This window comes from Aeromonas sp. YN13HZO-058 (assembly GCF_001921245.1).
Lineage (GTDB): Bacteria > Pseudomonadota > Gammaproteobacteria > Enterobacterales > Aeromonadaceae > Aeromonas > Aeromonas allosaccharophila.
In genome coordinates this window covers 1-46,425 of record NZ_MQSY01000065.1, presented here as the reverse complement: position 1 = coordinate 46,425, position 46,425 = coordinate 1, and the positions used below count along the sequence as shown (strand labels likewise).

Annotated in this window: 41 protein-coding genes and 2 tRNA genes; 15 read left to right on the top strand and 28 right to left on the bottom strand. The window is 59.8% G+C overall.

What is annotated here, in order from left to right; genetic code table 11:
• The coding region (locus BSP75_RS18005; protein WP_290439302.1) for a pyruvate kinase at positions 1–177 on the bottom strand (177 nt) is incomplete at its 3' end.
• 308 nt (positions 178–485) lie between these two features.
• On the opposite strand from BSP75_RS18005, the gene BSP75_RS18000 reads away from it, so the two are divergent.
• Both BSP75_RS18000 and BSP75_RS17995 read left to right on the top strand, forming a co-directional pair.
• Entirely contained in the window at positions 486–728 is a 243-nt protein-coding gene (locus tag BSP75_RS18000) for a hypothetical protein (protein ID WP_075114113.1), read from the top strand.
• Between the two features lie 186 nt (positions 729–914).
• Positions 915–1,679 carry a class III extradiol ring-cleavage dioxygenase gene (locus BSP75_RS17995; protein WP_075114112.1) on the top strand — a complete coding sequence of 255 codons (765 nt, stop codon included), beginning with the start codon at positions 915–917 and terminating at the stop codon, positions 1,677–1,679.
• Between the two features lie 93 nt (positions 1,680–1,772).
• Here the strand turns inward: BSP75_RS17995 and BSP75_RS17990 are convergent, their stop codons facing one another.
• From BSP75_RS17990 to BSP75_RS17980, 3 genes are all read right to left on the bottom strand, one after another.
• Positions 1,773–5,525, bottom strand: a complete 3,753-nt coding sequence (locus BSP75_RS17990) for an AAA family ATPase (protein ID WP_075114111.1) — start codon at positions 5,523–5,525, stop codon at positions 1,773–1,775.
• Complete coding sequence (locus tag BSP75_RS17985; RefSeq protein WP_075114110.1) at positions 5,522–6,748, bottom strand: exonuclease SbcCD subunit D C-terminal domain-containing protein; 1,227 nt, start codon at positions 6,746–6,748, stop codon at positions 5,522–5,524. Before BSP75_RS17985 ends, BSP75_RS17990 begins: the two co-directional genes overlap by 4 nt.
• 103 nt (positions 6,749–6,851) lie before the next feature.
• Positions 6,852–7,280: a GNAT family N-acetyltransferase gene (locus BSP75_RS17980; RefSeq protein WP_075114109.1), complete on the bottom strand. Its 429-nt coding sequence runs from the start codon at positions 7,278–7,280 to the stop codon at positions 6,852–6,854.
• Between the two features lie 179 nt (positions 7,281–7,459).
• Between BSP75_RS17980 and rdgC the strand changes: the two genes are divergently transcribed.
• Positions 7,460–8,371: a recombination-associated protein RdgC gene (gene rdgC, locus BSP75_RS17975; protein WP_058054337.1), complete on the top strand. Its 912-nt coding sequence runs from the start codon at positions 7,460–7,462 to the stop codon at positions 8,369–8,371.
• A gap of 281 nt (positions 8,372–8,652) precedes the next feature.
• On the opposite strand, the gene BSP75_RS17970 is transcribed toward rdgC, so the two are convergent.
• Complete coding sequence (locus tag BSP75_RS17970; RefSeq protein ID WP_075114108.1) at positions 8,653–9,123, bottom strand: FKBP-type peptidyl-prolyl cis-trans isomerase; 471 nt, start codon at positions 9,121–9,123, stop codon at positions 8,653–8,655.
• A 174-nt stretch (positions 9,124–9,297) separates the two neighbouring features.
• A complete protein-coding gene (locus BSP75_RS17965; RefSeq protein WP_042657530.1) occupies positions 9,298–10,446 on the bottom strand; it encodes a sodium:phosphate symporter in 1,149 nt (382 codons plus the stop codon).
• 259 nt (positions 10,447–10,705) lie between these two features.
• On the opposite strand from BSP75_RS17965, the gene BSP75_RS17960 reads away from it, so the two are divergent.
• A complete protein-coding gene (locus BSP75_RS17960) occupies positions 10,706–11,089 on the top strand; it encodes a hypothetical protein (RefSeq protein WP_075114107.1) in 384 nt (127 codons plus the stop codon).
• Between the two features lie 139 nt (positions 11,090–11,228).
• Here BSP75_RS17960 and BSP75_RS17955 read toward each other — a convergent pair whose 3' ends face one another.
• The 5 genes from BSP75_RS17955 to BSP75_RS17935 all read right to left on the bottom strand — a co-directional run bounded on the left by BSP75_RS17955 (position 11,229) and on the right by BSP75_RS17935 (position 18,091).
• Positions 11,229–12,575 carry an APC family permease gene (locus tag BSP75_RS17955; RefSeq protein ID WP_058054339.1) on the bottom strand — a complete coding sequence of 449 codons (1,347 nt, stop codon included), beginning with the start codon at positions 12,573–12,575 and terminating at the stop codon, positions 11,229–11,231.
• Entirely contained in the window at positions 12,575–12,715 is a 141-nt protein-coding gene (locus tag BSP75_RS21840) for a hypothetical protein (protein ID WP_005338239.1), read from the bottom strand. The genes BSP75_RS17955 and BSP75_RS21840 overlap by 1 nt, the downstream gene beginning before the upstream one ends.
• Positions 12,716–13,378: 663 nt before the next feature.
• Positions 13,379–14,728: an APC family permease gene (locus BSP75_RS17945; protein ID WP_042657529.1), complete on the bottom strand. Its 1,350-nt coding sequence runs from the start codon at positions 14,726–14,728 to the stop codon at positions 13,379–13,381.
• 366 nt (positions 14,729–15,094) lie between these two features.
• A complete protein-coding gene (gabT, locus tag BSP75_RS17940; RefSeq protein WP_075114106.1) occupies positions 15,095–16,384 on the bottom strand; it encodes a 4-aminobutyrate--2-oxoglutarate transaminase in 1,290 nt (429 codons plus the stop codon).
• Positions 16,385–16,627: 243 nt separating this feature from the next.
• Positions 16,628–18,091: an NAD-dependent succinate-semialdehyde dehydrogenase gene (locus tag BSP75_RS17935; RefSeq protein ID WP_075114105.1), complete on the bottom strand. Its 1,464-nt coding sequence runs from the start codon at positions 18,089–18,091 to the stop codon at positions 16,628–16,630.
• Between the two features lie 415 nt (positions 18,092–18,506).
• Between BSP75_RS17935 and puuR the strand changes: the two genes are divergently transcribed.
• Together puuR and BSP75_RS17925 are read left to right on the top strand one after the other, a co-directional pair.
• Positions 18,507–19,109 (top strand): HTH-type transcriptional regulator PuuR, encoded by a 603-nt coding sequence (gene puuR, locus BSP75_RS17930; RefSeq protein ID WP_075114104.1) that lies wholly within the window; start codon positions 18,507–18,509, stop codon positions 19,107–19,109.
• A 45-nt stretch (positions 19,110–19,154) separates the two neighbouring features.
• Positions 19,155–20,432: an FAD-binding oxidoreductase gene (locus BSP75_RS17925; protein WP_058054342.1), complete on the top strand. Its 1,278-nt coding sequence runs from the start codon at positions 19,155–19,157 to the stop codon at positions 20,430–20,432.
• Positions 20,433–20,557: 125 nt separating this feature from the next.
• On the opposite strand, the gene BSP75_RS17920 is transcribed toward BSP75_RS17925, so the two are convergent.
• The 7 genes from BSP75_RS17920 to BSP75_RS17890 form a co-directional block, all read right to left on the bottom strand.
• On the bottom strand, positions 20,558–20,806 hold the full coding sequence (locus BSP75_RS17920) for a DUF3297 family protein (RefSeq protein WP_005338226.1): 249 nt from the start codon (positions 20,804–20,806) through the stop codon (positions 20,558–20,560).
• 112 nt (positions 20,807–20,918) lie between these two features.
• Entirely contained in the window at positions 20,919–21,347 is a 429-nt protein-coding gene (locus BSP75_RS17915; protein ID WP_075114103.1) for an N-acetyltransferase, read from the bottom strand.
• 11 nt (positions 21,348–21,358) lie between these two features.
• Positions 21,359–21,817: a hypothetical protein gene (locus BSP75_RS17910; RefSeq protein ID WP_075114102.1), complete on the bottom strand. Its 459-nt coding sequence runs from the start codon at positions 21,815–21,817 to the stop codon at positions 21,359–21,361.
• Positions 21,818–21,906: 89 nt separating this feature from the next.
• Positions 21,907–22,191, bottom strand: a complete 285-nt coding sequence (locus BSP75_RS17905) for an antibiotic biosynthesis monooxygenase (RefSeq protein WP_075114101.1) — start codon at positions 22,189–22,191, stop codon at positions 21,907–21,909.
• 145 nt (positions 22,192–22,336) lie between these two features.
• Complete coding sequence (locus tag BSP75_RS17900) at positions 22,337–22,777, bottom strand: NUDIX pyrophosphatase (RefSeq protein ID WP_075114100.1); 441 nt, start codon at positions 22,775–22,777, stop codon at positions 22,337–22,339.
• Between the two features lie 343 nt (positions 22,778–23,120).
• On the bottom strand, positions 23,121–24,506 hold the full coding sequence (locus tag BSP75_RS17895) for an ATP-binding protein (RefSeq protein WP_058053125.1): 1,386 nt from the start codon (positions 24,504–24,506) through the stop codon (positions 23,121–23,123).
• The gene (locus tag BSP75_RS17890; protein ID WP_042063363.1) at positions 24,506–25,180 is read right to left on the bottom strand and encodes a response regulator; all 675 of its coding nucleotides are present in this window, start codon (positions 25,178–25,180) and stop codon (positions 24,506–24,508) included. The genes BSP75_RS17895 and BSP75_RS17890 overlap by 1 nt, the downstream gene beginning before the upstream one ends.
• Before the next feature lie 210 nt (positions 25,181–25,390).
• On the opposite strand from BSP75_RS17890, the gene BSP75_RS17885 reads away from it, so the two are divergent.
• A complete protein-coding gene (locus BSP75_RS17885) occupies positions 25,391–26,071 on the top strand; it encodes a polymer-forming cytoskeletal protein (RefSeq protein WP_075114099.1) in 681 nt (226 codons plus the stop codon).
• 87 nt (positions 26,072–26,158) lie between these two features.
• Here the strand turns inward: BSP75_RS17885 and BSP75_RS17880 are convergent, their stop codons facing one another.
• A complete protein-coding gene (locus BSP75_RS17880) occupies positions 26,159–26,707 on the bottom strand; it encodes a cytochrome b (protein WP_042657522.1) in 549 nt (182 codons plus the stop codon).
• 313 nt (positions 26,708–27,020) lie between these two features.
• Positions 27,021–27,725: a tRNA (N6-threonylcarbamoyladenosine(37)-N6)-methyltransferase TrmO gene (gene tsaA / locus BSP75_RS17870; RefSeq protein ID WP_075114097.1), complete on the bottom strand. Its 705-nt coding sequence runs from the start codon at positions 27,723–27,725 to the stop codon at positions 27,021–27,023.
• A 211-nt stretch (positions 27,726–27,936) separates the two neighbouring features.
• Here tsaA and BSP75_RS17865 point away from each other — a divergent pair, with 211 nt between their 5' ends.
• On the top strand, positions 27,937–28,935 hold the full coding sequence (locus tag BSP75_RS17865; RefSeq protein WP_075114096.1) for an NAD-dependent epimerase/dehydratase family protein: 999 nt from the start codon (positions 27,937–27,939) through the stop codon (positions 28,933–28,935).
• Positions 28,936–29,091: 156 nt separating this feature from the next.
• Here BSP75_RS17865 and BSP75_RS17860 read toward each other — a convergent pair whose 3' ends face one another.
• The 4 genes from BSP75_RS17860 to cydD form a co-directional block, all read right to left on the bottom strand.
• Positions 29,092–29,478, bottom strand: a complete 387-nt coding sequence (locus BSP75_RS17860) for a DUF488 family protein (protein WP_075114095.1) — start codon at positions 29,476–29,478, stop codon at positions 29,092–29,094.
• Positions 29,479–29,487: 9 nt separating this feature from the next.
• Positions 29,488–29,859, bottom strand: coding sequence for an Rcs stress response system protein RcsF (gene rcsF, locus BSP75_RS17855; protein ID WP_042657518.1), 372 nt, complete (start codon positions 29,857–29,859; stop codon positions 29,488–29,490).
• Positions 29,860–30,022: 163 nt separating this feature from the next.
• On the bottom strand, positions 30,023–31,753 hold the full coding sequence (cydC, locus tag BSP75_RS17850) for a cysteine/glutathione ABC transporter ATP-binding protein/permease CydC (protein ID WP_075114094.1): 1,731 nt from the start codon (positions 31,751–31,753) through the stop codon (positions 30,023–30,025).
• The gene (cydD, locus tag BSP75_RS17845; RefSeq protein ID WP_075114093.1) at positions 31,746–33,515 is read right to left on the bottom strand and encodes a cysteine/glutathione ABC transporter permease/ATP-binding protein CydD; all 1,770 of its coding nucleotides are present in this window, start codon (positions 33,513–33,515) and stop codon (positions 31,746–31,748) included. The genes cydC and cydD overlap by 8 nt, the downstream gene beginning before the upstream one ends.
• Positions 33,516–33,716: 201 nt before the next feature.
• Here cydD and BSP75_RS17840 point away from each other — a divergent pair.
• Both BSP75_RS17840 and BSP75_RS17835 read left to right on the top strand, forming a co-directional pair.
• Positions 33,717–33,790 (top strand) — tRNA-Gly (locus tag BSP75_RS17840).
• Between the two features lie 15 nt (positions 33,791–33,805).
• Positions 33,806–33,880 (top strand) — tRNA-Gly (locus BSP75_RS17835).
• Positions 33,881–34,048: 168 nt separating this feature from the next.
• On the opposite strand, the gene arcA is transcribed toward BSP75_RS17835, so the two are convergent.
• Entirely contained in the window at positions 34,049–34,768 is a 720-nt protein-coding gene (gene arcA / locus BSP75_RS17830; protein WP_005338193.1) for a two-component system response regulator ArcA, read from the bottom strand.
• 396 nt (positions 34,769–35,164) lie between these two features.
• Here arcA and BSP75_RS17825 point away from each other — a divergent pair, with 396 nt between their 5' ends.
• Positions 35,165–35,572, top strand: coding sequence for a DUF3293 domain-containing protein (locus BSP75_RS17825; protein ID WP_083617234.1), 408 nt, complete (start codon positions 35,165–35,167; stop codon positions 35,570–35,572).
• Between the two features lie 42 nt (positions 35,573–35,614).
• Positions 35,615–36,094: a putative 4-hydroxy-4-methyl-2-oxoglutarate aldolase gene (locus BSP75_RS17820; protein ID WP_042657514.1), complete on the top strand. Its 480-nt coding sequence runs from the start codon at positions 35,615–35,617 to the stop codon at positions 36,092–36,094.
• Between the two features lie 3 nt (positions 36,095–36,097).
• On the opposite strand, the gene BSP75_RS17815 is transcribed toward BSP75_RS17820, so the two are convergent.
• Positions 36,098–36,577: a hypothetical protein gene (locus BSP75_RS17815; protein ID WP_075114091.1), complete on the bottom strand. Its 480-nt coding sequence runs from the start codon at positions 36,575–36,577 to the stop codon at positions 36,098–36,100.
• Between the two features lie 168 nt (positions 36,578–36,745).
• Between BSP75_RS17815 and BSP75_RS17810 the strand changes: the two genes are divergently transcribed.
• Positions 36,746–37,144 (top strand): META domain-containing protein, encoded by a 399-nt coding sequence (locus BSP75_RS17810; protein ID WP_075114090.1) that lies wholly within the window; start codon positions 36,746–36,748, stop codon positions 37,142–37,144.
• A gap of 219 nt (positions 37,145–37,363) precedes the next feature.
• Here the strand turns inward: BSP75_RS17810 and BSP75_RS17805 are convergent, their stop codons facing one another.
• Together BSP75_RS17805 and BSP75_RS21625 are read right to left on the bottom strand one after the other, a co-directional pair.
• The gene (locus BSP75_RS17805) at positions 37,364–43,189 is read right to left on the bottom strand and encodes a retention module-containing protein (protein ID WP_171971604.1); all 5,826 of its coding nucleotides are present in this window, start codon (positions 43,187–43,189) and stop codon (positions 37,364–37,366) included.
• A gap of 534 nt (positions 43,190–43,723) precedes the next feature.
• Positions 43,724–44,086 (bottom strand): hypothetical protein, encoded by a 363-nt coding sequence (locus BSP75_RS21625; RefSeq protein ID WP_148140760.1) that lies wholly within the window; start codon positions 44,084–44,086, stop codon positions 43,724–43,726.
• 159 nt (positions 44,087–44,245) lie between these two features.
• Here BSP75_RS21625 and BSP75_RS17800 point away from each other — a divergent pair, with 159 nt between their 5' ends.
• Positions 44,246–45,457 (top strand): NupC/NupG family nucleoside CNT transporter, encoded by a 1,212-nt coding sequence (locus BSP75_RS17800; protein WP_075114088.1) that lies wholly within the window; start codon positions 44,246–44,248, stop codon positions 45,455–45,457.
• A 374-nt stretch (positions 45,458–45,831) separates the two neighbouring features.
• Positions 45,832–45,981: a hypothetical protein gene (locus BSP75_RS21620; protein WP_005338159.1), complete on the top strand. Its 150-nt coding sequence runs from the start codon at positions 45,832–45,834 to the stop codon at positions 45,979–45,981.
• Positions 45,982–46,425: the final 444 nt, after the last annotated feature.

Genomic DNA, 46,425 nt, shown 5'->3' with positions numbered 1-46,425 from the left:
CTTGCCGGTCTCGGCCATCACAGCGCGCAGGTTGCTGATGCGGCTGCCGTGCTCGGCGTAGTCACCGTGGGAGAAGTTCAGGCGCATGACGTTCATGCCGGCGTCCAGCATTTTGGCCAGCATTTCTTTGGATTCGGTCTTCGGACCGATGGTGCAGACAATTTTGGTCTTTTTCATGTCAATCTTCATGGTTAAGGAATTTCCGCCGAGCAATATACACCAGTTTTTGGAATCTTTTTATGATCCAGAAACAACGTTTTGACCAGATAACGTTTTCTTTTCAGGGATAACGTTTTCCTGTGAGTCACATTTTAGAGCATATGGCCACAGGTTAGGGCTGAAGGGATACAAATGTTGCCATCTGTGGTTGTTTGGCCGGGTTGAGGTTCAGATGTTGTAAAATGACCACCCGCCCGCTGTCACCGTCTTGTCACCGGCTTGCGCAAAAATGTTAGTTCATTGGCGCACGGGTGAAGGAGGTCGGGATGAAAAACAGCCATGAAACCGGATGGACTCTGCTCTTGCTGGGCACCACTCTGCTGCTGGTTCAGGCGCTGCCAGCCCGCGACTGGCCTGACAACGCTGGTCTGCTCGCACTCTTTTTCCACCCGGTAAAAGGGGAGGCGGTTGCCGAGGGATTGGCGTGGCGAGAGTGGCAGGATCACCGTGCAGCGACCCGGATGACGCTTCGTGCTCCCCGACCGCTGCCGGATGCGCCGCAGCCTTGATATCTATTACCGTTTTCCGGTCGTGAAGGTGTGAAGGAAGGAGAGAAGGAGTGAAATTATCAACCATTGGTTGATAGTGCTTATCTATCTTGCTGGATTGTTCACCTGAAATCGTGGGGTGATAATCGATTCCAACAGCGATATCCCCTCCGGTATCGCCCCTGATACCTTGTTGGAGTTCGCTTTATGTCCCTCGCCCCCGTCTGGTTTATCTCTCACGGCGCACCGGATCTGATGCTGCGTGAGCAACCCGCCACCCGTTTTCTGCGAACCCTGCGTCTGGGTAAGCTCAAGGGGCTGGTGGTCATCTCCGCCCACTGGTTCAGCCGCGAGCTGCAGATCAACGTCGAGCCCAAACCGGCCCTGATGTACGACTTTTACGGCTTTCCCGAACCCCTCTACCGGATGCGCTGGCCTGCCAGCAGCCCCGAGTGGCTGCAACAAGGGGTGAGCGACCAGCTGGCGCTGGCCGGACTGACCGCCACCCCGGTGCGGCGCGAGCTGGATCACGGGGTCTGGTCGCCGCTCTCCCTGATTGACCCCGAGAGCGAGATCCCGCTGGTGCAGATCTCCATCCCCGCGAGCTTCACCCCGGCCCAGTTGTGGCAACTGGGGGAGGTGCTGGGGGCGCTGCGCAGTCAGGGGATTGGCATCCTCGCCTCCGGCGCCATCACCCACAACCTGCGGGCGCTGGCACCGGAAGGCGCGCCAGTACCGGAGTGGGCCAGCCAGTTTGTCGATTGGCTGGAGCAGAAGATGGCCGACGAGGATCGACTGGCACTACTCGACTATCGTCGGCTGGCTCCCGGAGCGGTGGAGTCCCATCCCCACGACGACCACCTGCGCCCGCTCTTTGTGGCGCTGGGGGCGGCCGATGGTGTGGCTCCGACCCGGCTGCACGACAGTTGGGATGGCGGCAGCCTCTACATGGGCGCCTACCGCTTCGGTTGATAGCCTCTCAGCAAGACCCCGCCAATTGGCGGGGTCTTGCTGTTTACGGCGTGGTGATTGAGCCGATGGTGCTGCTGATTGACCCGATGGGACTCAGGGGACCAGCACCCGACTCTCGCCACCGCCGAGGGCTTCGACCCTGATCTGCACGCCGATCCGTTCTACCAGGGTTTGGACATGGGAGATGACCCCGATCTGGCGACCGGCGGCTTGCAGGGAGTCGAGACTGGCGAGCGCCAGATCCAGACTGTCCGGATCCAGGGTGCCAAACCCTTCGTCAATAAACAGCGACTCGACCTGGGTCTGGCGTGACGAGAGGCTGGAGAGGGCCAGCGCCAGCGCCAGCGACACCAGAAAACTCTCGCCACCGGAGAGGGAGTCCACCGAGCGCACCTCGTCCCCCATGTCGAGATCCACCACCTGCAGCGCCAGATCGGTGCCGGGTACCCGCTCCAGCCGGTAGCGCGGCGACAGCTCGGCGAGCTGGGCGTTGGCCTCCAGCAGCAGGCGTTCGAGGGTGAGGCTCTGGGCGAAGGTGCGGAACTTGGCACCGTTGGCCTGCCCAATCAGATCGCACAGCTGTTGCCAGTGGTCGGCCACCGCCTGCTGGGCGGCCAGCTCCTGTTGCAGGCTGCCTGCCTTGAGGGCAGCCGCTTCGGCCTGTGCCAGCTTGCTCTTGCACTCGAACAGCTGCTCTTCAAGGGCGCGGCAGCGGGCATCGAGTGCCGCCAGCTGATCGCTCAGCTCTGCATCCGGCAGTGCGGCCAGCTCGGGATGGTGCTCCCGATAGCGATCCCGCTTGCTCTCCTCCAGCGCCAGCGCCCGTTGCCGTTCGGCAAGGCGGGTGCGCGCCTCGCCAAGGGCATCTTCCAGCCCTTGCAGGGCTGTGCGCCGAGCCTTGAGTTCATCGGGGCTGATGGCGAGCAGGCGGCGCAGGTCATACTCGGCGATGCCGAGGTTGCTGGCGTGGGCCGCCCAGCGTCCCAGCACCTCCCGCTTGCGGCGGCTGCTGGTCTGCTTTTCCTGCTCCACATGGCTGAGGCGGGTCTTGAGCTCGGTCTGCCGCTCCCGCAGAGCGCGGGCACCGCTTTGCATCAGCTCCAGTTCGCTGGCGAGCTGTTGCAGCCGTTGTTGCCAGCGGCTCTCGACCAGCGGGATCTCCTCACCGCCGAGACAGCCGCTGCGGCTGGTGAGCAGCCCCTGACGCTGCTGTTCGTGCTCCTTGTAGTCCCGCTCCAACTTGTGCAGCAGCTCGCGCTGGGTCTGCAGGCGCGCCTCCTGTGCGCTCAGGGCAGGGGTCAGGCTGGCGATCTCGCTGGCCAGCCGCTCCCACTCGCTCTGGCCGTGCAGCCAGGCTTCGCAGGCCCGCTGCCATTCGTGCCACTGCTGGCTGCCGAGCCACTGGCGCCACGGTTGGCCGCCCATCTGCTCGTCGAGGCGCTGGGCACCCTGTTCGAGGCGCTGGCGCAGGGTCGCTTCCTGCTCGCCCATCCCCTTTACCTCTCCTTCCAGCGCGATGCGCTGGCGGTCGGCCTCCTGCCACTGCTGGTCAAACTGCTGGTGTTGGGCCGCCAGCTGGCTCAGTTGCTGACGCACCCCTTGCAACTGTTGCTGACCGAGCTGGGCCTGACGCAGCAGCTGCTGGCTCTGGGCCAACCCCAGCTCCAGCGCCTGGCCATGGCCGAGCAGGGTGCTCATCAGCTCGTTCCACTCGATTGGACTCTGGCGCAGCGGCAGCGGATGACCGAGCAGGGTATCTCCCCCCACTTGTTGCCAGCGCTGGGTCAGCTGCTCGGCGCGGGCCTCCAGCTCCGGCAGATGTTGCTGACGCACTGCCAGCTGACGGGCCAGCTCCTGACGCTCGCTCTCGCATTGAATGTATTGATGGTTGAGCCGCTCCCATTCGAGCTCCAGACTGCGGGCCCGCTCCGCCAGCTGACCCAGGATCCCCGCTACCTGCGGTTGGCTCTGGCTGTAGGGATGCTCCTCGGCACCGCACAGCGGGCAGGGGGAGCCATCGCTCAGAATATGGCGATACTGCTCGAAAGTGGCCACCGCCCGGGACTGCTCCAGCGCATGGCGCGCCTCATCCCGCTGCAGGGCGAGCCGCTCGCGGGCGGGCGCCAGCTCTTCGCCTAGGGTGGCGAGTTTGCTCAGCGCCTGCTCCAGCTGGGCAATCTCCTGCTGCAGACGGCCATGCTGCTCGCCGTGGTTGCGGCCGTAATCGGCCAGCTCCAGCAGCTGGCGCAGTTGACCCAGTTGCTCGGTCTGCTGTTGCCACTGCTCCTGCGCCTTGGCGAGGCGGCTCTCCCACTGCAGCTCCTGCAGCTCGTGCTGTTGCTGTTGCAGCCGCGCCTGCTCCTGTTGCCAGTAGTCGCGCTCCTGCTGGCCTTGCTCCAGCTGGCGCTGCAACTGCTGCAGGGCGCGCAGCTTGTGATCCCGCAGGATGAGCTGCTGTTGCAGCTTGTCGGCATCGTCGGCCCAATCCTGCATGGCGGTGAGCAGGGGTTGCCACTGGCGGGCCACTGGCGCCAGCTCCTTGTGCTCTTCGAGCCAGAGCCCCCACTGCTGGTGCTGCTGCTTGAGCAGCTCTACCTGTCGGCTCTGCTCGCGCCAGCCCTGCTCGAGGGTGAGCTGGACTTCCCGCTCCTGCGCCCCCTCTTGCTGGATCTTCTGCAACTGCTGCACTTTTTCCCGGATGCGGGTATCGAGCTCCTGCGCCCGCTTGAGTTCGGGTTGCAGGGCACCCCACTCGCGCTCGGCGGCGATCTTCTCCGCCAGCAACTGCTGCTCGGTCAGCGCGCTCTGCTGGGTCTGCTCCTCGAGTTTGGCCAGCTCCGGGCCCAGCTCGGCGATCACCTTCTCCTGCTGCTGCACTTCAAGGGTGAGACGGGCCAGCTCGTCGTGATCGGCGCGGGCCACCTGGGCCTGCTCGGCGCGGGCAAACTCCTCGCGCTCGGGGGCAGCGGCGCCGTGGGCCTGCAGGGCGGCATCGAGCGCCGCCTGTCCCTCGGCGCAGCCCTGAATCTGGACGGCAATGCGGCTGTTGAGGTCGCGCAAGTCCTGCATCAGTTGCTGTTGCTGCTGCTCGTGCTTGAGGGTGGTGGAGAGGCTTATTTGCTGGCTCACCCACTGTTCGCGGGTGGCGTCGTCCATCAGCGCCACGTCGCCGAGGCGTTGGGCAATGGTGGCCAGCTTCTGCTGCTCTTCCCGCGCCCGTTCATAGGTCTGGATAGAGATGGCGGAGTAGAGCTCGGTGCCGGTCATCCGTTCGAGCAGGGCGGAGCGCTCGTTGGCGTCCGATTTGAGGAAGGCGGCAAACTCCCCCTGCGGCAGGATCACCGCGCGGCGGAACTGCTCCCAGGAGAGGCCCACCAGCTCGTCGATGCGATCCTGCAGATCCCGCTTGCTGCCGGAGAAAACCTGCCCCGACTCCACATCGGTCAGGGTGCGCTCCTGCGCCTGAAAGCGCCCCTCGGAGCGGTTGCGGGCGCGGCGCACCGCCCAGCGGGCCAGCCAGATCCGGCCATCGCAGCCGCGAAACTGCACCTCGGCAAAGCCGCTGGCGTGGCCGCGACTGAGGATACCGCGCACGTCGTTGGCCTTGAGCTTCTCTTCGTCATCCATGCGGCCCACTTCGGCCACATTCTTGCGATTGGCGATAAAGCGCGGCATCTCGTCGTAGAGGGCGAGACAAATGGCATCGAGCAGGGTGCTCTTGCCCGCACCGGTATTGCCGGTGATGGCAAACAGGCCGGCGGCGCCGAGCGCTCCTCTGGTAAAGTCGATGGTGAAGGGGCCGGTCAGACTGGCCAGATTTTCACCTGACAGAGACAAGATTTTCATACATTAGACTCCTTCACCTGCTCCAGGATCTCTTCAAACGAGGCGACCAGTTGTGCTTCGGGCTCCCCTTCAAACTGGCGCTGATAGCAGAGGCGAAACACCTCGGTGGGGGATAGCTCATCGAGCCGGCGCCGCTCGCGACCGTCGGCCAGCCCTTCGCCCGAGCCCTGATACTGGGTGCTGATGCGGGCCAGACGCACCGGTTTGTCGGTGATGGCCGCCAGAATGCGCTCACGGATGCGGGCCTCGGGCTTGGGCAGCCGCAGCCGCACTTCCAGGAAGGGTTGTGCCTCTTGTGGACAAGCAGGCAGCTCGAGCGATGCGATGGCGTTCAGCGCCTCGTCGAGGCTGCTCTGGGGCAGGCGGATCATCTCCACCGCGCGGGGCACCGGGATCCGCTCCAGCCCGGCCAGTTTCCCCCTCGTAAAGGTCACTTCCAGCACCTGATGGTTGTAGTTCGCTTCGGCAAGCGACAGCGGCAGCGGCGAGCCGCTGTAGTGCACCCCCTCGGCCGGACTCTGGGCCAGATGGAGGTGACCAAGCGCCGTGTAATCAGCCGCGGCGAAAAGGTCGGCAGGCAGGGCGTGCTGGTTGCCGCCGAGCACCCGCCGCTCCGACAGCTCCGAGAGCTGGCCCGCCGCCAGATAGGCGTGGCCCATGGCGATCAGCGGCAGCTCCTCCCCGCAGCGGGCGCGCCCCTCGGCCAATACCTCGGCGTAGACTTGGCGTACCCCTTCGATCAGCCTGTCCTGCCCCTCTTCCAACGGCTCCACCCGCAGATCGCTGCTGCGCAGGAACGGCACGGCGGCGCACCAGGCGGCAATGTTGCCCTCTCGGTCTTGCAGCGGTACCAGCAGGCGGTCAGTCTCGAGCTTGCCCTCACTGTCGCGGCTGATGCTGCCCACCAGATGCAGATCAAAGGCCCGCAGCAGCTCGTGGGGAGCATCGAGCTTGGAGGGGGAGTCGTGGTTGCCGCCGATCAGCACCATGTTGAGGTGGGGCATCTCGGCGCGCAGCCGCGCCAGAAAACGGTAGAGCTGTTGCCAGGCGCTGGCGGGGGGATTGGCGGTATCAAACAGATCGCCCGCCACCAGCAGGGCGTCGATCTCGCGCGCCTTGAGGGTGTCGCTCAGCCAGTCGAGAAAGGCATCGTGTTCAAAACGGCGGTCATGGCCATGAAGTTGATGGCCAAGGTGCCAGTCGGCGGTATGGAGGATTTTCATTGGAAAACAGCCCGGTTGCAGGGATGGTGCCCGCGGCACCCGATGGAGACAAGATGAGGATGCCCCGTGCTTTTTTCAAGTAAAACAGGGGGCTGGCATCGATTCAGGCCGGTTCGCAGCACATCCGGTATTGGGGGTGGCCGGTGAGGGGATCGGACTCCTCGGCCTCGATGACAAAACCGTGGCGGCGATAGAAACGCACCGCCTGATCGTTCTCGACAAAGACCCGGGCGTGGAGCGACGCCCCCTGACGCTTCGCCTCCTGCAGCAGGGCGTGACCGACACCGCGACCCTGACGGTCGGGACGCACAAAGAGGGCGGCGAGATAGTTATCCACCAGCGCCATAAAACCGAGCAGATCGCCGCGCTCCTCGAACACCCAGATGGCGGCGCGATCGAGGTAGCGGGTACGCAGATCCTCCTGGGCCTGCCACCAGCAGGAGGCATCGACGAAATCGTGGGCCTGCAGGGAGGCCAGCAGCCAGATTTCAACGACCTCTTCCATGTCTTCCGAGCGACTTGGCCGTAACATAATTTCATCCTTGTTAACAACTGGCACTCTCGCAGTCTAGGGGAACTTGGCAAGGGCTCAGGTGTTATAAATGAGACCCTGTGAGGTCGATCGCCCTTTATTTAGCGAGAATGATTGGCTGATCACAAAGCGCCTCTCTAGTACAATGCCCGCCGGACAATCTAGAGACCGAGGACGCCATGTGGTTTAAAAACCTGCAGATTTATCGCTTTACCCGCCCCTTTGACCTGACCGTGGATCAGCTGGAAACCCAGCTGGAAGCCTGTGCCTTCACCCCTTGCGGCAGTCAGGACATCTCCCGTTTCGGGTGGGTCAAGCCCCTTGGCAAATTCGGCTCAACCCTGACCCACTCTGCCTCCGGCCACATCCTCATCTGCGCCCGCAAAGAGGAGAAGATGCTGCCCGGTAGCGTGGTCAAGGAGATGCTGGCCGAGAAGGTAGAAGCGATCGAGTTCGAACAGGGTCGCGCCCTCAAGAAGAAAGAGAAGGAAGCGCTGAAAGAGGAGATCCTCCACACCCTGCTGCCCCGTGCCTTTAGTCGTACCAGCCAGACCTTCGCCTGGATCAATCCGGCCGACAATTTAATGGTGGTGGACGCAGGTTCTGCCAAGAAGGCGGACGATCTGCTGGCGCTGTTGCGCAAATCCATCGGCTCCCTGCCGGTGGTGCCGGTGGCTCTCAAGAACCCGCCCGAGATCACCATGACCGAGTGGCTGAACGAGGGCAATCTGCCCGCTTCCTTCACTTTGGAAGACGAAGCCGAGCTGCGCAGTGCCATGGAGCACGGCGGCATCATCCGCTGCAAGCAGCAGGATCTGATGACCGACGAGATCAAGAACCACCTGGCCAACGACAAGCTGGTGACCAAACTGGCCCTCAACTGGGGCGAGACCGTCAGCTTCGTGCTGGGGGATGATCTCTCCATCAAGCGCCTGAAGTTCAGCGAAGAGCTGCGTGAGCAGAACGACGACGTCACCAGCGAAGATCCGGCCGCCCGTCTGGATGCCGACTTCGCGCTGGTGACCTCCGAGCTGGCCCAGTTTATCCCGGCGCTGTTTGCCGCTCTGGGTGGCGAAGAGCAGTCCATCTAACCGGACTTGCGCCTTTTTGGCCTCTGCCATCCCATTGTAAAAAACCGCCTTAGGGCGGTTTTTTTGTGGGCAACAGGTGGGCGGGGGGCCGTTATGCAGAGCGGGATGAGGGCAAGGAGGGTTGCAAAAAGAGAGGGCCGACAAGTGATTTGTCGGCCCTCTCTGGTTTAGTCAGGCTGTTTTGAAATGAGCCACGCGCTGTTACTGAATGCCCGGCAGTTCCACAGCAAAAATCAGCACGAAGGCTTAGTGGGATATTGCCACTGGAGCGTTCTGCGCTCTTACTGGATACCCAGCAGCTCCACGTCAAAAATCAGCACGGATCCCGGCGGGATTTTGCCCGCGGCGCGGTCGCCGTAGGCGAGGTTGGCGGGGATGTAGAAACGGGTCTTCTCACCTTCCACCATCAGCTGTACCCCTTCGGTCCAGCCAGCGATCACCTGATTGAGGCCAAACTCGATGGGCTCGCCACGAGCGACCGAGCTGTCAAAGACGGTGCCGTCCAGCAGCTTGCCCTCGTAGTGCACCTTCACCTTGCTGGTGGCAGTGGGGTGAACGGTGCCGGTGCCCGGGGTCAGCACTTCGTACTGCAGGCCGGAGGCGGTGGTGGTAACCAGCGGTTTGTCCTTGTTGCTGGCGAGGAACTCGGCGCCAATCCGCACGTTGTCGGCCGCCAGCTTTTTGTTGTTGCTGCTGGAGTAGAAGTAGTAGGCCACACCGGCAACCAGCAGCGCGATCATTATGAATTTCATCGGTTTTTCCTGTTCCATGAAATGTAAAAAGTGCAATGAGGGCGCCATCTTATCGCGCACCGCTCCTGATGGCGAGCCACAGGGCGGGAGGATGTGAGCGGGCAGGCAAAGCACGGTGACGCAGATGCAAAAAGGGGCGAGTCGGTGACTCGCCCCTTGTCATGGCGGCGGCGCTTACTTGGCGGCCACCATCATCAGGGCGGGCAGGGCGAAGAAGAGACCCGCCACATAACCCAGTGCCAGCAGCTTGTTCTCGCTGCCTACCCGGGCCAGCCCCTCAGCGGCGCGCACCGGCAGGTCACGCAGCAAGGGGATGCCATAGATGAGCACCACGGCGAAGACGTTGAACAGCACGTGGACCAGCGCAATGGTCATGGCCAGCTGGGCACCGGCTCCGCTGATGGCGGTGGCAGCCAGCAGGGCGGTGATGGTGGTACCGATATTGGCCCCCAGGGTGAAGGGGTAGAGCTGACGGGTGCTGAACACGCCGCCACCGGCCAGCGGGATCATCAGGCTGGTGGTGGTGGAGGAGGACTGCACCATGATGGTCACCAGTGCGCCCGAGGTGATGCCGGTCAGCGGGCCACGGCCCAGCGCCTTGTGCAGCAGCTCTTTGGCACGGCCAACCAGCACCTGTTGCAGCACCTTGCCGAGCCAGGTGACGCAGGCGAGGATCAGCAGGATACCGATGACGATGGTGGCGATGGCGGCACCCTTGCCCGGCAGGAAGGCGACGGCACTGTCGATCAGCTGCTGGGCCGGTGCGGTCAGCGGCTTCATGAAATCCATGCCCTTCATCGACATGTCGGCGGAGCCCACCAGCAGGTTGGCCAGCCACTCGGCGCTGTGTTGCAGCAGGCCGAACATCAGCTCCAGCGGCAGGAAGATAAACACCGCCAGCAGGTTGAAGAAGTCGTGCACGGTGGCGGCGGCGAAGGCGCGGCGGAACTCGGATCTGTCACGGATATGACCCATGGAGACGATGGTGTTGGTGATGGTGGTGCCGAGATTGGCACCCATCACCATGGGGATGGCCATGCCGATGGGCAGGCCACCCGCTACCAGACCGACGATCACCGAGGTGACGGTGCTGGAGGATTGCACCAGCGCGGTGGCCAGAATACCGAGCAGCAGGGCGACAAAGGGGTTGTTGGCGAAGGCAAAGATCCGGGCTGCCCCCTCGGCGCCGCCGGAGAAATCTTTGAAGCCGTGGGAGATGGCGCCCACGGCGACCAGGATCAGGTAGACCAGTACGATGACACTCATCCAGTTGAACAGGGCGCGGGTCGCGGGCGGCTGTGACAAGGAGTGATGGTGTTGCATAAAGCCTCTTGGGACGGTCGTTCCGTCTTGGGTAGTTGATGACCCGCGCATTTAATCAGTGGTAAATGACAGAAATATGACAAAGTGACACTTTTGTGATGGTTTGATGACTGCGGTTTTCCGGGGCCGGTTCGACAAGGGGTGACGGATCAGGTCGATAATCCGGCGGCCAGGTGACTATCGACACAATAAGGCTTGTGATCCCGGGGCGGGACGCTATGCTGCGGCGTTTCTTTTGAGTCGTGGAGTAATAAGCGTGATGCGAGCATGGGTTCTCTCTCTTTCCCTCGGGTTGTTGTCAATCGGTGTGCAGGCCAAGTCAGTGCTGCAGCCGGAGTGCAATCTGGACAAGGCGCTGAAGAACGAGGCGATGGGTGCCTCCGTCGGGGTCAAGGGTCGTTGTGATACCGAGATGCTGATGCGTCAGCAGAAAGAGAAGGCGAAGGACGAGCTGAAAAATGGCACCGCCGATCTGCGCGACAAGGCGAGCGACAGCGTGCAGGGTGTCCGCGATGATGTCAACGCGACCCAGCGCAAGGCCGACAAGGCTGAAGATCAGCTGAAAAAAGCCCACAAGGATGTCAAAGCGGTGGCCAATGATCCGCTCAAGGCTGCTGCGACTGCGGTGATCAACAACGGTTGATGAGTCAGCCTTCCGGCCTGCTGCCGGGGGCGGCGACAAGGGTCGCCAGTCGGTCATCGACAATCGGCGATATAGCGCCGGTGAAATAACAGAAGGGGAGCCATGGCTCCCCTTCTGTGTATCCGTTATCCGCAGAGGATCAGGCGTCAGCCGCTTCCTCGTACTGACGGAACGGGATGCGGAAAACCGCCAGACGCAGGAACAGATAGGTCACGCCGAGGCCAGCCCAGATCAGGCCCAGCTCCAGCGAGCTTTGCTCCAGGTTGATCCACAGGGCACCGATGGTGGCAGCGCCGAGCAGCGGCATCAACAGGTAGATGACGTGATCCTTGAGGGTCTTGTTGCGCTTCTCGCGCACCCAGAACTGACCGATCACCGACAGGTTGACGAAGCTGAACGCCACCAGTGCGCCGAAGTTGACCAGCGCCAATGCGGTATCCAGATCAAAGGAGACTGCGGAGAGGGCCAGACCGCCCACCATCAGCACGTTGATGGCCGGGGTGCGGTATTTAGGGTGGATGTAGCCAAACACCCGCTCCGGGATCATCCGATCACGCCCCATCACGTAGAGGATGCGCGAGACACCGGCGTGAGCCGCCATGCCGGAGGCCAGCACCGCAACGGTGGTGCAGACCAGTACCACGGACTGGAAGAAGGTGCCGCCAACGTAGAGGGCGATCTCCGGCAGTACCGCATCCGGATGCTGGAAGCGGGAGAGGCTCGGGAAGTAGAGCTGCAGGCAGTAGGAGACCACCACGAAGATGACGCCACCGATGAGGGCCGTCAGCACGATCGCCTTGGGGATCACCTTGCCGGCGTTCGGGGTCTCTTCGGAGAGCGAGCTCAGACCGTCAAAGCCCAGGAACGAGAAGCAGAGGATGGTCGCACCGGTAAAGAGCGGCACCATCTGGGCAGAGTCGAAGTGGAACGGACGGCTGCTCATCAGGGTGCCAGCGCCTTCACCGTGGTAGATGCCCCACGCCATCAGGCCGATAAAGAGGGTGATGATGGCGAGCTGGATCACCACGATCAGACCGTTGAAGTTGGCCACCAGATTGATGCCGCGCAGGTTCAGGAAGGTCATCACGGTCACCAGACCGAAGATGAACACCCAGGGCTCGACGCCCGGGAACATGGCGGTCAGGTAGATCTTGGCCAAGAGGATGTTGATCATCGGCATGAACATGTAGTCGAGCAGGGATGACCAGCCGACCATGAAACCGACGTAGGGGTTGAACACCTTCTGGGCATAGGTATAGGCGGAGCCCGCAGAGGGGAACTTGCGTACCAGATGACCGTAGCTGAAGGCGGTGAGCAGGATGCCACCCAGAGCCAGCAGATAGGCGGTGGCGACCCGGCCTTCGGTGATGTCACCGACGATGGCGAAGGTGTCGAAGACAGCCATGGGGGTCAGATAGGCCAGACCCATCACAATCACTTGTGTCAGGGTAAGGGTCTTGAGCAGCTTGGCGTTTTGCGATGCCATTACGCTTTCTCCTCAATCAGTGCCGCAGCACGTGCTTGCAACGAGCGCAGGGATACGATGGATTCGCAAGCCTGTACATCAAGGGCGCCGGGGAGGCGCATACCGGGCTGTACCGGCAGGAAAGCATTAAAACGCCCCATTGTTATCCTCTCAACGTCGGGAGATTGTTTGGCAATCTCGAATATCACTTCCGGAAACGTTCCGGCCTCTTGTGGTGGGTTTGTACTGCACTTCAAAATAGAAAAACCGATGTCGCAGTGAACATCGGTCCTTTATTGGCGGCGTATTGTGCATTCGGTCAGCCCCCTTGACAAGCAATAATGGCCGAAAAACCGCATTTTTTTGCATAACCGGGTGGCAGGTAAGTGGTCACTCGCCCCCTGCGGCTCGTCCCGGGCCTCCCCCCCTTTTTCGGGGGGGTAAACGTCCCCTTCCGTTGCGTATGAAAAAACGGCAAATCTGCGCTGCAGGGTGCATAAAGCCTCAACATTGATCCTGATCATATTTGCCATGACCTGCCCGTGAGCGGGTCATGCCATGTTATCGGCTGGCGGGTGAGATAGAGGGGGGAGTGGAGGAAAACATTAGCTGCATATCCATTCACTTTAATGACTGTGACCATGGCGCAGTTTGGCCACGGCCTTGGCATGGCGAGCGGTGCGGGTGGGTAGTTATTTGAAATCAGTCACACTTCTCGCAAAAACTGCACTTCGGGAAACCAGCGCTGCTGGCAACCCGCGCACCACAGAAACAACAAGGAGCCCGCAGGCTCCTTGTTCTCTATCGGTAGAGGGCGCCAGTGATTACTGGGCGATCTCCACCTTGTCAGCGGTATGCAGCGGGATGCGGAACACGGTGAGGCGCAGGAACAGGTAGATGGCCCCCAGCGCCGCCCAAATCAGCCCCAGCTCGAAGGAGGAGGGCTCGAGGTTGAGCCACAGTACCCCGATGCAGGCGGCGCCACAGAGCGGCAGCAGCAGATACATCAGGTGATCCTTGAGACACTTGTTGCGACCGAGCTTCACATAGAAGTGGGCAATCACCGCCAGATTGACGAAGGTGAAGGCCACCAGGGCGCCGAAGTTGATCAGCGCCAGCGCCATCTCCAGATCCAGCGACACCGCAGAGAGGGCCAGCAGGCCGACCAGCAGCACGTTGAACGCCGGGGTCTGCCACTTCGGATGGATGTAACCGAAGAAGCGGGCGGGCAGGGCGCGATCACGACCCATCACGTAGAGCAGGCGCGAGACACCGGCGTGGGAGGCGAGCCCGGAGGCCAGCACCGCCACAGTAGTGCAAACCAGTACCACCGCCTGGAACAGCTTGCCGCCGACATAGAGGGCGATCTCCGGCAGCACCGCATCCGGATGCTGGAAGCGGGAGATGTCCGGGAAGTAGAGCTGCAGGAAGTAGGAGGTGGTGACAAACAGCACACCGCCAATCAGCGCCGTCAGCACGATAGCGCGCGGGATCACCCGATCCGCGTCCGGGGTCTCTTCCGACAGGGTGCTGATGGCGTCAAAGCCGAGGAACGACAGACAGAGGATGGAGGCCCCCATCAGCAGCGGCGACACCTGGATCTGCTCCGAGAAGAAGGGACGGCTGCTGGCCACGGTGCCCAGCCCTTCACCGTTGTGAACGCCCCAGGCGATCAGTCCGATGAAGATGGCGATGATGCTGAACTGCATCACCACAATCAGGCTGTTGAAGTTGGCTACCAGCTTGATGCCGCGCAGGTTGAGAGCGGTCATCACCACCGCCAGACCGAAGATATAGGTCCAGGGTTCCACTTCAGGGAACAGGGCGCCCAGATAGATCTTGGCCAGCAGCATGTTGATCATCGGCATGAACATGTAGTCGAGCAGGGAAGTCCAGCCCACCATAAAGCCGACATAGGGGTGAAACACCTTCTGGGCATAGGTATAGGCGGAGCCGGCTGACGGGAACTTGCGCACCAGATGGCCGTAGCTCAGGGCAGTGAACAGCATGCCGATCAGGGCAAACAGGTAGGCGGTCGGCACATGGCCTTCGGTGATCTCGGTGACGATGCCGAAGGTGTCGAACACCGCCATGGGGGTGAGGTACGCCAGTCCCATAACCACGACTTGCCACAGCTTGAGGGTCTTTTTCAGACCAACCTGTTGGGCCGCCATTATGCATGTTCCTCATGCAGTGCCAGAGTGGCACGGTCCATCAACGAAACCGGGAGAGAGGCCCGGGAATCAAGGGCGCCAGGGCGGCGCACACCGGCCATGGCCGGTTGGAAAGCATTGAGATGCCCCATGTTGTTCCTCACAGAATGTGGTGTCGGGAGATTGCTGCCAATCTCGCTATCTTTTCCGGGGGTGATCCGGCCTCGTTTATGGGTTTGTTCACTGGTTAAAAAAGAACCGATGCCATTGTTTTACATCGGTTCTTTCAGTGGCGGCGCATTGTGCATTTGCAGGGCCCCCTTGACAAGAAAAAAAGGGGGCAAAATTGCATTTATTTGCACAGGTGAGCGGTCACTTTCCTGCTGGTCAGGCCAGCACGGCCTCCAGTGATTTTTCAAGGAGTTGCAGCCCCTCGTCAATCACTGCCGCAGGGGCAGTCAGGGGGGCGAGAAAACGGATGACATTTGCGCGCACCCCGCATGAGAGCAGGACCAGACCGCGCTTGCCCGCCTCGGCCACCAGTCGTTTGGTGAGGTCGGGATCGGGCTGGCTGGCATCGCGCTGTTTCACCAGCTCCATGGCCACCATGGCACCGGGGCCGCGAATTTGACCTATGCAGTCAAAACGCTCGGCTATGCGTTCCAGCCCCGCCTTGATCTGCTCGCCCTGATCCAGCGCTTTCTGGTTGAGTTTTTCCTCATCGATCACCTGCAATACCGCCAGTGCCGCGGCGCAGGCGATGGGGGATCCCGCATAGGTGCCACCCAGACCACCCGGCTTGGCCGAGTTCATGATCTCTGCCTTGCCCACCACGGCAGACAGCGGGAAACCCCCCGCCAGACTCTTGGCCAGGGTCATGATGTCGGGTTCAACCCCCGAATACTCGGTGGCGAAGGTCTTGCCGGTGCGGCAGAAACCGCTCTGGATCTCGTCGCAAATCAGCAGAATGCCGTGCTGGTCGCAGACGCTGCGCAGCTTCTGCATAAAGCTCGGGGAGGCGGGATAGAAGCCCCCTTCACCCTGCACCGGCTCGATGATGATGGCGGCCACGCGGGATGGCTCGATATCGGCGCTGAAGCAGAGGTCGAGGGCGTGCAGGGCATCCTCTTCACTCACCCCGAGATAATCGGCGGGGAAGGGGATGTGGTAGACCTCGCCGGGGAAGGGGCCAAAGCCGGTCTTATAGGGCACCACCTTGCCGGTGAGCGCCATGCCCATCATGGTGCGGCCGTGAAAGCCCCCCTTGAAGGCGATGGTGCCGCTGCGGCCGGTGTGGGCGCGGGCAATCTTGATGGCGTTCTCTACCGCCTCGGCGCCAGTGGAGAGAAACAGGGTGCGCTTCGGCGTAGGGCCGGGCACCAGGGCGTTGAGCTTTTCTGCCAGCTCGATATAGCCGGGGTAAGGGGTGACCTGAAAGCAGGTGTGGCTGAATTTTTCCAGCTGTTCGCGCACCGCCGCCACCACTTTGGGGTGGTTGTGGCCGGTGTTGAGCACGGCGATGCCGGAGGCAAAGTCGATGTAGCGGTTGCCCTCCACATCCCACAGCTCGGCGTTTTGCGCCCGGTCGATAAAGACCGGCAGCAGGGTGCCGACGCCGTTGACCACGGCCGCTTCGCGGCGCGCTTGCCACGCCTTGTTTGATTCTGACTGACTCATCTTTCCTCCCTGAGGGGCCGCAGCCCCGATATTCCCTGAAAATGTGGCGGGCGATCTGTCGCCCATTGCCGCCGATCGGTGCAGATCGGCAGCCTGTGGTTTGCTCTGCAGCAGCCCTCTTGCGGTGAACAGTGGGCCACATTTAGCCCCCTGCCGCCTAGGATGAGCTGCTGCATCTATCTATCAAAGCGATGGATTGGGCGGCCAAGACATCTGTGAATGGGATGTCTTGGCCCTGCTGCCCTAGCGAATGGCGCCAAAGCAGAGGTATTTGGTCTCCAGATACTCCTCCAGCCCCTCGGCGGCTCCTTCGCGGCCCAGACCCGACTCCTTGATGCCGCCAAAGGGGGCCAATTCGGTTGAGATGATCCCTTCGTTGATGCCGACCATGCCGTATTCCAGCTGCTCGGCCACCCGCCACACCCGGGCGATGTCACGGCCATAGAAGTAGGCAGCGAGCCCGTAGGGGGTGTCGTTGGCGATGGCGATGGCCTCGGCTTCGCTCTCGAAGCACACCAGCGGCGCGACCGGGCCGAAGATCTCCTCCTGCAGGATGGGGTTGGTTTTAGCCACCTTGCCCAGAATGGTGGGGCGGTAGAAGAGGGGGCCAGCGGGGTGGGCTTCGCCCCCCAGCAGCAGTTCGGCACCGGCGGCGACCGATTGCTGCACCAGTTCGGCCACCTTGCTGGCGGCGGCGGGGTTGATCAGTGGGCCAATCTGGGTGCCCTCCGCCATGCCATCCCCCACCTTGAAGGCCTTGACGGCGGCGGTCAGCTTCTCGGCGAAGGCGTCGTAGACGCTGGCCTGCACCAGAATGCGGTTGGCGCAGACGCAGGTCTGCCCGGCGTTGCGGTATTTGGAGGCGAGCGCCCCGGCCACCGCGGCATCGAGGTCGGCGTCGTCAAAGACGATAAAGGGGGCGTTGCCACCCAGCTCCAGCGACAGCTTCTTCATGGTATCGGCGCACTGGCGCATCAGCAGCTTGCCGATGCGGGTGGAGCCGGTGAAGGAGAGCTTGCGCACCACCGGATTGCTGCACAGCTCGTTGCCCACTGCGCTCGCCTGATGGCTGGTGACGATATTGATGACCCCGGCGGGGATACCCGCCTGCTCGGCAAGCAGCGCCAGCGCCAGTGCACAGAGCGGGGTCTCGGCGGCGGGCTTGATAACGATGGTGCAACCAGCGGCCAGCGCCGGACCCGCCTTGCGGGTGATCATGGCAATCGGGAAGTTCCACGGGGTGATGGCGGCGACGACCCCGACCGGCTGCTTGATGGTAGCCAACCGGCGATCGCCGCTAAAGCCCGGGATGGTGCGGCCATAGGCACGCTTGCCCTCCTCGGCGAACCACTGGATAAAGCTGGCGCCGTAGGCCACCTCGCCCTTGGCTTCCGCCAGCGGTTTGCCCTGCTCGCAGGTCATGATGCGGGCCAGCTCGTCGCTGTGGGCGGTGATGGCGGCAAACCAGGCGTAGAGCTTGTTGCTGCGCTCCTTGGCGGTCAGCGCGGCCCAGGCGGGTTGCGCTGCGTGGGCGGCGGCGATGGCGCGGCGGGTATCCTCGGCATCCATGTCGGGCACCTGGGTAATGACGGCGCCGCTGGCGGGGTTGGTGACCTCGAAGGTGCGGCCGCTGGCGGCATGGCACCACTGTCCATCTATATAGGCGCGGGATGTGATCAAGCTGGAGTGAGATGTTGTTCCTGACATGAGAAGCCTCGAGTGTGGGTCAGAGCAGCTGGTTGCCGGAGTAAGCCGACCCTTCCTGCGCCGCTGCCGTATAAAATAATAAGCACAGGAAGACCATAATTTGAGCTGAAATGTTTTTCAAGTGTTAAATATATTTGAATTGCTGGGGGGCGTCATGCTAGAAAATGGGCTGTGTAGCGCGTTTTTCCCCGTTCGCTTGCTGGCTGCAAGTGGGCAAGCGACCGGGAGATGGTAAATCAGGTGTGCAAAATAATGAACGGTTGCGCTGTGTAACATAGTGAACGGCAAGGGAAAGCTGGTCGGCTATTTTAACCAGTAGGGTAAACAGGCCACGCGTGACCCTATGCGATCACGCGCGAGCAGGGAGGCTGATGATGCAAGGATGCAGAGATAGCGCAGCAAGAGGGGGCTTGCCATGAGCGGGCCACAGAGCAGGGAGAGCGTGGCCCGTGGGCTGGGTGCGGCAGACGCAGGGGCGCACACCATGGGGGAACGATTGGCGGCGGTGCGCCATCAGCTGGGGCTCTCCCAGCGGCGGGCGGCCGAACTGAGCGGCCTGACCCACGGCGCCATCTGCATGATCGAGCAGGACAAGGTGAGCCCGTCGGTTGCCTCCCTGCAAAAGCTGCTCACCGTCTATGGCTTGCCGCTGTCGCGCTTCTTCGCCGAGGAGGAGAGCCGCACCCCGGAGGTGGTGATCAAGGCTGATCAGCTGATCGAGCTGGGCAGTCAGGGGGTATCTCTCAAGCTGGTGCACAACGGCAACAACCGCCGCCAGCTCGGCTTTATGCTGGAAACCTATCCCCCCGGCACCGACACCGGCGGTCAGGTGACCCATCAGGGGGAGGAGGTTGGCACCGTGCTGGAGGGATCTGTGGTCCTGACGGTGGCGGGCCAGAGTTATCCGCTGGAGGCGGGCGACAGCTATGTGATCGACACCGGCGAGCCCCACAGCTTCAACAATCCGTCGGGGCAGACCTGTCGCATCGTCAGCGCCCACACCCCGGCCAGTTTTTAATCTAGGCAGTAGTTTGGCAACCGAACCGGTAAGGAAACAGGGATCATGACCGAACATGTAAACAGTTACTACGCAGCCAGCGCCAATAAACACGCGCCCTACCCGACATTGACCGAGCAGCTGGAGTGCGATGTCTGCGTCATCGGGGCGGGCTATACCGGCCTCTCCAGCGCCCTGCATCTGGTGGAGAAGGGCTACAAGGTGGTGGTGCTGGAGGCGGCCCGGGTCGGCTTTGGTGCCAGCGGCCGCAACGGCGGCCAGATCGTCAACTCCTACAGCCGCGACATCGACACCATAGAAGCGAACTGCCCGCCGGATCAGGCCAGGCTGCTCGGTTCCATGCTGTTTGAGGGGGGCCAGATCATCCGCGAGCGGATCAAGCGCTACAACATCCAGTGCGATCTGCAGCAGGGGGGGGTCTTTGCCGCCGAGACCGAGAAGCAGCTGCACGAGCTCAAATCCCAATACGCCCGCTGGCAGAAGTGGGGCAACGACCAGCTGGAGCTGCTCGATGCCAAGGGGGTGCGCGAGGTGGTGGCGAGCGATCGCTACGTCGGCGCTCTGCTCGACAAGAGCGGCGGCCATATCCACCCGCTCAATCTGGCGTTGGGGGAGGCCGAAGCGATCCGCATGCAGGGGGGGCAGATCTTCGAACAATCCGCCGTCACCAGCATCACCCCGGGGCAGCCGGCACTGGTCAAGACCGCCAAGGGGGCGGTGAAGGCACGCTTTGTGGTGGTGGCGGGCAACGCCTACCTCGGTAATCTGGTGCCCGAGCTGGCGGGCAAGAGCATGCCCTGCGGCACCCAGGTGATCGCCACCGAAGTGCTGGGGGAGGAGCGGGCTCGCTCGCTGTTGCCACAAAATTACTGCCTGGAGGATTGCAACTACCTGCTCGATTACTACCGCACCTCCGGCGATCACCGGCTTCTCTATGGCGGTGGCGTGGTCTATGGCGCGCGGGATCCTGCGGATATCGAGCGGCTGATCATCCCCAAGATGCTGAAAACTTTCCCGCAACTGGCGGGGGTCAAGGTGGAGTACACCTGGACCGGCAACTTCCTGCTCACCCTGTCGCGGCTGCCGCAATTTGGTCGTATCGGCCCCAACATCTACTACATGCAGGGCTACAGCGGTCACGGCGTCACCTGCACCCATCTGGCGGGCAAGCTGCTCTCCGAAGTGCTGAGCGGTCAGGCGGAGCGCTTCGATGCATTCGCCAAACTGCCGCACTACCCCTTCCCGGGCGGCCGGCTGTTCCGTATCCCCTTCACCGCCGCGGGCGCTGCCTGGTATACCCTGCGCGATCGGTTGGGGGTATAAGCCGCCCTGCGAGAGATGCGGGCTGGTGCTTGCCGCTCTGCGAGCGCAGATGCCAGCTCCCATGCCGGAAACAACGAGGCCACCGCGAGGGTGGCCTTGTTGTTTATCAAACTGCAGCGCGCTGTTTAGCTGTAGAAGGCTTCAACGGTGCCCTTGAGCTTGATCAGGATGGGCTGACCACGGCGATCCAGCGCCTTGGGGGAGGGGATCTTCACCCAACCTTCGCTGATGCAGTACTCCTCGACATCGGTGCGCTCTTTGCCGTTCAGGCGAATACCGATCGGGTGCTCGAAGCAGGCGGCCACATAGTGAGGGCTGCGGGGATTGCAGGAGAGGTGATCCGGCAGAGCCGGTTTGGTGCTGGTATCGCTCATCGATATAACCCGAAATGAATAAAAAGTGGGTCATTGTAGAGAATGCCGCCATGGCATTCAAGGCAGCCAAAAAACAGGCAAGGCGTGCTCGCCATCGCTATGGACGCCCCGCTTATCCCCGTTGCCAATGCATCACCAGCTCGGGGCGGCCGCTATGCTCGCACAACTGCTGTTCACCCTCTTTGAAACCGTTGCGGCAATAGAAGCGCCGCGCCCGCTCATTTTCGGCGTAGACCGTCAACTCGAGCCGGTCATAGTGTGCCTTGAGGTGTTCGAGCAGTCGTCGACCCAGCCCGTGTGACTGATAGTCAGGGGAGATAAACAGCGCGGTGACAGACCCCTGATACCAGGAGATAAAGCCCAGCAGTTGACCATCCTCCTCATAGACCCAGCTCTTGCTGGCGGGCAGGTAAATATCCCTCATTGCCGCCTGTTGCTCTTGCCAAAAAGCGGCGGGAATAAAGTCGTGGGCTTGCAGCGATGCCTGATACCAGAGCTCGACGGCGGCATCCAGATCGGTTGTTAATAATGGGCGGATCATAGTGGCCTTAATCACTGATATTTTTTAGCAATACGCTCGTTATTGCTAACGCTACTCGAAAGTTCTTTTAGCTGTTTGTTGGGAAAAGAGAGAAGCTCTTCGCCGATACCTTTACGATTTTTGTAATGTTCCGCGATTATTTTTCCGGGACCATTAAAAATCTCTTCATATTTCCCATTTTCGAATATTTTTATGCCTATGTAGTAATCTGACTCTTTCTTGAAAGTCAGTGAGTCTTTAAATGTGGCCTTTATTTGCACTCTTTTTCCGCAAGGTGTTTCACCATCATAATCCTTGGCTAAACCATCATATAGTTTTATCTGATAGTCTCGTTGTACTATCGCCTCACCAATATCACCAACCAATCTACCATCAATCGTAAACTCCTTAGTAGGTAGCGCTTCTTTTAACTGTTGGATCCCGGCGAAAATCTTTAATAAAGCGTCTTCAATTATTTCGTGTGCTGGCATGATGTTTTCCTTGGCTAAATAAAGTTGGAAATAATTTAATTCTTATTGATTACTTATGTTGTAGTGCTGTTTAGGATAGGAGAATACTATTATGTACCCAGACATGTCACGGTATAATTACGCTCGACATTGACGGTTATTTCTCCCCAGCGGGAGGATTTGACTCTGGCCTGATGCGCTTGAAAAGCCGCCTCATCAACAAACTCTTCGTAGACATCGAAGCGGCAGGGATTGAGAGGATCGTGAGTCACCTTAAAGATCAGACAGCCGGTTTCTGCGCGGGTTAGCTGGATGTGGTTATCAAGTTCATCCTTGACCGCAGTCAAATCGTTGGAGGACACGATAATAAATCCCTTTAATATCACTCTGCTCATAAATCATCCTTAAATATAATTATCGTGAGATTGATATCGAACTACTTGGTTTGTGTTGGACTATTGCAAATAGCCATAACCACTTTGGTGCGGCGAGCTGTAAAATCGACGCTTTGAAACATCCTCTTTAACCATTTTTATGAAACTAGCCAAGATGTATCTCAAGTCGCTCACATAACTCCCATAACGCTATTTTGTTTGAGTCATAATCAAGAAGATTGCTTGCCTCAAGAGCCCCACACCAACGAAACTCGGAATGTTCAGGTGATAACTTAGGATCGCCAGTCACTTGTACGGAGAATGAATACTCAGGGATTACATAACGATGGTTTATCCAATGTTCATGGCCGGTGTAGTAGACCTTTGGTAGCATGCACATCGAATCCAACTGCTGCCAATTTGTCCCAACTAAAGATGTTTCTTCGAGTAATTCTCGTTTGGTTGATTCGAGTAAAGACTCCCGTTCCTCACCGCCACCAGAAATAGCTTGCCACACATCATTGTCGTTCCTGCGTCCGAGTAGAAAACGAGTTTCAACACCTTCATGTTTATATGGAATAATTAAAACTTGAAAAGGCGCTCTCATTGAATACCCCCCAAAACACAAAATGTATCAACCGGGTGTTTTGTATATATAAATAAAGTGTTCGCTACCGCACTCAAGTTACAGCCCCTGACTTGCTGCTTTTAACCCATGTTCTGCGGATAACACCCTTCTGACAGCGAATGCTCATGGTGTGGCTCCGGAAGCGGTTTTATGCCGCACTACCATGATACCGATTGAAGCCGGTGGTGGAAGGGCTGGGGGGCGATAATCAGTGCCGGATCAATAAATTAAAACAACTTGGGTGGCAGAAACGACAAGGCCCCCGAGGTCGGGGGCCTTGTGATAGGGCCATCACTGGCGAGGCTGCACTGGGCAATGCCGATCAGGGCAAGTCCAGGGTAAAGCGGGCGCCGCCGAGGGGGGATTCATCGACCCGGATCTGGCCGCCATAGCTGTGGACGATCTCGGTCACCACCGCCAGTCCGATGCCCTGACCCGGCGAGCTGTCGGCGCGCACGCCACGCTGGAAGATCTGCTCCGATTTGGCCGGATCGATACCCGGGCCATCATCTTCCACTTCAATGCGCAGCCGCTCGAGATGGCGGCGTACCGTCACCTTCACTTCGCTGATGGCAAACTTGCAGGCGTTGTCGAGCAGGTTGCCCATCAGCTCCATCAGGTCGCCCTGTTCGCCGTGAAAGAGGGCGTCATCATCGAACTTGAAATGGGTTTGCAGCTTCTTGTGGCGATAAACCTTGGTCAGGCTGGCCAGCAGTTTTTCAATCAGCGGCACCGGCTCGGTGCCTTTGCTGGCAAGGCGCTGGCGGCCGGTAACGGCGCGTCTGAGCTGGTACTGGATCATCTGATCCATGGTGAGGATCTGTTCGTTGATGTTGTCGTGGATCTCCCGCCCCAGTTGCACTTCGCGGGTGGTGATCTGGATCAGCGCCAGCCGGGTTTTCAGGCTGTGCGCGAGATCGTTGAGGGCGTGCTGGTAGCGCTGGGTCTGCTGGCGTTCGTTCTCCAGCAGCTGGTTGACCGAGTCGGTCAGCGGGGCCAGTTCCCGTTCGAATTCGTTTGACAGCGCATCGCGCTTGCCAGCCCGGATATCGTCGATCTGGCGGGCGATGGTGCGCAGGGAGCTGAGGCTCCAGAAGGTGGTGAGCAGCAGCAGTCCGGCCAGTAGCAGGTAGGCGAGCAGCGCCTGACGGGCGGTTTGGTAGAGGTAGGTGCGCGACTCTTCGTGATAGCGTTTGGCCGAGTCGATCATCACTACGTAGTAGGCGGTGGTGCCACTGCCGGGATTGCGGATAAAACGCAGGCTGTAGACGTAGTAGCTCTCGCCGTTCTTGATGGTGTGTTTCTTGAAGAAGTAGTCGAGATCCATCCCCCCCAGATACTTCATCAGATCGCGGCAAATGGTATGTTTGGCCTTGATCACCTCCGGCATATGGAGGCTCGACCAGACCAGCTCGCCATCGGCGCGGCAGATCAGGGTGTCGAGGTTGCTGTCACTGGCATCGCGGGACATCCGCCCCAGTTCGACGGTGGGGCCCTTGTCGTCCGGCTCGGTGGAGGAGAAGAGCTTGGCCAGGTTCTCCTGCATCCGGGCACTGGCCTTCTGGCTCTGCTCCTCGATATGGCCGAGGTAGAGGGCGTAGACGGCAAACCCCATGATCAGCGCGATGACCAGCAGCGAGCTGAGCAGCAGTTTGATGTGCAGGGAGCTGCGGATCATCTTGATGGGGCGTGGCAGATGAAACTGCATCAGTTACACGACAGGTTGAAGATGTAGCCCTGGCGCCGGATGGTGGAGATGGGTTGAATCGTCCCTTCCGGATCCAGCTTCTTGCGCAGGCGGCTCACCATCACCTCGATGGTGTTGGGGTCCCCTTCGCCGTCGCCGTAGAGCTGGTCGAGCAGTTGTTGCTTGGAGACCACCTGACGGGCGTTGCGCATCAGGTACTCCAGAATGAGGTATTCAAAGCTGGTGAGCACCGCCACTTCACCGGCGATGGTCAGCTCCTTGCGGGAGAGATCCAGCTCGTAATCACCGGCCTTCACCTTGGGCGAGATAAAACCGGCACTGCGGCGCACCAGCGCATTGAGGCGGGCCAGCAGCTCATCTTTCTGGAACGGTTTGACCAGATAGTCATCAGCACCGGCTTCCAGTCCTTCGACCTTGTCCTGCCAGTTGCCACGGGCGGTCAGCACAATGATGGGGAAGGGGATCTGCCGTTCACGCAGTCGCCGGATCAGTTGCAGGCCATCCATATCGGGCAGACCGAGGTCGATGATCGCCACATCAATGGGGTAGTCAACGGCATAGTGCAGAGCAATCTCGGCCTTGTCGGTGCTGTAGACCTGATTGTCGGCTTCGGTCAGCAGGGAGGAGAGGTGGTGATTGAGCAGCTTGTCGTCTTCGACCAACAGAATTTTCATGATGTGAACGGTCATAGGGATCCAGGCTGTCAATTAGAAAGTGAATGTCGCTTCGAGTCAATTCGAATCCTATCTTGCCACTCCTGTATCGGGACTGAATCAGGGGGCTTCAGAGTTTGCGGCAACTGGTCGTTTATCCATTGTCCGTTGTTGTCGATGGCGCTTTGGTCAGTTCAATGCTGATCGCCATGCTGCGAAAGGTTTGACGAAATGAGAAAGGTAGCCGGAATGTGGCTGGCGCGGCTGAAGGGTCGGAAGCGCAGCGACTTCCTCTATATTGTCTGGCTCTGCTGGGGAGCAGCTCTGCTGCTCTATGTGCTGGGGTCACCCTGTTTTCTGTGGCCAGTGGCGCCGATGCCGCTGGTTCTGCTTGTCTGGTTGATGGAGAGAGTCGGGATGTTTGGAAAAAAACGTGATGGGGCGGCCAGTGTGTCAGCCGGGGCAACGGTCATTGCTGCCGGTGCCCGCTTCAAGGGCGAGTTGCAGGTCGAGGGGGATCTGGAGGTGCGCGGTCACGTCAATGGCACCATCCAGCTCAGTGGCGGTGTGCTGCGTATCATGCAGGGCGGCACTGTCGAGGGTGATGTGAGTGCGCCCCACGTGATCATCAATGGTCTGCTTGAAGGCACCTGTACCTCCGCCGAGGTGGAGATCCTGGAGAGTGGCAAGATGCAGGGGATCTTCAAGGGGGGCAGCCTCTCCATCTGCAAGGGCGGCAACTTTGTCGGTCAGTCCCAGCCCACCGTGGCCGGCAAGGCCGATCCCGTGTTGCAAGCCTTGTCTGAAAACCGATCGCCCGAGAACAAGCAGCCAGAGAACAAGAACAATGTGAAGAAGCTGCCGCACGAGCCGAAAGGCAAGGCGACCGAGGAGCTGGCCAAGCAGGCGTGATGCCGTTTGCCAGCCGTGCAGTTGACGGTTGTTCAGGGAAACAGAGAGGGGGCCACGATGGCCCCCTCTCTGTTTCCCTGTCACCCGTTAGCTGCGGCGCGGCGGCAGCATATTGGTGAGGGTGTTGTCTTTGAGAATATGGTGGTGATAGAGGGCGGCCACCGTGTGCAGGCCGATCAGCGCGTAACCGATATTACCCAGGGTCTCGTGCACCTCCTTGATCAGACCCTTGAGGTCGGGACTGGGAGAGATCAGGGCAGGCAGCTCAAGCCCGAAGAAGGGGATGGGCTTGCCCGCGGCGCTCAGTAGCAGCCAGCCAAACAGCGGGGTGAGCATCAAAAAGCCGTAGAGGGCGAGGTGTGCCAGTTTTGCCAGCTTGTGCATGACCGGGGAAAGCTCGGGCACGATGCGGGGTGTCGGGCTCATCCAGCGCAGCGCCAGTCTGACAAATACCAGAGCGAAGATGAGCAGCCCCAGCATAAAGTGCCACTCCTTCATCAGATCCCGGCCCGGGTCGCCTTTGGGGAAAATATCGCGAAATTCGATCAGGGCGTAGACGGCGATCATGGCCCACAGGGTCAGCCAGTGCAGCCCGATATTCAGGGTGCCGTAACGTTGTTCACTGTTCATCAGCATAGGTTTGTTCCTTCAGATTGGTTGTCACATCCGTGTGGCATTCCCGCTGAACAGCATATCGAAGCGAGGCCGGATCCCTTGGCGGTAACTGCCGTGCCGCCACGACTTGCCAGTGGCCAGCAGCCTGAAACGGGCGGCAGTCGGAGAGAAAATTCCCTCTACTGTCTGCATGGTATCACTGGCAACCGGGTGGATAGTCTGATCAATGCCACACAATTTACAGGCTCATTAAGCCCCTTGTGACGTGAAGACGGCGTGAAATAGGCGGCATGAAATTGCGTCAGGGGGGCCAATGACGCCTTAACGCCCAGGATCAGGCGGGCTCGATGGCCAGCACCACGCAATCCGGTTCATTGATGCGAAAACGGACATTGCAGTCAAACAGCCGTACCCCGTACTCCTTCTCATCCGGCTTGCCCTTCTTGTAGGCGGGGCGCGGATCTTGCGCCAGCACTTCGCTCACCAGCTGGCGCAGCTCGGGATGGGCCTTGAGCCAGGGTTGCAGCTGCTGCTCGGCATCGGCACTAAAGCTCACCGTCAGCGGCGAGGTGGGAGCGTCGGGGGCAAAGCCGCCACGGGCATCCGGCAGGCTGTCGGCATAGGGGATATAGGGTTTGATATCGACGATGGGGGTGCCATCGAGCAGATCCACCGCCCCCAGCTCCAGCCACAGCTTGCCCCGCTCACGGCCGATACCGTGCAGCTCGACCACAGAGAGCCCAAGCGGATTGGGGCGGAAGGTGGAGCGAGTGGCAAAGACGCCGACCCGCTCGTTGCCGCCAAGGCGCGGCGGGCGCACCGTCGGGTGCCAGCCCTGCGCCATGGTCTGGTGAAACACGAAGCTGAGCCACAGATGGGAGAACTGCTCGATGCCGCGCAGCACATCTGGCTGATCGTAAGGGGGGAGCAGCTCGAGGCGGGCGCGAGCCGATTTGACCAGTCCGGGCTGGCGGGGGATGGCGAACTTCTCCTTGTAGGGAGAGCGGATGATCCCGAGGGTGTCGATTTCGAACTTCATGGCGGATCCTGACTGAAAACCCCGGCAATTTAGCACAGACGGCCCCAAAACGCAGGCTTGGCCTCACTACGCCCATTTCTGCAGCGCTGCCGTGATCCCTGTCCCATCCCGGCCAGTCGGGGGCTGTGCCCGCGCGCCAAGTTGCGTAGGGTGGTGGCAACGGGCGCATCAGGATGAAATGTGCGCACATGCGCCGAAGGGAGGGAGAGGGATGAAACTGCTGATTATCGGTGGCACCGGTTTTTTGGGGCGCCACCTCACCGCGCTGGCGCTGGATTGGGGCCATGAAGTGACCCTGTTCAACCGCGGCCTGCACCAGCATCCGGACTGGCGCGATCTGGTGCAGCTCACCGGCGACAGGGACAAGAGCCTGAGCGCCCTGCAAGGGGCCGGGTTGCAGTGGGATCTCGCCATCGACACCTGCTGCTATCGCCCCGAGCAGGCGGCGGGCCTCTCGGCAGCCTTGCTCGGGCGCTGCGATCGGCTGATCTTTATCTCCACCATCAGCGTCTATCGTGATTTCTCTTTGCCCGGAATGGATGAGTCGGCGCCGCTGCACCCTATCCGTGCAGACGAAATGCCCACTGACTATGGACCGCTCAAGGTATTGTGCGAGGCCGAGTATCGTGCCCGCTGGGGCGAGCGGCTCTGCATCCTGCGCCCGGGCGTGCTGTGCGGCCCCCATGATCCCACTGGACGCATGGCCTGGTGGATTAAGCGGGTGCAGCAGGGCGGGCCCTGGTTGCTGCCGGGCAGTGGCGAGGATCGCTTGCAGTATCTCGATGTGCGCGACTGCGCCGAGTTTGTGCTGCGGGCCGCCGAGCAGCAGTTGTCTGGCATCTTCAACCTGCTCAAACCCGGCATTACCCTGAACGACTGGCTGGAGCGGCTGAGTGCCCGCTTGCTGCCAGCCAGCCCCATCCAGCCCGAGTGGCTGCCCTGGCCGACCCTGATGGCGGCCGGTATCGAGCCCTGGCAGAGCTATCCCACCCTGCTGCCCTGCGTGCAGGCGGAGTTTGCCGGTTATGGCTCGGTCAGCGCCGAGGCGGCCATCGTGAAGGGGTTGAACTTTCGGCCGCTGGAGGAGACCGCCGCCGACCTTGCCCACTGGCTGGCCATCGAACCCATCGCCGCAGTGGCGGCGGATGCCATGACTCAGACCCGGGAGGCCTCGCTGCGTCAGCAGTTGCTGGAACCCAGCCTGCAATAGGAAAGAGTGGCGGGATCATAGTGTTGCTGCCGAGTGTGGCGTGGCAGGTGAGAACACAACGAGAGAGGGCATCCCGCGGGATGCCCTCTCTGTCTATTCATACCTGATGGCTGCCAAATACCGGCTGACGCGATTTCCCATCGCACCGCCGTCTCGCTAGCGAATAGCGGCGCCAGCGGCTACCAGCAATTCGCGCAACATGGCGCGATGGCAGCGGGACTCCTGCTCACAGTAGCAGCCCACCGACAGATTGGTGGTGTGGGAGAGGGCGGCCAGCAGTGCCAGATCGTGCCTTGCAGCAGGTTGCGCCATCTCGGCCTTGTACTGCTTGCCAAACGCCGCCCACTGGGCGGGTGTCTCGGCGGCCTGACCCAGCTTCATGGTCTCGCTGCTTGGCGCAAGGTTGGGGAACCAGACATCGTACCAATGCTGGCTGGCAAATTCGCTTTTGGGGACGCCGCGGGGCGGGCGGCGCACCGTACCGATGCGCAGCCCCTCATCGGGCAGGCGCGGGCTGCCAAGGCGAACGATGGCGAGGGCCATGGCTGCGGCTTACTTCTCTTCGGCCACTTTCAGCGCCTGCCCGTAGCAGATCACCTGTTTCAGGCAGCCCGGGGTGTCGCTGAATTCGGCACACTTGTCGATGGTGACGCCATTGCCACCCATGTCGGCGGCGCGGCGGCGGGCCAGGGTGCGTGCATCACCGGCGTTGGGCACCGGCTGGTTGGCATCGGCCTGGCAGGATTCACCCTCGATGGTGCCGAGGTAGAGGTAGTTGAGGTCAGCCAGCTCATCCTGTTCGTAGATGCGCACGCTACCGGGTTTGAAATATTCGTCGAAGTTCTCTTTATCCAGATTGCTGTTGAAGGCGTAGTTGGCACAGCCGGAGGCAATCAGGGGCATCATCAGGATCAGGCGTTTCATCGTCTCGTATCTTGTGTCGGTGATGAGGACAGTAGAAATGCGCAGGCGCTCCATGTCGGCATCTTGTTGAATAATGAAGGGGACATTATAGGGGCCAGCCGCCTGCGGCGACCAGCCCCGTTTTGCGCCCGGGTGTCAGGGTGTGACCCCCATCAGCCTGATATCAAACAGGAGCCAGCCGTTGGTAAAGGCTGCGGTAGTAATCATCCGCCAGCAGCTCATCGTGAGGCGCGCAGAGGCGGATCTGTCCCTCTTCCATCAGGGCAATCCGGTCCATCTGCTCCATCCCCAGCAGGCGGTGGGAGATGAGCAGCAAGGTGCGATCTGCCCCGAGCCGGAACAGCAGATCCATGATCTCCCGCTCGGTCTGGCTGTCGAGCCCTTCGGTCGGTTCGTCCAGCAGCCAGAGCGGCGCATCGTGCAGCAGGGCGCGGGCGATGCCGATACGGCGACGCTCACCACCGGAGAGGGGGCGGCCGCCGTCACCGAGCCAGGCGTCGAGGCCCGCCTCATCTTCCAGCAGATTGGCCAGTCCGACCTGGGTCAGCACCGCAATCAGCTGCGTGTCAGTGGCGGTCGGAGCGGCCAGCTTGAGGTTATCGCGCAGAGTCGCGGCAAACAGATGCACCCGCTGGCTCACTACCGAGATGGAGGCGCGTAGCGCCCCTTCGCTGTAGTCGGTGAGCGGCTTGCCATCGAGCAGGATCTTGCCTGCTTGCGGGCTCCACTCCCGGGTCAGCAGCCCCATCAGGGTCGATTTGCCGCAGCCGGTCTGGCCCAGCAGCGCCAGCTTCTCACCGGCGTGCAGTTGCAGGGTGCAGCCACGCAGCACCGGCTGGGGGTTGCCGGGGTAGCCAAAATAGAGGTCATTGATCTGCAGGGCGCCAGCGGTGGCGTGGGTCTGCTCGTCGCCCCACACGGGGGCTTTTGCCTCTTGCAGGATCTCGTTCAAACGACAGGCCGAGGTGAGGCTGGTGGAGAGGTGCTGGAAAGCACCCGCCAGCGGCATCAGTGCCTCAAAGCTTGCCAGAGTGGCAAAGACCATCAGTGCGGTAATGGGGTCGGGCGCAGCACCCGCCACCCCATGACCGGCCAGCCAGAGCATCAGGGTCAGGGTCCAGCCGCTCAGCAGTTGCACCGAGAAGTTGGCCAGCCCGCTCACCTTGGCCATGCGGGCCTGGGCGGTGAGCAGCGCCTGTTCGGCCTGTTGCAGCTCAACCAGTGCCTTGGGGGCGGCGGCAAACATCTGCAGTTCGGCCTGGCCATCCAGATAGTCCACCATCCGGGTACGCAGGGTCGACTTTTCGGCAATCAGCGCCTGACCGGGGCGACGGCCGAGGAAGTAGAACACCAGCGGCAGGGCGATCATGCCAAACAGCAGAATACCACCCAGGGTAAGGGCGAGGCGGCTGTCGAAAAACGACAGGAAGAAGACCAGTCCGGCGGTGCTGAGCAGGGCCGCGCCTATGGGGGTGATCAGCCGCAGGTAGACGTGGTCCATCGCATCGATGTCGGCCACCAGTCGGTTGAGCAGATCCGCTTGGCGAAAACCGGCCAGGGTACCGGTGGAGAGCGGCGAGAGTTTCTGCCAGAACCAGACCCGCAGTCGGGTCAGCACCCGGAAGGTGGCATCGTGACTCACTACCCGCTCCCCCCAGCGACCGGCGGTGCGGACGATGGAGAAGAAGCGCACCCCGCCCGCGGGGGTCATGTAGTTAAAGGCATGGGTCGTCGCAACGGTCATCCCCGCCACGGCTGCGGCGGAGAGGAACCAGCCGGAGAGGGAGAGCAGTCCCATGCCGGCGGCCAGGGTCACCAGCGCCAGCAGCAAACCAATGGTGAGGCTGAGCCAGTGTTGGCGATAGAGGCGCAGAAACGGCAACAGATCACTCATCGAGAGAACCTCCGGAACGTTGGGAGAGCAGGCGGGCAAAAGGCCCCTGCCCAGAACTAAGTTGCTGGAAGCTGCCTTGCTCCACCAGTTGGCCGCGCGCCAGCACCAGGATCTTGTCCATCTTGGTGAGCTGGTCGAGGCGGTGGGTGATCATCAGCAGGGTCTGGCCAGCCATCGCCTGCTCAAGGGTGGTCATGATGGCGCGCTCGGAGTGGCGATCCAGACTGGCGGTCGGCTCATCAAGCACCATCAGCTGGGTTGATTTGAGCAGGGTTCGCGCCAGTGCGAGGCGCTGGGCCTGACCGACCGAGAGGCCGCCCGCCTGATCGCCGACCGGATAGTCGAGCCCCTTCTCCATGGCAAATTCCCACGCCTGCGCCCGTTTCAGGGCATCTTCCAGCTCTGCATCGCTGGCCGTTGGTTTGGCCAGCAGCAGGTTATCGCGCAAGGAGGCGTGGAACAGCTGCGGGTTTTGCGAGAGCCAACCCAGCTGCAGGCGCCACTGGCTCATGTCGAGGGTGGCGAGCTCCTGCCCGTTGACCTTGAGCTCACCGCGATAGGGGGCAAAGCCGAGCAGGGCGTTGACCAGCGAGCTCTTGCCGGCACCGCTGACGCCGATGAGGGCAGTGCGCGAACCGGCTTCCAGAGTGAAGTCGATGGGGCCGACCAGCACCTTACCTTCGGCGCTCAGCACTTCAAGCCCTTTGGCTTCTACCTTGACCGGGCTGTCGGCATGGAACGGCGCGGTGCCTGCGGCCGGTTCGCTCACCTCGGCTTCAAGGAACTCCAGCAACTGCTCGGCAGCGCCGATAGCCTGCGCCTTGGCGTGGTAGTGGGCACCCAGTTCCCGCAGCGGGGCGTAGAACTCGGGGGCGAGAAACAGCACGAACAGGCCGGTAAAGAGGGTGACCTTGACCCCATAGCTACCAAAGTTCAGATGGTCGATATAAGAGAAGCCGAAGTAGACGGCAACCAGCGCTACCGAGATGGCGGCGAAGAACTCCAGCACGGCGGTGCTCAAAAACGCCAGGCGCAGCACTTCCATGGTGCGCTCACGAAAATCTTCCGAGGCGTCGCGAATGGCGTCACCTTCCGCCTGGGTACGCATAAAGAGTTGCAGCGTACGCAGCCCCTTCAGGCGATCGAGGAAGTGGCCGGAGAGACGGGCCAGCGCCTGAAAATTGCGGCGGTTGGCATCGGCGGCGCCCACACCCACCAGGATCATAAAGATGGGGATGAGGGGCGCCGTGCCCAGCAGGATCAGACCCGCCGCCCAGTTGACCGGGAACACGGCCACCAGAATGACCACCGGAATAAAGACGGCGATGGCCATCTGCGGCAGATAGCGGGAGAAGAAATCCTGCATGTTTTCAATCTGCTCCAGCAACAGGCTGGCCCAGCTACCGGCCGGGCGGCGCTGGATATAGGCGGGGCCGAGACGGCTTAAACGAGTGAGCACCAGCTGGCGGATGGTCTGGCGCACCGCGCTGCCCGCCTTGAAACTGGCCACTTCCCGGCCATAGGCCAGCGCTGCTTTGCCGAGGGTGACCAGCAGCAGGGTAATAAAGAGCGTGATGGACTGCTCGGGGGTTGAGCCTTCGATGATAAAGCCGTGCAACAGGGTCGCCAGCAGCCAGGCTTGCGCCACCATAAGAATGCCCTGGCCAAGGCCAAAAGCGATGGATATCGTGATCCAGCGGCGACCGTGACTCGATTGCTTGCGCAACCAGCCATAGAGACGTTTTTGCGTTTTTTTATCCATTACCACCATCCTCGCGTCGAGTGGCGCAAGACTATCCTTGCCGTTTGGCCTTGGCAACCTTGTAAATTATCTGTGTTGAAAATGTTTGATTGAAAAAGCAACCGTCTGTTCAATCCTTGTCCGAACAGATTGATTTATTGAAAAAAGTGGCAAAGGCGCCATTGCGCTCGGCGGCAAAATGCATATAGTAGGAGCCCTGACGCGGGTGTAGTTCAATGGTAGAACGGTAGCTTCCCAAGCTGCATACGTGGGTTCGATTCCCATCACCCGCTCCAAATTTCAGATGCCAGGCGGGCATCGTATAATGGCTATTACCTCAGCCTTCCAAGCTGATGATGCGGGTTCGATTCCCGCTGCCCGCTCCAGCTTCAAAACAAAAAGCCCACTCCTGCGAGTGGGCTTTTTGTTTTTCATCTTGTTCAGCGTGTGACGCAACGATCACAGTGTTTATTCCTTATCTCTGCATTAAGGTAAACCGCAGAGACAGAAAAGGCGCCCGAGGCGCCTTTTCAGATCAGCAGTGTAGCTGGAGCTTATTCCTGCTCCAGCTCACCACAGAAACGGTAGCCTTCGCCGTGGATGGTGGCGATGATCTCCGGGGTGTCGTTGACGCTTTCGAAGTGCTTGCGAATACGACGGATGGTCACATCGACGGTACGGTCGTGGGGCTTGAGCTCACGGCCGGTCATTTTCTTCAGCAGCTCGGCACGGGTCTGGATCTGGCCCGGGTTTTCGCAGAAGTGCAGCATGGCGCGGAATTCGGAGCGCGGCAGCTTGAACATGTCACCAGTCGGGCTGACCAGTGCGCGGCTGTTGATATCCAGCGCCCAGCCGTTGAACAGGTAGCGCTCAACCAGCTTCTTCTCTTCGCCACCGGCAGCCACGTTCATGGTGCGGCTCAGCAGGTTGCGAGCACGGATGGTCAGTTCGCGCGGGTTGAACGGCTTGGTGATGTAATCATCGGCGCCGATCTCCAGACCCAGGATCTTGTCCACTTCGTTGTCACGACCGGTCAGGAACATCAGGGCGATGTTGTCGTTCTCACGCAGTTCACGGGCCAGCAGCAGGCCGTTTTTGCCCGGCAGGTTGATGTCCATGATCACCAGATTGATGGTGTGGGAAGTGAGGGCTTGATGCATTTCGTCGCCGTTGTTGGCTTCGAGCACGATGTAGCCTTCCGCTTCAAAAATGCTTTTCAGGGTATTGCGTGTGACCAGCTCGTCTTCGACGATCAGAATGTGTGGTGTTTGCATGAGTATTCCCAGATTCTTATCAGTTAATTATCTTAAATTTAACACTCTTTGGCGTTACAAACCGATTTCCTGACTGATCCTGAAAATTTATTACGTCATCCTGGGTATGAGAGTCAGGTCGGAATATCGCGAATTAGGCATCAGTACCGGCAAGTATCCCTGTGCCACTTATAGGTTCCCGACAAGTCTGGTCGAGCAGAGCCTGGAAAGGTCGTCCATTACGAAAGTTGCCGCATTTTATCAGTTAACAGGAGCATAACAACACTCTTTGCCGTCAGATAGCAACTTTTTAACTCTGTTTTGATATAGGTCAAACCCTGGCACAGCTGCATCATACTTGGCCTTAACCGGGTTTTCGCCCCTATAAAATGTAATGGAATGTAACATGTGATTGACATGATTTTGTGGGAAAACTACAAGAAAATCTGCTTTATCGCGCCATTTGAGCCACCTGATTGGTCTGCCTTTGCCATCATTACCGCCTGGAACCCGGCCAGCCAGTGGGTCGGCGAACGGCGCAATCGGCGGCGGGAGCGGGCATTGTGGCGCCATCTGACCGTGGATTTGCAGGTGCCCGTGGTGGGGCCGTTTTGGGGATCTGACCCCAATGAGCGCTGGCAGGAGTCATCGCTGGCGGTGGCGCTCTCCCTGCCGCAAGCCCGTCAGCTGGCCGCGCGTTTTGGCCAGAATGCCCTCTACTGGGTGGCGGATGGCCAGCTCTGGCTGGTGTCGGTATTGACTGATAAATCAGCAGTTTGTCTGGGCAATATTGAATCCTTCTGGATTGCCAGAAACCTTGACTGATGAAAGAATGAACACCTTCATGTATCTGAAAGGAATCAAATCATGCTGGATCTCCTGCCCGACCTCTGCGATCAACACGGTGACTTGCTGCAAGTGGCTGACCCGGTGTTTCAGGATTTTGGCGGCAAGCCCCTCTTTTATGGCCGCGCCGTGACGCTCTCCTGTTATGAAGACAACAGTCTGGTGCGGGATCTGGTGACCCGCCCCGGTCACGGCAAAGTGATGGTGATCGACGGCGGCGGCTCGTTGCGCCGGGCGTTGCTTGGCGATCAGCTGGCGGTCAAGGCAGTGGAGCAGGGGTGGGAGGGGATCCTGATCCACGGCGCGGCGCGGGATGTCGGCACACTGGCCACGCTGGCGCTCGGGGTCAAGGCGCTGGCAGCCTGTCCGGTCAAGACCGAGAAGCGAGGATTGGGTGAGCTGGGGGCTGTGGTCAGCTTTGCCGGCGTGACCATCCACGAAGGGGATTACGTCTATGCGGATCGCAACGGCGTGGTGGTGAGCGCCACGCCGCTGCTGTGATCATCAGAAGTTAAAGCCTACGCCCAGACTCAGCGCCTGATCGGCGGTGATGGCGCTGACGCCGTAGTTGGCGGTGAGGGAGAGTCTGGGGGTCAGCAGCAGGCTGGAGTTGAGCTCCAGCAGGGTGCTGGCCTTGTTGAGATCGAGATGCTTGATCTGGCTGCCGATATTGAATGCCGGAGAGAGCTGGTAGCGCACCCCCGAACTCATATTGAAACCGGATGTGCGATTCTGATCCGCCACTGCCGGGCCCGCTTCCATAAAGAGGGTCACATCATCCACCACCGGATATTGATAGCCGCTATTGACCAGCCAGAGATCAAAACTGTCGCTGTGATGGCTATGGCCATTGAGCAGCACACCCGAGTAACTTTTGACATAGAGAGACGGGTTGGATTGCGGCTGAACCACTGCCCAGTCGGCGGCCTGTACGGCCATGCTGGCGCAGGATGCAAGCAGTGTGATGAGAAACGCCTTGGTCATTCTTTTCCCCTCCCTGGGTCCGGAACTGAACTTAAGCATGGCACAAGCATGGCACATGCCAGCTGGTAGTAAAGTGAAGCGAGATCACAATAAAATCCTTTGGCATGGGCGCCACCCATGATAAACAGGCTGCCGTATTGATGGCTCTAATCATTAAGAGGTGAATCCATGAACAAGAAACTGACTCTGCTGGCCGCGCTGGCACTGGGAGGCTGCGCAATGGCAACAGGTTCCAGCATGGCTCAACTGCAAGCATCCAGCTGGCAGCTGCAAGGCGCTACCGGCGATACCTTTACCCTGCAAGTTGTCGATGGCAAGGTGGCGGGCAAGGGCGGCTGCAACCGCTATTTTGGCGGTATCACCAAGCAGGGTGACGGTGTCTTGACGCTGGGGGCTATGGGCTCCACTCGCATGATGTGCATCGGCGATGAGATGAACAAAGAGATGGAGTACCTGCAAAAGCTTGAGAAGGTGGCCACCTACTCCATCAACGGCAACCAGCTGACCCTGAGCGATGCCAACAAGGCAGCCCTGCTCACCTTTAACGCCGTGCCTGCCGCCAAATAAGGCACGTCGTTCGTCTGATTGCATTGACCGTTCTGATCGCTTCGGCAGATCAACCGCTCTGATACGCCCTCCCTGTGGAGGGCGTCTGTGTATCTGGCACTTCGTGCCATACACATCCCCCTTTTGGTCACATGCGTTATCTGAACCGGCAGAGAAAAGAAAACCCCGCTCAGGTATCAGCCGGAGCGGGGTTTTGACTATCTCGCGATGACGAGGGTGTTACTGTACGAACTGCTGATGCAGCGCCAGTTCATCAAACAGCTGATCCTGGATGGACGCGCCATTCAGATTGGGCATGCTGTGATCCGCAAATGAGCTGTAAGGATCGTTCCCGTTGCTCGTTGCGACACCTTGCACTGCCGAGTCCAGTTGTGCCAGCAGATCATCCAGTTCGCTATCGCCGCTATCGAGCAGCTCACTGAACGCCAGCGTCGCAGCGGACTGACTCTGCAGTTCGCTGCTCTGGGGGGCTGCCAGGCTGAGTGTACTGAAATCAATCAGCTCATCCTGCATCTCGTCGTGGGTGGCCTGGCTGCTCGTATCCTCGTCGCTGACCATCTCGCTGGTCATTGTCGGCGCTGCCGCCATGCGCAGACTGATTGGGGCTGCAACACCGCCAGCCAGATCCTGAACGGCGATATCCAGGTTGGTTTCGGCGGTATCTCCGTCACCATCGCGCAGGGTAAGGAGGAACTTGTCCTCTCCATCGCCATGCACATCCTTGGCCTGATAGTCGTACTGCCCGGTTTCAAAGTTCAGCGCCAGCTTGCCATTGGCGGTATCCAGCGTCAGCTTGCTGCCATCGGTCACCTTGATGTCGCTATCGCTGTGGTGGGCGAAGATGCCGTTTTTCTGCTGATCGTAGAAATAGGTCTGGCCATCATGGGTCATGCTCTCGACCCACTCCCCTTCGATCGACGATCCGGTGAGATCCCCGTGCAGCTGGCCCGGGACCGACTCGGTCAGCGTGCTGATAATGTCGGCATCCTTCTCCACCTTGATGGCGGTGCCATCCTGACCCGCCATGGGCGCCAGATACTCCAGCGAGGAGCTCTGGCCGATGGCAAGCATATTGACGTTGTCAAAGGGGTTGCCATGCTGATCCAGAATGTGCTCCATGGACTCGCCCAAGATCAGCAACTGCTCGGCATGGGTCGGTGCGACCCGGCCAGTGAGCAGATCCTGATAGTGCTGCTCGCCACCCACTTCATCCGGGCTGATGCCCTTCATCAGGCGCTCGCGGAACATGTCTGACTTGTCTCTACCGTTCAACCAGTAGTCAAAGTCAGAGGGGGCGCCATCGGAGAGGAAGTAGAACTGCTTGCTGCTTCCCGCCATCTCCTGCTGATTCTGACTATCTGACAGAATCGTATCGAGCTGGTTAAGTGCCTGAGTGTAGGGAGTCCAGCCTCCCGGGCTCAGCTTGCTGAAGAACTGCTGGATGTCGGCCAGGGAGTGCAGCCAGCCAGAAATCTGCCCATCCGGGTTGCCTGCGTGGGTGGCAATCTTGAACTGCACATCCCCCAGCTTGTCGTACTGCTCGAACATCGCCTTGATAGCCTGTTGCGAGAGTGCCCAGCGAGTGGTGGTGTTGCCATCGGCATCCTGCACCGGTTCTCCCATGGAACCGGACATATCCAGCGCAATGATGACGGAGTTGGATTGCGGTGCCATATCCCCGGTGGTGAGCGTCATGTGGGCAGGCGCAGGGGCGCTGTCGATCACATCGATCACCAGTTCTCCCTTGGTGTGCTGGTTGCCAACCTTGATATCGAGCTCGAACGGCAGAGAGAGGGTGTCCTTGCCGGCAGCACCATGATCGAGCGGGCGGAACAGATCCAGCTCATAAGTGCCGTTCTGCGAGTTCAGCTGTGCTGTCAGCACAGTGACCTTCTGGCCCGCCTCCGTGATAAAGCCGGTCAGGGTCAGACCATCGTTGCTCACCTCGTAGCTCAGTGGCTTGCCACCACTGCTGACTGCCGTACCTGTCTGCCGGGTTGCAAACTGGTAGTCGTGGGATGTGGCATCCTGAGCGCCCGGCAGTGAGCCTTGGCTGTGGGCATGCGCGCCGCCTGCCAGTCCATCCTCTTGCACAGTCACATGCAGGGGAGCCGGTGCGGGCAAGCTCTCACCGATCAGGGTGATGGTGACGTTGGCGTGATCGGTGGCACCGTGAATGTCGCGAATCGTGTACTCAAACGTGATCTCTTTGGCCTCGCCCGCGACCAAATCCCGTTCAGCCTCCGGCAACGTCAGCAGGTATTTGGCGGCATCGAACTGCAGCTTGCCATTGACCAGGGTGACATAGTCCGGGTAGCTCCCCGGCACGATAGCGATGGCATCCCCGTTGGGATCGGAGTCGTTGCTCAATACGTCGAGGGAGAGCACGCCGGTCTCATTGGTCTGATAAGACTGATCGAAGCGAGTCAGATCAGCGGTGACCTTGGTGATAAAGTACTCCGAGCCTTGCGGATCGACGATGCCGTCCTTATAGCCGAGGGCTGACATTTCGATGGTGTCAAAGTAGCGGCCACCGGCATCGATCTGCACATTCTGTTTACCACCAGCGTTGCCTTCAAAGATATCGGTCGCCACCAGTTCGCCCTTGTAGAAGGCTTTCCAGACTCCTCGCTCGACACCGGGCTCCCAGCCGCCATGCGCCTGGTCGTTCCACAGGTTTTTGACCTCGATGGTGGCATGGTCGGCAACCTGACCCTGCTGGAAGGTGAAGCGCATGGCTTCGCTCTGGTTCGCGCTGTCGAGGTAGCCGATCTGCCCTGCCTGAACGCTGTCAGCGCCAGGTTGCTCGATACCGGATTTCACCCCGAAGCGGTGGTCGCCATCGCCGGTGTAATCGGATTTCTCGGCATCGGCCACTTTCTGCCCGGTTGTGGCATCGATGACATAGTAATCGACCTTGATATCGCCGCTGGTATCCCAGTTCTGTGCATCGAGAGTGACGATCTTGTCGCTGGCAAGGCCATCATCCTGCGCATCAGGGGCCTCGTTGGTACCGGTGATGGTCACGGTGACGGTGTGCTGGGCAGAGCCGTCAGCACTCTTGACCACGAAGTTTTCGCTGGGCAGGGATTCCCCTTCTTTGAGGGCCTGCACCTGCGGGTCATCGTTGTCGAGTGTGTAAGTCCAATGGCCATCTTGGTCGATGGTGAAGGTGCCGTGGTCACCCTTGACCAGCGTCTGGGGCTGGAACACCGCTTCGCCGTTATCGACATCGGTGGCGACCAGCTTGCCGCTGGTGGTGAGGGTCACGTCTTCTTTGACGGCGCCCTGATCTGCGCCCGGCGTGGCGACGCCGATGGTGGCGGTGTCGTTGGTGCCGGTGATGGTGACGGTCACGGTGTGCTGGGCGGAGCCGTCGGCACTCTTGACCACGAAGGTTTCGTTGGGCAGGGATTCCCCTTCTTTGAGGGCCTGCACCTGCGGGTCATCATTGTTGAGTGTGTAAGTCCAGTTGCCATCTTTATCGATGGTGAAGGTGCCGTGGTCACCCTTGACCTGAGTCTGGGGCTGGAATACCGCTTCGCCGTTATCGACATCGGTGGCGACCAGCTTGCCGTTGGTGGTGAGGGTGACATCTTCTTTGACGGCGCCCTGGTCAGCGCCCGGCGTGGCGACGCCGATGGTGGCGATGTCGTTGGTACCGGTGATGTTCACGGTGACGGTGTGCTGGGCAGAGCCGTCAGCACTCTTGACCACGAAGGTTTCGTTGGGCAGGGATTCCCCTTCTTTGAGGGCCTGCACCTGCGGGTCATCATTGTTGAGTGTGTAAGTCCAGTTGCCATCTTGGTCGATGGTGAAGGTGCCGTGGTTACCCTTGACCTGAGTCTGGGGCTGGAACACCGCTTCGCCGTTATCGACATCGGTGGCGACCAGCTTGCCATTGGTGGTGAGGGTGACATCTTCTTTGACGGCGCCCTGGTCAGCGCCCGGCGTGGCGACGCCGATGGTGGCGATGTCGTTGGTACCGGTGATGGTCACGGTGACGGTGTGCTGGGCAGAGCCGTCAGCACTCTTGACCACGAAGGTTTCGTTGGGCAGGGATTCCCCTTCTTTGAGGGCCTGCACCTGCGGGTCATCATTGTTGAGTGTGTAAGTCCAGTTGCCATCTTGGTCGATGGTGAAGGTGCCGTGGTTACCCTTGACCTGAGTCTGGGGCTGGAACACCGCTTCGCCGTTATCGACATCGGTGGCGACCAGCTTGCCGTTGGTGGTGAGGGTCACGTCCTCTTTGACGGCGCCCTGATCTGCGCCCGGAGTCGCGACGCCGATGGTGGCGATGTCGTTGGTGCCGGTGATGGTCACGGTGACGGTGTGCTGGGCGGAGCCGTCGGCACTCTTGACCACGAAGGTTTCGTTCGGCAAGGCTTCCCCTTCTTTGAGGGCCTGCACCTGCGGATCATCGTTGTCGAGCTGGTAAGTCCAGTTGCCATCTTGGTCGATGGTGAAGGTGCCGTGGTCACCCTTGACCTGAGTCTGGGGCTGGAACACCGCTTCGCCGTTATCGACATCGGTGGCGACCAGCTTGCCGTTGGTGGTGAGGGTCACGTCCTCTTTGACGGCGCCCTGATCTGCGCCCGGAGTCGCGACGCCGATGGTGGCGATGTCGTTGGTGCCGGTGATGGTCACGGTGACGGTGTGCTGGGCGGAGCCGTCGGCACTCTTGACCACGAAGGTTTCGTTCGGCAAGGCTTCCCCTTCTTTGAGGGCCTGCACCTGCGGATCATCGTTGTCGAGCTGGTAAGTCCAGTTGCCATCTTGGTCGATGGTGAAGGTGCCGTGGTCACCCTTGACCTGAGTCTGGGGCTGGAACACCGCTTCGCCGTTATCGACATCGGTGGCGACCAGCTTGCCGTTGGTGGTGAGGGTCACGTCCTCTTTGACGGCGCCCTGATCTGCGCCCGGAGTCGCGACGCCGATGGTGGCGATGTCGTTGGTGCCGGTGATGGTCACGGTGACGGTGTGCTGGGCGGAGCCGTCGGCACTCTTGACCACGAAGGTTTCGTTCGGCAAGGCTTCCCCTTCTTTGAGGGCCTGCACCTGCGGATCATCGTTGTCGAGCTGGTAAGTCCAGTTGCCATCTTGGTCGATGGTGAAGGTGCCGTGGTCACCCTTGACCTGAGTCTGGGGCTGGAACACCGCTTCGCCGTTATCGACATCGGTGGCGACCAGCTTGCCGCCGGTGGTGAGGGTCACGTCCTCTTTGACCGCATCCTGGTCAGCGCCCGGCGTGGCAACGCCGATGGTGGCGATGTCGTTGGTGCCGGTGATGGTAATGGTCACCGTGGCCGGGGCACTCTGGTTGCCACTCGGATCGGTTGCAATATAGGTAAAGGAGACCTGTCGCGTCTCACCCTCTCGCAGGGATTGAAACTCGGGGGAGGGAATATATTGGTAGCTGCCATCGGCATTGAGGGTCAGTTGACCACTCTGTACGCCGCTCACCAGGGTGTAACCCTGCGGATTGATGCCGTCGCTATCGGGATCTTGCGCGGTCGGAACCTGAGCGAACAGGGTCGGCGTGTCTTCCGAAATGATCTGCTGCTGATCAAAGGCAACCGGCGGATGCGCTATCTTGCCGGCGATCTCGTCACCCGGCAGCGCATCCAGGCGCTGCGGGTCACGGCTGTTATGGGTCGTATCAAAACCCGCTTCGGAAATGGTCGCTCTGGCGGTACGTTCGGTGACGATGACGCCCGCATTACCGGAGCCTGCGAGGCCTCCTGCGGTATCACCGCCGCTGGCGGTTGCCTGGGCGATTTCGGTCGGATCCTGCCCATCCTGAATAGCTTGCTGGATGGCAGCCAGTTCTTGCTCAACGGCGGGATCGATTTCACCCCCATCGGAGGGAATGGTGTCGTATGGAATAGGGTTATCCACACTCGCCATTGCTGGCGGTGTCAATTCTACTTCCGCAGGGGATACCAGTAGCACACCCTTAGGAAGCATATCGCCGACATTAACGGCTTTGATTGAGCCATCTTTTAAAACGATCCAGCACTCTCCTTGAGCCTTAGTGAGTTCCATAGCTTGATCGAGCAGGATTTTGTGCATGTTGCGTGTGTTCCTAATAGTCTGAACTGATAAATTTATAGTTTTTAAACTGATTGTGCCGTCCAAGGCTAAGGAGAGTGCATTAAATAATCAAACGACTTATTGATGATATGTTTCTATTAACTAATTCGCTGATGGAATTAGTGTATCGCTTTGATTTAATTGCGTTTATTGTTGTTTTTCTGATTATTTTAATTGTATTGCGCATGGTCATTATCGTGCTGAAGTCAGCGCATCAAGGGCGCTCATTATATGAGCGACTTTATATTTCTTGATGAGAATAAAGAAATTTAAAGGCGTTTAATGTGAAAAACGTTTTTATTTCATCCTTGCTTTTATGGTAGCGAGAGTAAATTCGTTGAGATATCAGTTTTATAGAGCTGATTTATAAGAAGTCGTCGTTTTTAGCCGGGGCTGTGGGGAAAGTCACTGGCCAAAAATGACAGCTCGATGGGGATTTTTTGTTATTTATATACCGATTATTAACATGCGCGAGAAAATAAGTTTTCAATCCAAATGACGATAGTGTTGATGATATGAATAAGTAGTCAGCAGGGTGAATGTTAATAGGGTGTCCAGTGGAATATGTGCTGGTAACACTGTGATCTGTATCCTTAAACCAGTTTTTCTGTCGCTCGCTGTTGCATATTTAACCTGCGGGTCAAATGGGTCGCAAACGACAATCATCTTCTGCCTGAGCAAACCCGGCCGCTCGCTGCTTGTTTGACCATTTCGGTCAATGACATGAAAAGTTACTCCGGCCAATCGTTTTACCGCTTTTTCTGTGACGGGGATCACTGTACCATCGCCGCCCGACCTGCCACCCGGCCGCATCTCCCCCTGCGACGGTACTGGCGTCACCCGATACATGCTGTCACCCGGAACGTGAATGACCCCAGGATGGGACCCGCCACTAACCTGTAGGTTTGTGGTCTGCGTGTCGCGTGGGTCGGCACCTTTCCCGCCGGATCGCCCGCGACGCCTGTCTGCAGACTTGCCATATGAAACTCCTCTCTTCATAGGTGCAAGATGACACTGTTATTGAGTCTGGTCGGTATGCTGGCCCTGATGCTTATCGCCTGGCTGGCCAGTGAAAACCGCCGAGCCATCCGCTGGCGAACCGTGCTGGGTGCGCTCGCCCTGCAAACCGGTTTTGCTGCGTTGGTGCTCTATTTCCCCCCCGGACAAATCATGCTCGGTGCCATGAGCAATGGCGTCTCAGCTCTGCTCGGCTTTGCCGACAGCGGCATCCGTTTCGTGTTTGGCGATCTGGCCAGCAACGGCTTTATCTTCGCCGTGCGGGTGCTGCCGCTGGTGATCTTTATCAGCGCGCTGATCGCCGTGCTCTACCACTTCGGCATCATGCAGTGGGTGATCCGGGTATTGGGCGGCGCAGTGCACCGCCTGCTCGGCACCAGCCGCGCCGAATCCCTGGTGGCTACCGGCAATATCTTCCTGTCGCAAGGGGAGTCGCCGCTGCTTATTCGCCCCTTCCTCGCCGGCATGACCCGCTCCGAGCTCTTTGCGGTGATGACCTGCGGCATGGCCTCGGTGGCAGGCTCGGTGCTCGGTGGTTACGCCGGGCTGGGTGTCGATCTGAAATACCTGATCGCCGCCTCCTTTATGGCTGCGCCGGGTGGCCTGTTGATGGCCAAACTACTGGTGCCGGAGCAGCAGCAGGTGCGCGAGCAGGCCGAGATCACCCTCGACAAGAGCGATTACAGCAACGCCATAGACGCGCTGGCGGGCGGCGCCATGAGCGGCATGAAGATCGCCGTGGCCATCGGCACTATCCTGCTCGCCTTTGTCAGCGTCATCACCATGATCAACGCTGGTCTCACCACCGTCGGCGAGTGGTTCGGCTGGGCCGATCTCTCCCTGCAGCAGGTGCTGGGTTATCTGTTTGCCCCGGTGGCCTGGCTGATTGGCGTGCCCGCCAGCGAGATGATGGCGGCAGGATCGCTCATCGGTCAGAAGGTGATCATGAACGAGTTCGTCGCCTATCTGGACTTTGCCAATATCAAGGCCGATCTGAGCGCCCATACCCAGATCATCATTACCTTTGCCCTCTGCGGTTTCGCCAATTTGGGCTCCATTGCGGTGCAGCTTGGCTCTATCGGCACCATGGCGCCGGAGCGCCGTCACGATGTGGCCAATATGGGCTTCAAGGCGGTGTTGGCGGCGACCCTGGCCAACCTGATGAGCGCCACCCTGGCCGGGATCTTTGTCTCGCTGGCCTGATAACTTGATGCAATAGCCGGTTAGTCAGCGGCACAAACAAAAAGACCCCCTCTTGCCGCTGGGCGAGAGGGGGTCTTTTCATTGGTTTGGCGACTGCAGCCGGTTATATCGCTGCGCCCCATTCCCCTGAAAAGGGGGGCGACCACACTCAATCTGGTGTTAGCCGCGCGCCAGATCATCCCGTTCTGAGCTCTCTGTTTTCCTTGTGGTGATGTGATGGAGCACGCACGGAAAAGGATTTTTAGATTGGTTTTCCTACTTCCAATCGATTATTTGATTGGGCAGTAACGGCATTAGCGGTGTCAGATTAGGGGAGCAGGTTGGCCAACGCGCCGTCAGCCAGTCTTTACGCGGTCACACAAGGAGACACTCTGATGGAAACACTTGACCAGAAAATCGACACCATGCGAGAAGCATTTATGCAGCAGGAGCGCAAACAGGCCCACGATAAGTGGCAAGCCAGGGTCGAGGAGCTGCTACAGATACGGGGTGAGGAGAGACAACCGGAGGAGCAGGAAGAGTAGTGCTCGCTCCCGGGCGAAAGTTGAGGTAGCGAACCCTTCGTATCGGCTACCCGTTATCTACCACCGATAAAAAAACCACCGACCTTTTGCAGGTCGGTGGTTTTTTATGGATAGCGGCTGATTGGGTATCCGGATTTCCCTTTACCCAACATTTGAATCAAAAAGGTGAGGGATCTGTTTTAAGCAATTTATTGGCTGCGCATGAAACTGGCAAAACCTCTGCTGTTTCTGCATCGAGCATTTCTAGAACACTTTCAAAACCATGTATTGGCAACCAGCCCAGTCTGTTCTGTGCTGACGATGAATCATATACACGGTCTAATCTTTCAGGCAATTTCCAGCCTCTCTTGTCAAATGTTGCGGCTAGGGAAGGTGCGAACAAGTCCCTGATGTGAGATCATGAGTCCCACTTGGCATCAGGGATAAGGTTCAGCATGAGTCACC

Excerpts from the sequence above, each read along its gene's own strand:
- BSP75_RS18000 (WP_075114113.1), top strand. The coding sequence starts at position 486 with ATGAAAAACAGCCATGAAACCGGATGGACTCTGCTCTTGCTGGGCACC.
- BSP75_RS17995 (WP_075114112.1), top strand. The coding sequence starts at position 915 with ATGTCCCTCGCCCCCGTCTGGTTTATCTCTCACGGCGCACCGGATCTG.
- BSP75_RS17990 (WP_075114111.1), bottom strand. The coding sequence starts at position 5,525 with ATGAAAATCTTGTCTCTGTCAGGTGAAAATCTGGCCAGTCTGACCGGC.
- BSP75_RS17985 (WP_075114110.1), bottom strand. The coding sequence starts at position 6,748 with ATGAAAATCCTCCATACCGCCGACTGGCACCTTGGCCATCAACTTCAT.
- BSP75_RS17980 (WP_075114109.1), bottom strand. The coding sequence starts at position 7,280 with ATGTTACGGCCAAGTCGCTCGGAAGACATGGAAGAGGTCGTTGAAATC.
- rdgC (WP_058054337.1), top strand. The coding sequence starts at position 7,460 with ATGTGGTTTAAAAACCTGCAGATTTATCGCTTTACCCGCCCCTTTGAC.
- BSP75_RS17970 (WP_075114108.1), bottom strand. The coding sequence starts at position 9,123 with ATGAAATTCATAATGATCGCGCTGCTGGTTGCCGGTGTGGCCTACTAC.
- BSP75_RS17965 (WP_042657530.1), bottom strand. The coding sequence starts at position 10,446 with ATGCAACACCATCACTCCTTGTCACAGCCGCCCGCGACCCGCGCCCTG.
- BSP75_RS17960 (WP_075114107.1), top strand. The coding sequence starts at position 10,706 with ATGCGAGCATGGGTTCTCTCTCTTTCCCTCGGGTTGTTGTCAATCGGT.
- BSP75_RS17955 (WP_058054339.1), bottom strand. The coding sequence starts at position 12,575 with ATGGCATCGCAAAACGCCAAGCTGCTCAAGACCCTTACCCTGACACAA.
- BSP75_RS21840 (WP_005338239.1), bottom strand. The coding sequence starts at position 12,715 with ATGGGGCGTTTTAATGCTTTCCTGCCGGTACAGCCCGGTATGCGCCTC.
- BSP75_RS17945 (WP_042657529.1), bottom strand. The coding sequence starts at position 14,728 with ATGGCGGCCCAACAGGTTGGTCTGAAAAAGACCCTCAAGCTGTGGCAA.
- gabT (WP_075114106.1), bottom strand. The coding sequence starts at position 16,384 with ATGAGTCAGTCAGAATCAAACAAGGCGTGGCAAGCGCGCCGCGAAGCG.
- BSP75_RS17935 (WP_075114105.1), bottom strand. The coding sequence starts at position 18,091 with ATGTCAGGAACAACATCTCACTCCAGCTTGATCACATCCCGCGCCTAT.
- puuR (WP_075114104.1), top strand. The coding sequence starts at position 18,507 with ATGAGCGGGCCACAGAGCAGGGAGAGCGTGGCCCGTGGGCTGGGTGCG.
- BSP75_RS17925 (WP_058054342.1), top strand. The coding sequence starts at position 19,155 with ATGACCGAACATGTAAACAGTTACTACGCAGCCAGCGCCAATAAACAC.
- BSP75_RS17920 (WP_005338226.1), bottom strand. The coding sequence starts at position 20,806 with ATGAGCGATACCAGCACCAAACCGGCTCTGCCGGATCACCTCTCCTGC.
- BSP75_RS17915 (WP_075114103.1), bottom strand. The coding sequence starts at position 21,347 with ATGATCCGCCCATTATTAACAACCGATCTGGATGCCGCCGTCGAGCTC.
- BSP75_RS17910 (WP_075114102.1), bottom strand. The coding sequence starts at position 21,817 with ATGCCAGCACACGAAATAATTGAAGACGCTTTATTAAAGATTTTCGCC.
- BSP75_RS17905 (WP_075114101.1), bottom strand. The coding sequence starts at position 22,191 with ATGAGCAGAGTGATATTAAAGGGATTTATTATCGTGTCCTCCAACGAT.
- BSP75_RS17900 (WP_075114100.1), bottom strand. The coding sequence starts at position 22,777 with ATGAGAGCGCCTTTTCAAGTTTTAATTATTCCATATAAACATGAAGGT.
- BSP75_RS17895 (WP_058053125.1), bottom strand. The coding sequence starts at position 24,506 with ATGCAGTTTCATCTGCCACGCCCCATCAAGATGATCCGCAGCTCCCTG.
- BSP75_RS17890 (WP_042063363.1), bottom strand. The coding sequence starts at position 25,180 with ATGAAAATTCTGTTGGTCGAAGACGACAAGCTGCTCAATCACCACCTC.
- BSP75_RS17885 (WP_075114099.1), top strand. The coding sequence starts at position 25,391 with ATGAGAAAGGTAGCCGGAATGTGGCTGGCGCGGCTGAAGGGTCGGAAG.
- BSP75_RS17880 (WP_042657522.1), bottom strand. The coding sequence starts at position 26,707 with ATGCTGATGAACAGTGAACAACGTTACGGCACCCTGAATATCGGGCTG.
- tsaA (WP_075114097.1), bottom strand. The coding sequence starts at position 27,725 with ATGAAGTTCGAAATCGACACCCTCGGGATCATCCGCTCTCCCTACAAG.
- BSP75_RS17865 (WP_075114096.1), top strand. The coding sequence starts at position 27,937 with ATGAAACTGCTGATTATCGGTGGCACCGGTTTTTTGGGGCGCCACCTC.
- BSP75_RS17860 (WP_075114095.1), bottom strand. The coding sequence starts at position 29,478 with ATGGCCCTCGCCATCGTTCGCCTTGGCAGCCCGCGCCTGCCCGATGAG.
- rcsF (WP_042657518.1), bottom strand. The coding sequence starts at position 29,859 with ATGAAACGCCTGATCCTGATGATGCCCCTGATTGCCTCCGGCTGTGCC.
- cydC (WP_075114094.1), bottom strand. The coding sequence starts at position 31,753 with ATGAGTGATCTGTTGCCGTTTCTGCGCCTCTATCGCCAACACTGGCTC.
- cydD (WP_075114093.1), bottom strand. The coding sequence starts at position 33,515 with ATGGATAAAAAAACGCAAAAACGTCTCTATGGCTGGTTGCGCAAGCAA.
- arcA (WP_005338193.1), bottom strand. The coding sequence starts at position 34,768 with ATGCAAACACCACACATTCTGATCGTCGAAGACGAGCTGGTCACACGC.
- BSP75_RS17825 (WP_083617234.1), top strand. The coding sequence starts at position 35,165 with ATGATTTTGTGGGAAAACTACAAGAAAATCTGCTTTATCGCGCCATTT.
- BSP75_RS17820 (WP_042657514.1), top strand. The coding sequence starts at position 35,615 with ATGCTGGATCTCCTGCCCGACCTCTGCGATCAACACGGTGACTTGCTG.
- BSP75_RS17815 (WP_075114091.1), bottom strand. The coding sequence starts at position 36,577 with ATGACCAAGGCGTTTCTCATCACACTGCTTGCATCCTGCGCCAGCATG.
- BSP75_RS17810 (WP_075114090.1), top strand. The coding sequence starts at position 36,746 with ATGAACAAGAAACTGACTCTGCTGGCCGCGCTGGCACTGGGAGGCTGC.
- BSP75_RS17805 (WP_171971604.1), bottom strand. The coding sequence starts at position 43,189 with ATGGAACTCACTAAGGCTCAAGGAGAGTGCTGGATCGTTTTAAAAGAT.
- BSP75_RS21625 (WP_148140760.1), bottom strand. The coding sequence starts at position 44,086 with ATGTATCGGGTGACGCCAGTACCGTCGCAGGGGGAGATGCGGCCGGGT.
- BSP75_RS17800 (WP_075114088.1), top strand. The coding sequence starts at position 44,246 with ATGACACTGTTATTGAGTCTGGTCGGTATGCTGGCCCTGATGCTTATC.
- BSP75_RS21620 (WP_005338159.1), top strand. The coding sequence starts at position 45,832 with ATGGAAACACTTGACCAGAAAATCGACACCATGCGAGAAGCATTTATG.